The sequence below is a fragment of the Kitasatospora sp. NPDC054768 genome (genome assembly GCF_053612025.1).
Genome location: NZ_JBSHBN010000002.1, coordinates 78,710 through 135,815, shown reverse-complemented (window position 1 = coordinate 135,815; position 57,106 = coordinate 78,710). Strand labels below are relative to the sequence as shown.

Sequence of the window (57,106 nt, the reverse complement as noted above, 5' to 3'; positions counted from 1 at the left end):
TCGCCGCGCTGGTCGTGCTCGCCCAGTTCGCCCACGGCCTGGCCACCAACCCCGGCTGGGACTGGGCCACGTTCCGGCTCTACTTCACCGCCGACACCATCCTCCGGGCGATCGGACGGACCCTCGAACTCACCGCCTACGGCACGGTGCTGGGCTTCGTGCTGGGCACCGCGGTGGCCGCGATGCGGCTGTCCCGCAGCGCGATCCTGCGCTCCATCGCCTGGGCCTACGTGTGGGTGTTCCGCTCGATCCCGCTGATCGTCCAGCTGGTGTTCTGGTTCAACCTCTCCTACCTGTACAAGCGGTTCGGGATCGGCATCCCGTTCGGCCCGACCTTCGGCGAGGTCGAGACGGTCGGAGTGCTCAGCGCGCTCGGTGCGGCGGTGCTCGGCCTGGGGCTGCACCAGGCCGCGTTCGCCGCCGAGATCATCCGCGGCGGCATCATCGCGGTGGACGCCGGCCAGCGGGAGGCCGCCGCCGCGCTCGGCATCCCGCGCTGGCGGCAGGGCTGGCGGATCGTGCTGCCGCAGGCGATGCGCGGCATCCTCCCGGCCGCCGCCAACGAGGTGATCTCCCTGCTCAAGGGCACCTCGGTGGTCTACGTGATGGCGATCGGCGAACTCTTCTACCAGGCCCAGGTGGTCTACGGCCGCACCGGCCGGGTGGTGCCGCTGCTGATGGTCGCCACCGTCTGGTACGTGCTGCTGACCACCGCCCTCTCGATCGGCCAGTACTACGTCGAGCGCCACTTCGCCCGCGGCGCCGAGCGCACCCCGCCGCCCACCCCGTGGCAGCGCGTCCGGGCCTTCGCCCGGAGCCTGCCGGACCGCACCCGGCCCGCCGCCGCCCGTACCCCCGGAGGACAGTCGTGACCACGCTGACGAAGCCCGATCCGAACCCTCCCGGCCCGGCCCCGGCCGCCCCGATGGTGCGGGTCCGCGGCCTGCACAAGAGCTTCGGCCGGCTGGAGGTGCTGCGCGGGGTCGACCTGGACGTCCCGGCCGGCTCGGTGACCGTGGTGCTCGGCCCGTCCGGCTCCGGCAAGTCCACCCTGCTGCGGGCGATCAACCACCTGGAGAAGCTGGACCGCGGCCACGTCGCCATCGACGGCGAGCTGATCGGCTACCGCCGCTCCGGCGACCGGCTGTACGAGCTCAAGGAGCGCGAGGTGCTGCGCCAGCGCACCGGCATCGGCTTCGTGTTCCAGAACTTCAACCTGTTCCCGCACCTCACCGTGCTGGAGAACCTGGTCGAGGCGCCGGTCGCCGCGCTGCGCCGCCCGAAGGCCGGGGCCAGGGCGGCGGCGCTGGCGCTGCTGGAGCGGGTCGGGCTGGCCGACAAGGCCGCCGCCTACCCCCGGCAGCTGTCCGGCGGGCAGCAGCAGCGGGTGGCGATCGCCCGGGCGCTGGCGCTGGAGCCCAAGGTGCTGCTGTTCGACGAGCCCACCTCGGCGCTCGACCCGGAGCTGGTCGGCGAGGTGCTGGACGTCATCAAGGACCTCGCCCGCAGCGGCACCACGATGATCGTGGTCACCCACGAGATCGGCTTCGCCCGCGAGGTCGCCGACACCGTGGTCTTCATGGACGGCGGCGTGGTGGTCGAGCAGGGCCCGCCCGCCGAGGTCCTGGACCGGCCGCGGCACGAGCGCACCCGGGCCTTCCTGGCCAAGGTCCTCTGACCCTCCCTTCCCCCAACACCCCTTCACCGAGCAGGAGTTCCGCCATGTCCCTACCCCGTCGCGCCCTCGTGACCGCCGCCGGCGCGCTCGCCGCCGCCCTCGCCCTGGCCGGCTGCGGCGGCTCCGCCACGGGCGCGTCGGCGGAACTCGCCCCGGCCAGGGGCAGCACCGCGCCGGACGGCACGGTGGTGAACCTCTCGCCGGACCAGAACCGGGTCACCACGCCCAAAGTCGACGCGATCGCCGCGCTGGTCCCGGAGGAGATCAGGAAGAAGGGGACGCTGACCGTCGTCGACTCGATCGGCACCACCCCGCCGCTGGACTTCTACGCCAACGACGACAGGACGATCATCGGCGTCGAGCCGGACCTCGCCTCCCTGATCGGCAACGTGCTGGGCCTCAAGGTCGAGTTCAACCCGGTCTCCTGGGAGAACATCTTCGTCGGTCTGGACAGCGGCAAGTACGACGTCGGCGTCTCCAACATCACCGTCACCGAGGCGCGCAAGGAGAAGTACGACTTCGCCACCTACCGGCTGGACGTCCTGGGCTTCGAGGCGAAGAAGGGCGGCGGCCTGAAGGTCACCGGCCCCAAGGACCTCGCGGGCAAGGCGGTCGGCGTCGCCACCGGCACCAACCAGGAGAAGCTGCTGGTCTCCTGGAGCGAGGAGAACGTCAGGAACGGGCTCAAGCCGATCGACATCAAGTACTTCCAGGGCACCGAGTACTACCTGGCGCTCGCCTCCGGCCGGATCGAGGTCTACACCGGCCCCAACCCCAGCCTGGCCTTCCACGCCGTGCAGACCGGCGAGACCGAGGTCGTCGGCACCTACTCGGGCGGCGGCGCGGACGTCCTCGGCAAGATCGCGGCGACCACCCGGAAGGACAACGGGCTGGTCAAGGCGCTGAACGGGGCGATCGACGAACTGATCCGCAACGGCACGTACGGGCAGGTGCTCAAGCGCTGGGGCCTGGACAACGAGGCCGTGCCGAACTCGGAGATCAACCCGCCCGGGCTGCCCAGGCCCAAGCCGTAGGAGGGCGGCCCGGGGACGTTCACCCGTTCGTTCCCGCCCGCCGCTATGGTGACCCCCTCCCGACGGCGAATGCCGGGCGGGCGCGGTCGAGTTGGGGGAGGGCATGGAGAAGGGCGAGGTGCTCGGCGGTCGCTTCCGGCTGGAGCAGAAGCTGGGCAGGGGCGGGTTCGGCGTGGTCTGGCGGGCCACCGACACGACCATCGACCGGGAGGTCGCGGTCAAGGTGCTGCTCGCCGAGCACGCCACCGACCGGGAGGCGGTCAGCCGGTTCGTCCGCGAGGCCCGGACGGCCGGCGGCCTCAACAATCCGCACATCGTGACCGTGTACGACTACGGGTGGACGGAGACCGGCTCCGGGAAGATCCCGTACCTGGTGATGGAGCTGGTCCGCGGCCGGGCGCTGTCCGAGGTGCTCAAGGACGGCCGGCCGGACCACAAGCAGGCGCTGCGCTGGATACGGCACGTGTGCAAGGCGCTGGACGCCGCGCACCGCTCGGGGATCGTCCACCGGGACATCAAGCCCGAGAACGTGATGATCGCGCAGGACGGGGAGCGGGCCAAGGTCCTGGACTTCGGCATCGCCCGACTGGTCACCCAGACCGTCCGGCTCACCTCCACCGGCAACGTGGTCGGCACCGTCCCGTACCTGGCGCCCGAGTGCTGGTCCGGCGGCGTGGTGGACGGCCGGGCCGACCTCTACGCGCTCGGCATCATGCTGTACGAGGTCTGCACCGGCGCGCGCCCGTTCCGCGCCGCCTCGGCCGCCGAGTACATGTACCGGCACCTGGAGGAGGTCCCGTCCCGGGTCCGCAGCAAGGACCCCGCGCTGGGCGCGCTGATCGCCGAACTGCTCGCCAAGCGGCCCGAGCAGCGGCCCGCCGGAGCCGCCGAGGTGCTGGAGCGGCTGCGCGTCGTCCGGCCCGGGATGCTGCGCCCGGACGACCCCAGCCCGGAGCAGCTGCGCCGGCGGGCCGACCGGGCCTGGCGGCACGGCGAGGCCGGCGAGTCGGCGGAGGCGGTCGAGATCCTCACCGCGCTCGTGCCCGACTTCGCCCGGATCTGCGGACCAGACGACCCGCGCACCCTGCGCACCTGCCACGACCTGGCCCTCTGGCTGGCCCGGGACGGCAGCCCGGGCGCCGCCGTCGCGCTGCTGGACGAGCTGGCCCAGGTGCCCGGCGCCACCCCGGAGGCCCGGGCGGACGCGCGGCGCGACCTCGCGCACTGGCAGCGGGAGGCCGCCCGGCTCGGCCCGGGCCGGCCGCGGGCGCTGAGCCTGGGGGTGCTGCTCGGCGGCGCGCCGGGCGACTGAGGCGTCCCGCGCGGCCCGGGCGGGAACCGGGAGGATTTCGCCCATCGGGACGGTCTGGTCCGCGACCCGGACGCGTTGGTATACCTCGTTGCCGGACACGGGAGCGGCGTCCGCGCCGCCCCGGTGAGCTGCGACGAAAGGCTGGTGACGGATCGATGAAGCTCCTGCGCGTCGGACCCGCGGGCGCCGAGCGCCCGGTCGTCCTGGGCGAGGACGGTACCGCGTACGACCTCTCGGGGCGGGCCCGCGACCTCGACGGGGCCTTCCTGGCCGGGCTGGACCCGGCCGCGCTGGCCCGGGAGGCGGCCTCCGGCCTCCTGCCGGTGGTGGACCTCGACGGCCTGCGGGTGGGCGCACCGGTGGCCCGGCCGGGCAAGGTGGTCGGCATCGGGCTCAACTACCGCGACCACGCGGCCGAGGCCGGGGCCGCGATCCCGGCCGAGCCGGTGATCTTCCTCAAGCCGAGCTCCACCGTGGTCGGCCCGTACGACGAGGTGCTGGTGCCGCGCGGCGGCGAGAAGACCGACTACGAGGCCGAACTGGCCGTCGTGATCGGCCGCACCGCCCGCTACCTGGACTCGCACGCCGAGGCGGCCGGGGTGATCGCCGGCTACACGATCGCCAACGACGTCACCGAGCGGGCCTTCCAGTTCGAGCGCGGCGGCCAGTGGGACAAGGGCAAGTCGGCGGAGACCTTCACCCCGCTCGGGCCCTGGCTGGTCACCGCCGACGAGGTGGCCGACCCGCAGGCGCTGACCCTGCGGCTCTGGGTCAACGGCGAGCAGCGGCAGCACGGCAGCACCGCGGAGATGGTCTTCCCGGTGCTCGAACTGGTCCGCTACGCGAGCCGGTTCATGGTGCTGGAGCCCGGCGACGTGATCATCACCGGCACCCCGGCCGGGGTCACCCTGGGCCGCCCCGGCACGCCGTTCCTCGCCCCGGGCGACGTGGTCGAGATCGAGATCGACGGGCTCGGCCGCCAGCGCCAGGTGCTCGGCAAGGCCTAGGGCACGCTCTGACGGCCGAGGCCGCCCCGACCCTTGGCACGGGGGTCGGGAGGGCCGCCGCGACCCGCGGTCGCGAAGTCGTGCGGCCCTGAAGTCCTGCGGCCCTGGAGCGGAGAGGGCGTCCGGCCCCGGAACCGCGAGCTACGAAGCGCCGCCCAGGACCGCCCGCAGCCGCTCCGCCCGCTGCGGCCGGGGCCCCTCCAGCGCGAGCACCCCCGCCAGCACCTCGGCCGTCTGCGGGTCGTGCAGCGCCGTCGCCGCGGCCATCGCGGTGAACTGGTCCACCAGCCAGTCGCGCAGCTCCGTCACCGGCAGCGCGCGCCCCTCGTCCAGCCAGCTCAGCGACGCGCCCTCGACCACCGCGATCCACGAGCGCACCAGCAGCGTCAGCCGCGGCCCGGCCTCCCGCACGCCCAGGTGCCGCAGCGTGCGCCGCAGCGCCGCCCGCCGGACGTCGTCCACGATCGCCGAGGTGCGGGCCGTCTCCACCACCGAACCGCCGCGCAGCAGCGCCGAGTAGCCCGCGTCGTGCTCGGCCACGAAGGCGAAGTAGCCGTCCAGCACCGCCGACAGCTGCTCGGACGGCGTCCCGCGCAGCGGCACCGCGAAGCGGCTGGTCAGCTCGTCCGCCGCGGTGCGCAGCGCGGCCTCGTACAACTGCTGCTTGCCGCCCGCGAAGTAGCGGTACACCAGTGGGCGGGAGGCCTCGGCGGCCTCGGCGACGTCGTCGAGGCTCACCTCCTCGGGTGGCCGGGAGGCGAACAGCTCCAGGGCGACCGCGATCAGCTGCTCGCGTCGCTGCTGGACCGGCAGCCGTCGGTAGCCGGTGCGGCGCGGACGCGGCTCGGACGCGGCCGGGACGGGCGCCTGACCTGCCGAGGTGGGGCTGGCTTCCATGGCGGCCAAGCGTAATGGGCGTCGGGCCGATCCGATCCTGTCGCGCCGAACGGATTTTCGCAGGCGAACCCCACTCGCAAAGGGGTTGCAAAGCGGCCGCACCACGAAATGATGTCGGAATGCGTGAAGAACTGATCACCGCCGACGGCGCCACCCCTCGCCGCATCGCCGACGACCACGTCCGCGAACTGGCCGAGCTCGACCCGCTGACCGCGGTGTACCTCGGCCTCAACCTCGATGACGACCGGCTGCCCGACCTCTCCCCGGCCGGCCCCGAGGCCCTGGCCGACCTCGCCCGCCGCACCCTGGCGAAGCTCGACGAGGCCGAGCGGGCCGGCGCGGCCGAGGACGAGGCCGAGCGCCGCTGCGCCCGGCTGCTGCGCGAGCGGCTGTCCGCCGAACTCGCCGTCCACGAGGCCGGGGAGAGTTTCCGCTCGCTGCGCAACCTCGGCTCCCCGGTGCACGACCTGCGGGAGTCCTTCACCCTGATGGGGACCGACACCGAGGCCGAGTGGCAGGTGGTCGGCCGCCGCATGGCGAGGATCCCGGTGGCGTTCGAGCAGTACCGGCGGACGCTGGCCGAGGGCGTCGAGCGCGGCCTGCTGTCCGGCCCGCGCCAGGTGACCACGGTGCTCGGGCAGTTCGCCGAGTGGCTGGGCGAGGACACGCCGGCCGACGAGCGGGTGCCCGGTGCCTGGTTCGGCCAGTTCGTCCAGGGGGCGCCGGAGGCCCTGCGGCCCGAGCTGTCGAAGCACGCGGTGGCCGCCGCCGAGGCGCTGGCCGAGCTGCGCGACTGGCTGCGCGACGTGTACGGCCCGGCCGCGGCCGGTGCTCCGGACACCGCGGGCCGGGAGCGCTACGTCCGCTGGGTGCGCTACTGGACCGGTGCCGACCTGGACCTGGACGAGGCCTACGCCTGGGCGTGGAGCGAGTTCCACGACCTGCTGGCGCAGATGGAGGTCGAGGCCGAGAAGGTCCTGCCGGGCGCGGGCCCGCTGGCGGCGATGCAGTGGCTGGAGACCGACGGCCCGGCCATCGAGGGCGCCGAGGCCACCCGGGAGTACCTCCAGGGCCTGATGGACCAGGCCGTCCGGGACCTCCAGGGCACCCACTTCGACCTGGCCGAGCCGGTCACCCGGGTCGAGTCGAGGATCGCCCCGGCCGGCAGCGCCGCCGCGCCGTACTACACCGCGCCCTCGCTGGACTTCAGCCGCCCCGGGCGGACCTGGTTGCCGCTGGTCGGCCGGGACCGCTTCCCGGTCTGGGACCTGGTCTCCACCTGGTACCACGAGGGCGTGCCGGGCCACCACCTCCAGCTCGCGCAGTGGAACTACGTCGCCGACCGGCTCTCCACCTACCAGGTGAGCCTCGGCGGGGTGAGCGCCAACCTGGAGGGCTGGGCGCTGTACGCCGAGCGCCTGATGGACGAGCTCGGCTACCTGACCGACCCGGGCCACCGCCTGGGTTACCTCAACGCGCAGATGATGCGCGCGCTGCGGGTCATCGTCGACATCGGCATGCACGTGGGCCTGGACTTCCCGGCGGACTCCCCGTACAAGCCGGGCGAGCCGGTCGCCCCGGAGAACGCCCGGGAGTTCTTCGGCCTGTACTGCGGCCTGTCCGCCGACTTCCTGGACAGCGAGCTGGTCCGCTACCTGGGTCTGCCCGGCCAGGCGATCGGCTACAAGCTCGGCGAGCGCGCCTGGCTGCGCGGACGGGCGGCGGCGAAGGCGGCGCACGAGGCGCGCGGCGAGGAGTTCGACCTCAAGGCCTGGCACATGGCGGCGCTCTCGCAGGGCTCGCTGGGCCTGGACGACCTGGTCGAGGAGCTCTCGGCGCTCTGACGGCCGTGCTCCGTCGAGCGCGCGTCGGGCACGGCGCGGCGCCGGCGGTGGCCGCGGGGCCGGGAACCGGGCCCCCGGGACTCGGTCCGGAGTCCCGGGGGCCTGGTTCTTTTGTCCCCCAAGTCCGATTTGGTGAGGTTTTTCCTTGCCATCCGTCCGGAGCGGAGTTTGGCTGGAAGGCGACTGCGTGACCTCTCCGCCCCACTCCGGAAGGCTCGATCAGTGACTTCGCAAACCGTCACCGGTCATGAGGACGCGGATCGCCGCCGCTGGTGGGCGCTGGCCGTCATCGCCACCGCCCAGCTCATGATCGTGCTCGACATCACCATCGTGAACATCGCACTGCCGTCCGCCCAGCGGGACCTGGGCATCTCGGACGCCGACCGGCAGTGGGTGATCACCGCCTACACGCTCGCCTTCGGCGGTCTGCTGCTGCTCGGCGGCCGGCTGGGCGACCTCTTCGGCCGCAAGCGCGTCTTCACCGTCGGTCTGCTGGGCTTCGCCCTCGCCTCCGCCCTCGGCGGCGCGGCGGTCGGCCCGGCCATGCTCTTCGGCGCCCGTGCCCTGCAGGGGGCGTTCGGCGCCCTGCTCGCCCCCTCCGCGCTGGGGCTGCTCTCCACCACCTTCTCCGATCCACGGGAACGCAGTACGGCCTTCGGCATCTTCGGTGCGATCGCCGCCGGAGGCTCCGCGATCGGCTTCATCGCCGGCGGGCTGCTGACCGAGTACCTGAACTGGCGCTGGTGCCTGTTCGTCAACGTGCCGATCGCCGTCGTCACCGCCTTCGCGGCGTTCAACGTGCTGAAGCGCGACCACGTCGGGAAGGGCCGCCGGACGCCGCTGGACCTGCCCGGGGCACTGCTCGGCTGCGGCGGCCTGCTGGCGATCGTCTACGGCACCTCCGAGGCCGTGAGCCGGGGCTGGGGCGACGGCCTGGTGATCGGCTCGCTGGTCCTGGGCGTGGCGCTGCTCGCGGCCTTCGTGCTGGTCGAACGGCGCACCGCGCACCCGCTGCTGCCGCTGCACATCGTCGCCGACCGCAACCGCGGTGGTGGCGCGCTCTCGGTGGGCCTGGCGATGGTCGGCATGTTCGGCCTCTTCCTGTTCCTGACCTACTACCTGCAGGCCATCAAGCACTTCTCGCCGATCATGTCCGGCCTGTCCTTCCTGCCCATGACGGCCGCCATCGTGCTGAGTTCGACGGGCGTCGCGGCCCGGCTGATGACCAGGGTGCCGTCCCGGAACCTGATCGGCCCGGGGCTGCTGCTCGCCGCGGCCGGGATGGCCTGGCTGACCCAGATGCGGGTGGACAGCGCGTGGGCCGGCATGGTGCTGCCCGCCGAGCTGCTGCTCGGCTTCGGCATGGGCCTGGTGTTCATGCCGGCGATGAGCCTGGCCACCCTCGGGGTCGCCCCGAACGAGACCGGCGCGGCCTCGGCCACCATCAACTCGGCCCAGCAGGTGGGCGGCTCGGTCGGCACGGCGCTGCTGAACACGATCGCGGCGAGTGCCACCGCGAGCTTCCTGGCCACCCGGATCGCCTCCGACCCGGCGGTGCGGGCCGAGGGCGCGGTGCACGGCTACGTGGTCGCGACCTGGGTGGCGACGGGCGTCCTGCTGGCGGCCGCGCTGGTCGCGGTGCTGATGATCAACCACCGGCCGGCGCCCGGTGAGGCCACCGCCGTCGAGGGCGGCGTCTCCGGGGCGGAGGCGCCGGCTGCGGCCGTACCGGCCGGGGACGGTCGTCCGACGGACCTGCGGGCGGCGGCCGCGGCCGATGTCAGGGCCAACGTCCGCCCCGCGGGCGAGGGGCGGGCGGAGGCCGGGGTGGAGACCGGAGCGGAGCGGCCGTCGATCGATTGAAATTTGCAGCAAGGTCTTGCAGTCAACCTCCGGCGCCTGCTTGACTCCTGGCCACCGTCCAGGGATCAAGGAGGCGCCGCCGTGCTGTCCGAGAACGTGCCGCCCGAGAACGTGCCGTCCGGGGCCGCGCAGCCCGAGTTCGACCTGCTCGTCGTCGGTGGCGCCGGCGTGGACACCATCGTCCGGGTCGAGCGGCTGGAAGTCCCGCCCGGCGACTCGCAGCTCGTCGAACCGGTGCGGGACTACGTCGGTCACACCGGCAACGGCGTCGCCCTCGGCGCCCACCACCTCGGCCTGCGCACCGCGTTCATCGACTTCCTCGGCGACGACGCCCAGGGCGACCTGATCCGCGCCCACTACGCGCGCCACGGCCTGCACTTCGCGCACCTGGTGAGCCCGCACGGCACCCCGCGCGGGGTCAACCTGGTGGACGCGGCCGGCCGCCGGTTCTCCTTCTTCGACGCCCGCCACCCCGCCGACCTGCGGCTGCCGCGCGACCTCTACCTGCCGTACGCCGAGCGCAGCCGGCACGTCCACCTGTCCATCACCGGCGTCAACCGGGACATGTACGGCGACCTCCACCGCCTCGGCCGCACCACGTCCACCGACCTGCACGACTGGGACGGCGTCGACCCGTACCGCCGTGCGTACGCGCTCGGCTCCGACCTGGTCTTCCTCTCCGCGGCCGGCTGCCCCGGCCGGCACGAGGAGGTGATGCGCGCGATCCTCGCCGAGGGGCGCGCGCGGGTGGTCGTCGCCACCGCCGGCGCCGAGGGCTGCCACCTGCTCACCCGGGACGACCCCGCGCCGCGCCACCTGCCGGCCGTCGACCCGGGCCGCCCGGTGGTGGACAGCAACGGCGCCGGGGACGCCTTCGTGTCGGGCTTCCTGTACGCCTGGTTCCAGGGCCGTTCGCCGCTGGACTGCGCCCGGGCCGGTACGGTGGCCGGGGCCTTCGCCTGCACCGCCGCCGGGACCCACACCGCCTTCGTCGGAGCCGCCGAACTGGATGCGGTGCTCGCCGGTCCGTGACGCCGGGGGGTGCGGCCGGGTGGCGGGTTTCTCATCGAGCTCCAAGGAGCCGGTCACGCCCCTACCAGGCTGAGGCGGCATAGTCGTTGACCGAACGCCGCCCCCGATCGCCCCGGCAGGAGAAACAGGCATGGGCAAGCACAGCCGCCAGAGGTCGCGCCGCCGCAGACTCCTGGCCCCGTCCCTGTTCACCGTGCTGTCCGCGGTGGCGGTCGCCGCCCTGCTGAGCGGGACGCACGGGCTGGACCTGTCGGACGCGACGGCCGCCGGGAAGGCGGCCCGCAGCACCCGTGCCGCCGCCGCGCCCGCCCCGGCCACCGATCCGGCGGCGGCCACCCAGGTCGCGGCCCCCGCGTCCTCCGCGCCCGCGCCCGCGACCCCGACCGCCGCCCCGCCGCCGGTCGACCCGTCCACCGCGGCCGCCACCTCCGCCGCCCCCGCCGCCTCCGACGTCGCCCTCGGCACCACCGGCCCGGCCCCGGCCGGCGACCGTGAAGCCGGGACCGTCGGTGCGCTGTTCGGCGGCGCGTTGGCGGCCGGCAACCACTTCTGCACCGCCAGCGTGTTGCACAGCGCCACCGCCAACCTGCTGCTGACCGCCGCGCACTGCCTCAGCAGCACCGACGGCGTCACCTTCGCCCCCGGCTACCGCGACGGCTCCGCCCCGTACGGCACCTGGCAGGTGACCGCGATCCACACCACCGCCGGCTGGGCCCGGAAGGGCGACGTGGACGAGGACTTCGCGATCCTGGAGACGGCCCCCAGCAACGGCCGCAACGTCGAGGACGTGGTCGGCGGCAACCGGCTGGGCGCCGACGAGCCGTTCGACGCCACCGTCCGGCTCTACGGCTACCCCGCCGACTCCGAGACGCCCCTGCTGTGCACCAACAGCACCGGGCAGCAGAGCGCCTACCAGCGGGTGGTGCACTGCCCGGCCTACCCGTCCGGCACCAGCGGCGGCCCCTGGATCAACACGGCCACCGGCGACGTGATCGGCGCGATCGGCGGCTATCAGCAGGGCGGCGACACCGACGACATCTCCTACAGCGCCTACTTCGACCACGCCATCGCGGACCTGTACGCCCAGGCGGAGGCGGCCGCCTCCTGAGCCCGTCGGGCCCGGTTCCGCGCCGGGCCCGGTCCGGCCCCGTCCGGCCCCACCGGGCCCGGAACACGACAAAGGCCCAGATCGTGGATCAACTCCACTGATCTGGGCCCTGATTACACTCTCGCCATCACTGCGTGAGTGCCCCCGGTAGGATTCGAACCTACGCACCCGCCTCCGGAGGGCGGTGCTCTATCCCCTGAGCTACGGGGGCCTGTTGGCCTGTCGGTTGCTCGCGCTTCCGACGTGGAGAACACTACCAGGCTTCGGACGCGGCCCGTGCACGGGTTTCCCCGAAGATCGTCGCGGCGGCCCGGCGGGCGGGGGAGCGGAAGTGCCCAAAGGCCGGACGGGGCGGCGGGGCCGCCGATACCCTCGGTGAGGTGTCGGGAGTGTCCGGGCGGGTCCTCGTGGTGGACGACAGCGAGGTGATCCGCCAGCTGATCAGGGTCAACCTGGAGCTCGAAGGCTTCGAGGTGGTGACCGCCGCCGACGGCGCCGAGTGCCTGGAGGTCATCCGCCGGGTGCAGCCGGACGTGGTGACGCTGGACGTGGTGATGCCGCGGCTTGACGGCCTGCGGACGGCGGCCCGGCTGCGCGCGACCCCGGACACCAGCCGGCTGCCGATCGCGATCGTGAGCGCCTGCACCCCGGCGGACCTCGACCTGGGGGAGACGGTCGGGGTGGACGGCTACCTCGGCAAGCCCTTCGATCCGGCCGACCTGGTGGACCTGGTGCGACGTCTGATGCGGCTCACCGGGCACCCCGGCGGGCCGCCCGGCGAAGAGGCCGGCGAGGAGGACGGCGAGCAGGCCGGCGACAGGGCCGGTGAAGCCGCCGCCGCAGTTCGCCCTGAGCGAACAGGGCGCACCGATCGCGGCTGAGACCCCGTAACGACGGCACCCCGGCGTCTCAACCGGTAAACCGAGTGGCGGGCGGGCACCCCGTCTCGCCTACGCTTGGCGTCGTGACCCCCGCAGACCTTTCCCAGGCAATCCAGGCCGCAGTGAGCTCCGCCGTCGAGGCGGGCGAGCTGGCCGTCGCCGTGCCCGAGCACGTGACGGTCGACCGGCCCAAGAACCGGGACCACGGCGACTACGCGACGAACGTGGCCCTCCAGCTCGCCAAGGCGGCCGGCAAGCCGCCGCGAGCCGTTGCCGAGCTGCTGGTCGAGCGACTGCGAGGGATCACCGGCGTCGCCAAGGTCGACATCGCCGGTCCGGGCTTCCTGAACATCACCCTGGACACCGCCACCGCCGGTGCGCTGGCGCGCACCATCGTCGAGGCGGGCGAGGCCTACGGCCGCAACGACGCCCTCGGCGGCCTGAAGATCAACCTGGAGTTCGTCTCCGCCAACCCGACCGGCCCGATCCACATCGGCGGCGTCCGCTGGGCCGCCGTCGGCGACTCGCTGGCGCGCGTGCTGCGGGCCTCCGGCGCCGACGTCACCACCGAGTACTACCTCAACGACGCCGGTGTGCAGATCACCAAGTTCGCCGCCTCGCTGCAGGCCGCCGCGAACGGCCGCGAGGTGCCCGAGGGCGGGTACGTCGGCGAGTACATCGTCGACATCGCCAAGGCGCTCACCGACGCGGTCCCGGGCGTGCTCGACCTGCCCGAGGACGAGCAGCTGCAGGTCTTCCGCACCGAGGGCCTCAAGCTCATGGTGTCCGAGATCCAGCGCTCGATGGACGAGTTCGGCACCCACTTCGACGTGTGGTTCTCGGAGAAGACGCTGCACGACTCCGGCGCGGTCGAGAAGGCCATCGACCGGCTGCGCGAGCAGGGCCACGTCTTCGAGCAGGACGGCGCGGTCTTCCTGCGCACCACCGACTTCGGTGACGACAAGGACCGCGTCCTGATCAAGGCCGACGGCGACAAGACCTACTTCGCCGCCGACGCCGCGTACTACCTGTCCAAGCGGGACCGCGGCGCCGAGGTCGCGCTCTACATGCTGGGCGCCGACCATCACGGCTACGTCAACCGCCTCAAGGCCATCTCGGCCTGCGCGGGCGACGACATGAACCACAACATCGAGGTGAAGATCGGCCAGTTCGTGAAGATGCTTCGCGACGGCGAAGAGGTCCGCATGTCCAAGCGGGCCGGCAACATCATCACGATCGACGACGTGGTCGAGTGGATCGGCGTGGACGCCGCCCGTTACACCCTGGCGCGCTCCTCCACGGACTCGACGATCACGCTGGACATCAACCTGCTGACCAGCCAGACCAACGAGAACCCGGTCTTCTACGTCCAGTACGCGCACACCCGGATGTGCGGCGTGGCGCGCAAGGCCGCCGAGCTGGGCGTGGACAAGGGCACGGTCGAGCAGTTCAAGCCCGAGCTGCTCGCCACCGAATGGGAGTCCGACGTGCTCGGCCACCTCGCGGAGTTCCCGCGGGTGCTGGCCACGGCCGGCGAGCTGCGCGAGCCGCACCGGGTCGCCGTGTACCTGGAGAAGCTCGCGGGCAAATACCACCGCCTGTACGAGAACTGCATGTTCCTGCCCAAGGGCGACGAGGAGCTCAACGACACGCACCGCGCCCGCCTCTGGCTGGTCGAGGCGACGCGCACCGTGCTCGCCAACGGCCTCACGCTCCTGGGCGTGACGGCGCCCGAGCGGATGTAGGCACCACCCCCAAGCGCACAGCGGGGGCGGCTGACGGTCAACGGGGACCGTCGCCGCCCCTCGCCATAGGTCTCGAAGGATCTACGAAGATGAGCCGCTCCGCACACCCGGCAGGCCCCCGCCACGGCGACGTCCTGCCCGAGGGCCACTACCAGGCCCCGCCCGCCGACCTGAACGCGCTCGACCCCAAGGTCTGGTCGCGCACCGTCGCCCGCGACGCCGAGGGCGTGGCCACCGTCGGCGGCGTCGACGTCAAGCGGCTGGCCGCCGAGTTCGGCACCCCCGCCTACGTGCTGGACGAGGAGGACTTCCGCTCCCGGGCGCGCGCCTGGCGGGACGCCTTCGGCACCGAGGCGGACGTCTACTACGCCGGCAAGGCGTTCCTCTCCAAGGCCGTCGTGCGCTGGCTGCACGAGGAGGGCCTCAACCTCGACGTGTGCAGCGCGGGCGAGCTGGCGGTCGCGCTGGCCGCCGGGATGCCGCCGCGGCGGATCGCGCTGCACGGCAACAACAAGTCGGCGGACGAGCTCGAACACGCGGTGAGGACCGGCGTCGGGCACATCGTGGTCGACTCCTACGACGAGATCGAGCGCCTGGCCGCGATCGCCGCCCGCCAGGGCGTGCGCCAGCAGGTGCTGATCCGGATCACCGTCGGCGTCGAGGCGCACACCCACGAGTTCATCGCCACCGCGCACGAGGACCAGAAGTTCGGCCTGTCCCTCACCGGGGGCGCGGCCGCCGAGGCGGTGCGCCGGGCGCTCGGCCACGACAGCCTGGAGCTGCGCGGCATCCACTCGCACATCGGCTCGCAGATCTTCGACATGGCCGGCTTCGAGGTGGCCGCCCGCCGGGTGGTCGGCCTGCTGGCCGGGATCCGCGACGAGCACGGCGTCGAGCTGCCCGAGATCGACCTCGGCGGCGGCCTCGGCATCGCGTACACCAGCGAGGACGACCCGCGCGAGCCGGCCGAGATCGCGGCCGCGCTGGCCGACATCGTCCGCCGCGAGTGCGCCGCCGCGAACCTGGACACCCCCCGGCTGAGCGTGGAGCCGGGCCGGGCGATCGTGGGCCCGACGGCGTTCACGCTGTACGAGGTCGGCACCGTCAAGCCGCTGGAGGGCCTGCGCACCTACGTCAGCGTGGACGGCGGGATGTCCGACAACATCCGCACCGCGCTGTACGACGCCGAGTACTCGGTGGCCCTGGTGTCGCGCACCAGCGACGCCGAGCCGATGCTGGTGCGGGTGGTCGGCAAGCACTGCGAGTCCGGCGACATCGTTGTCCGGGACGCCTTCCTGCCGGCCGACCTGACCGCCGGCGACCTGATCGCGGTGCCCGCCACCGGCGCCTACTGCCGTTCGATGGCGAGCAATTACAACCACGCCCTCAAGCCCCCCGTGCTCGCCGTCAAGGACGGTGCGGCGCGGGTGATCGTCCGGCGCGAGACGGAGGAGGATCTCCTGCGTCTGGATATCGGATGACGAAATCCTTGTCTCAGATCATGGAACGACCGTAGATCCGTACGGAAAGTCCCGGAGACTGGTACGGACCGAAGTTCCCGGCGGTCCAGGAAAACCCGCCGGAAATTACCGAAGCTGATGAATGCAGAGCGGAGTCGGATGATGCGTACGCGCCCGCTGAAGGTGGCGTTGCTGGGTTGTGGTGTGGTGGGCTCCGAGGTGGCGCGCATCATGACGACGACGGCCGACGACCTCGCCGCTCGCATCGGTGCTCCGGTCGAGCTGGCCGGGATCGCGGTCCGCCGCGCCGGGCGGACCCGCCCGGGCGTCCCCGAGCACCTGATCACCACCGACGCCGAGGCCCTGGTCAACCGGGGCGACATCGACGTGGTGGTCGAGGTGGTGGGCGGCATCGAGCCGTCCAAATCGCTGATCCTGTCCGCCTTCGGGCAGGGCGCCTCGGTGGTCAGCGCCAACAAGGCGCTGCTCGCCAAGGACGGCACCGAGCTGCACGCCGCGGCCGCCGCGGCCGGGGTGGACCTGTACTACGAGGCCGCGGTGGCGGGCGCGATCCCGCTGCTGCGTCCGCTGCGCGAGTCCCTCGCGGGTGACAAGGTCAACCGGGTGCTGGGCATCGTCAACGGCACCACCAACTTCATCCTCGACAAGATGGACACCACCGGCGCCGGTTATTCGGAGGCGCTGGAGGAGGCCACCGCGCTGGGCTACGCCGAGGCCGACCCGACGGCCGACGTCGAGGGCTTCGACGCCGCCGCCAAGGCCGCGATCCTGGCCGGCATCGCCTTCCACACCAAGGTCACCGCGGCGGACGTCTACCGCGAGGGCATCACCGAGGTGACCGCGGCCGACATCGCCTCCGCCAAGGAGATGGGCTGCGTGGTCAAGCTGCTCGCGATCTGCGAGCGGGCCGCGGACGGCGAGTCCGTCACCGCGCGCGTCCACCCGGCGATGATCCCGCTGTCGCACCCGCTGGCCTCCGTCCGCGAGGCGTACAACGCGGTGTTCGTCGAGGCCGAGGCGGCCGGCCGGCTGATGTTCTACGGCCCGGGCGCGGGCGGTTCGCCGACCGCCTCCGCGGTGCTCGGCGACCTGGTCGCGGTCTGCCGCAACAAGCTGGCCGGCGCCACCGGTCCCGGTGACTCGGTGTACACCCGGCTGCCGGCCAAGCCGATGGACGAGGTGGTCACCCGCTACCACGTCAGCCTGGACGTGGACGACCGCGCGGGCGTGCTCGCGCAGGTCGCGTCCGTCTTCGCCGAGCACGGCGTGTCCATCGACACCGTGCGCCAGCAGGGCCGCGACGGCGACGCCTCGCTCGTCGTGGTCACCCACCGTGCCACCGACGCCGCGCTGTCGGCGACGGTCGACAAGCTCCGCGCGCTGGACAGCGTGCGGGACGTGGCCAGCATCATGAGGGTCGAAGGGGAATAAGGAACCAGCCATGAACGCCGTTGCCGAGAACGTCGTCCGAGGCGCGCACACCCACCAGTGGCGCGGCCTGATCGAGGAGTACCGGGACCGCCTGCCGGTCACCGCGGCCACCCCGGTGGTCACCCTGCTGGAGGGCGGCACGCCCCTGGTCCCCGCCCAGGTGCTCTCCGAGCGCACGGGCTGCGAGGTCTACCTCAAGGTCGAGGGCGCCAACCCGACCGGTTCCTTCAAGGACCGCGGGATGACGATGGCCATCTCCAAGGCCAAGGAGGAGGGCGCGCAGGCGGTCATCTGCGCGTCCACCGGCAACACCTCGGCCTCCGCCGCCGCGTACGCGGTGCGGGCCGGGATGGTCTGCGCGGTGCTCGTCCCGCAGGGCAAGATCGCCCTCGGCAAGATGGGCCAGGCGCTGGTGCACGGCGCCAGGATCCTGCAGGTCGACGGGAACTTCGACGACTGCCTCACCCTCGCGCGCGAACTGTCCGAGAAGTACCCGGTGGCGCTGGTCAACTCGGTCAACCCGGTGCGGATCGAGGGCCAGAAGACCGCGGCCTTCGAGATCGTCGACATGCTCGGCGACGCCCCGGACATCCACGTCCTGCCGGTCGGCAACGCGGGCAACATCACCGCGTACTGGAAGGGCTACCGCGAGTACGCCGCGGACGGCCTCGCCACCCGCACCCCGCGGATGTGGGGCTTCCAGGCCTCCGGCTCGGCCCCGATCGTGGACGGCGCGCCGGTGCTCAAGCCGCAGACCATCGCCACCGCGATCCGGATCGGCAACCCGGCCTCCTGGGACTTCGCGCTCGCCGCGCGGGACGAGTCCGGCGGCCTCATCGACAAGGTGACGGACCGTCAGATCCTGTCCGCCTACCGGCTGTTGGCCTCGCAGGAGGGCGTCTTCGTGGAGCCGGCCTCGGCCGCCTCGGTGGCCGGTCTGCTGGCCAAGGCGGAGGCCGGCCTGGTCGACCCGGGCCAGCGGATCGTCTGCACCGTGACCGGCAACGGCCTGAAGGACCCGGACTGGGCGGTGGCCGGCGCGCCGCAGCCGCAGATCGTCCCGATCGACCCGGAGGCGGCCGCCCGCAGCCTCGGACTGCTCGACCGGTAACGGGCGCCGGCACGTCGACGGGCCGACCCTTTCGGGGGTCGGCCCGTCGGAGTTCTCGACTGACACTTTTGTGTCAATTGGGCTGCGCATTGCGATCCGTTTCCAGCCCTCCCTCTGACGGAGGGGGGTGTGCATTCCGGCCAGAACCGGCAACACACCAGATCGAAGGCCCACGGGGTGTACCGCTGGGGAACCTCTCTTCGATACTCTGGCCTCGGCCGTGCGGCACATGCCCCGGGCCCGGCGGGTCCGGGCCGAGCCGACCGTCGCGACCGCCCGCCCCCCGAGGGGCCGCGGTCCGTTCCCCACCCTCGCACCGACGACGCGCTCCGCGCCGCCCGATTTCCCCAGGAGAGTCCACCGCATGGCCGGTCCTGCGTTCCGTGCCGCCGCCGTCCGGGTCAGGGTTCCCGCGACCAGCGCCAACCTCGGCCCGGGCTTCGACGCCTTCGGGCTCGCGCTGGGTCTCTACGACGACGTCGTCGTCCGGGTCGCCGACTCCGGCCTCTCCGTCGACATCGCCGGTGAGGGCTCCGACACGCTGCCGCGCGACGAGCGCCACCTGCTGGTCCGCTCGATGCGCGCCGCCTTCGACCGGCTCGGCGGCCAGCCGCGGGGCCTCGAAGTGGTCTGCGCCAACCGGATACCGCACGGCCGCGGCCTCGGCTCCTCCTCGGCCGCCATCTGCGCCGGCATCGTCGCCGCCCGCGCCGTGACCATCGGCGGCCCGTCCGCGCTGGACGACGACGCGCTGCTGGCCCTCGCCTCCGAGCTGGAGGGCCACCCGGACAACGTCGCGGCCTGCCTGCGCGGCAACTTCACCATCGCCTGGACCGACGAGGAGTCGGCCAAGGCGGTCGCGCTGGAGCCGTCCGAGCAGGTCGTCCCGGTGGTGTTCGTACCGGCCGGCGAAGTGCTCACCGAGACCGCGCGCGGGCTGCTGCCGAGGACCGTCCCGCTGGCCGACGCGGCCGTCAACGCCGGCCGCTCCGCACTGCTGGTGGAGGCGCTGACCAGGCGCCCCGAGCTGCTCCTCGCCGCCACCGAGGACCGGCTGCACCAGGACTACCGCGCCTCCGCGATGCCGGACAGCGCCGCCCTGGTCGGCGCGCTGCGCGCCGAGGGCGTCCCCGCGGTCATCTCCGGGGCCGGCCCGACCGTCCTGGCGCTGACCGACGAGGCGGGCGCCGACAAGGTGCTCTCCTTCGCCGGGCACCACGGCCACGGCGGCGACCCGGCGTTCGCCGCGCACCGGCTGGACGTCGACCGCACCGGGGCCGTCGTGCTCCCGCTGGACGTCTGAGCAGCCCGAACGGGCCGCTCGGGACCCGGCGCCGGCACCCTGCCGAGCCGGGTCCGGCGGACACGATTGGCAAGCGCAAGGCTGGGGAATGTCTGAGGGGGTCGGTAGTGTTAACCTCATTGCTGCACCAGGTGCCCTCCGGGGCTAGGTGCGCCGCGTCCCGATCCCAGCACTCCACGGCAGTGGAGTCCCGGCGATGCACGGGGCGACGATTCTCCGGGAGCCCACCGCAGCGCGTACGCAGCCTGCCTGCGCGACACGCGGCCGCATCCCGAAGCCGTGACGGCACCTGACTCCCACCCGCGGCCTCCCACCTTGAGGCCAGGACGGGCGGAGCGCGGGCCACCGTCACGCGACGGGGGCCCGGGATTCGCAGGGAGCGTGGGGGTTACGCCCTCAGGGGAGGTCGACACACGACCGGCCCACGCGCCACTCAGCACCACCGTGCTTCAAGCACCGCACCTCGTACGTAGCTCTCCCTCGACGGGCTCCCGCCATTCGAGGGATCACCGCCTCGGACCGACGCAGTCGAGCGTTGGTCAGGACAGCACAACCGGTCGCCGAGCCAGACAGGCCGACGTCCGCTCCAGGGAAGGACCCTTAGTGAGCGACTCCACCGATCTGATGGGCGCGCGCCCGGACGCCGAGGCGTCGGACGCAGCCGCCGCCCCCGCTGCCCCGGCCCGGCGCCGCCGCAGCGCCGCCGCGGGCCTGGACGGCATGGTCCTGGCCGAGCTGCAGAAGCTCGCCGCGGACCTTGGCATCACCGGTACCGGACGCATGCGCAAGAGCCAGCTGATCGAGACCATCAAGGAGAAGAGCGGCGGGGACCCGCTGCTCGCCGCCGGTGGCGCCGCCCCGGCCGCCAAGCGCACCGCCGCCAAGGCGGACGCCGAGGCCCCGGCCGAGAAGCCGGCCCGCCGTACCAAGGCCGCCGCCAAGACGGCCGAGGCTCCGGCCGCCGCCGAGCCGCAGGCCCAGATCGAGATCCCGGTCCAGGCCGCCGCCGAGACCGCCGCGCCCGCCCGTACCGAGCGCACCCGCCGCCGGGCCACCTCGGCGGCCGGCGCGCCCACCGCCCCGGTCGCGGAGGCCCCGGCCGAGGCCGCCACCGTCGCGGTCGCCGAGCCGAAGCAGGCCGAGGCCCGCCCGGCCGAGACCCGCGGCTTCGAGGGCCGTGAGGACGGCCGTGAGAGCCGTCGCGACCGCCGTGAGCGGCGTGAGCGCCGCGAGGGCGGCGAGCGCACCGAGCGTACGGAGCGCACCGAGCGTCAGGAGGCCGGCGAGGCCCAGGACGCCGACAGCCGCGAGTCGCGCCGCGACCGCCGCAACCGCCGCGAGCGCACCGACCGCACCGACCGCACCGACCGCCAGTCCCAGCAGGGCGGCGGCCAGCAGCAGGGCGGCCAGGCCGACCAGCAGGGCCGCCAGACCCAGCAGGCCCAGCAGCCGCAGATCCAGCAGGGCGGCTACGAGGACGACGAGTTCGGCGATGGCCGCCGTGGCCGGCGCGGGCGCTACCGCGACCGCCGTGGCCGTCGCGGCCGCGACGGCTTCGAGGCCGGCCCCGCCGAGCCGCAGATCGGCGAGGACGACGTCCTGATCCCGGTCGCGGGCATCCTCGACATCCTCGACAACTACGCGTTCGTGCGCACCTCCGGCTACCTGCCGGGCCAGAACGACGTCTACGTCTCGCTCGCCCAGGTCCGCAAGAACGGCCTGCGCAAGGGCGACGCCATCACCGGCGCAGTGCGCCAGCCCAAGGACGGCGAGCGCCGCGAGAAGTTCAACGCCATGGTGCGGCTGGACTCCGTCAACGGCATGGACCCGGAGAGCGGCCGCGGCCGCCCCGAGTTCAACAAGCTCACCCCGCTCTACCCGCAGGAGCGGCTGCGCCTGGAGACCGACCCGGGTGTGCTGACCACCCGGATCATCGACCTGGTGTCGCCGATCGGCAAGGGCCAGCGCGGTCTGATCGTCGCGCCGCCGAAGACCGGCAAGACCATGGTGCTCCAGGCGGTCGCCAACGCGATCACCCACAACAACCCCGAGTGCCACCTGATGGTCGTCCTGGTCGACGAGCGTCCGGAAGAGGTCACCGACATGCAGCGGTCGGTGAAGGGCGAGGTCATCTCCTCGACCTTCGACCGCCCGGCCGAGGACCACACCACCGTCGCCGAGCTGGCCATCGAGCGCGCCAAGCGCCTGGTCGAGCTGGGCCACGACGTGGTCATCCTGCTGGACTCGATCACCCGTCTCGGCCGCGCCTACAACCTGGCCGCGCCGGCCTCCGGCCGCATCCTGTCCGGTGGTGTCGACTCGACCGCGCTGTACCCGCCGAAGAAGTTCTTCGGTGCCGCGCGCAACATCGAGAACGGCGGCTCGCTGACCATCCTGGCCACCGCGCTGGTCGAGACCGGCTCGCGCATGGACGAGGTGATCTTCGAGGAGTTCAAGGGCACCGGCAACATGGAGCTCAAGCTCGACCGGAAGCTCTCGGACAAGCGCATCTTCCCGGCCGTCGACGTGGACGCCTCCAGCACCCGCAAGGAGGAGATCCTGCTCGGCAGCGAGGAGTTGGCCATCGTCTGGAAGCTGCGCCGGGTGCTGCACGCGCTCGACTCGCAGCAGGCGATCGAGCTGCTCCTGGACAAGATGAAGCAGACCAAGAGCAACGCCGAGTTCCTGATGCAGATCGCCAAGACCACCCCCGGCTCCAACGACTGACCGTAGCCGGACGGTTGTCCGAGCACGGAACCCCGGATCGCGCGAGCGGTCCGGGGTTCCGTGCGTCCGGCCCGGTTTGTTCCAGAGTCGGGACAACTTGAGGGCGTTTGGATCATGTTGTCCGATTTACTCTGGACCGTATGGCCGAACACAAGAGGGTTCCAGGGCGCCGCCGCAGAGTCCTGCGGACGGCCGCCTGCGCGTTCGTCGCGCTCGTCGTCCTCGGCGCCGGCGCGGCCCTCTTCGCCTGGTTCAGGCTCAACGGCAACATCAAGAGCGTCGACATCGACGCCCGGCTCGGCGACGCCCGGCCGCCGGCCGCCACCGACGGCTCCTTCAACATCCTGGTGCTCGGCTCCGACTCGCGCGGCGGCGACAACGGCTCGATCGCGGGCGGGGACACCGGCGACACCGCCCGCTCGGACACCGCGATGGTGGTGCACATCAACCAGGACCACTCCCGCGCCCAGGTCGTCTCGATCCCGCGCGACACCCTGGTCACCCGCCCCGACTGCACCGACCCGAGCGGCCGGACCGTGCCCGGCGCCAAGCGCGCGATGTACAACAGCGCCTTCGAGAGCGGCGGCGCGGTCTGCGCCGTCAGGACCACCGAGCAGCTCACCGGGCTGCGGATGGACCACTACCTGCAGATCGACTTCGCCGGCTTCGCCCGGGTCGTGGACGCGATGGGCGGGGCCACCGTGACCACCGCGGTGGCCATCCACGACCAGGACAGCGGGCTCGACCTGCCGCCCGGCGAGCACCACCTGGACGGTCGGCAGGCGCTGGCCTTCGTGCGCACCCGGCACGGCGTCGGCGACGGCAGCGACCTCGGCCGGATCGAGCTCCAGAAGCAGATGGTGAAGTCGCTGCTGCAGCAGGTCGGGGGGAACGGGATGCTCACCAACCCGGTCAAGCTGTGGTCGATCGGCGACACCGTGACCAGGAGCATCACCACCGACTCCGCGCTCGGCTCGGTGAACTCGCTGGTCGGGCTCGCCCAGGAGCTCAAGGGGATAGGCCCGGACCAGCTGAGCATGGTCACCCTGCCGGTGGAGACGGCGCCCAGCGACCCGAACCGGGTGGTCGAGCAGCAGCCGCAGGCCGGGCAGGTCTGGGGGACGCTCAAGGCCGACCAGGCGTTCCCGCCGGCGGTCGTCTCCGCGCAGCCGGAGAACCCCGCCCAGGCGGCTCCCACGGCCGCCCCCTCGGCGGCCCCCTCGACGGCCGCACGGGGCACCGGGAAGGCCACCCCGAAGGCCGGAACGGCGCACTGAGGGGCGCCCGGAATATCCCGGAACGCGACCCGGTTTGGGAAGATGCGGCCGGTCCTGGCAGACTGGTCCGTCGGTCCCGGTTCACGTGCGGCGCTCCAGCCGCCGACCCGGTGCCCTCCCGAAACCTAGGAGAACCCCTTGAAGTCCAACGTTCACCCCGAGTACGTGGTCACCCGTGTGACCTGCACCTGCGGTGCCGAGTTCACCACCCGCTCGACCGAGACCAGTGGCGAGATCCGCGCCGAGGTCTGCTCGCAGTGCCACCCGTTCTACACCGGCAAGCAGAAGATCCTCGACACCGGTGGCCGCGTGGCCCGCTTCGAGGCCCGCTTCGGCAAGCAGCACAGCGCGAAGGCCTAGCGCTCCCTCGGCGCCGGTTCCCGGTGCCCCCGTACTCGTTGTCGGGGGCGCTGGGGGCCGGCGCCGTTCGCGTCCCCCCGCGAGTTCCCCACCCCCCACACGTTTCCGAGTCCCCGGGAAGAAGGCCACCCCATGTTCGAGGCAGTCGAAGAGCTCCTCGTCGAGCACGCCGACCTCGAAACGAGGCTGGCCGACCCGTCCGTCCACGCCGACCAGAACAACGCCCGCAAGCTGGCCAAGCGGTACGCCGAGCTGACCCCGATCACCCGGGTCTACCGGCAGTGGCGGCAGGCCGGCGAGGACATCGAGGCCGCGCGCGAACTCGCCGCCGAGGAACCGGAGTTCCTCGCCGAGGTGAAGGACTCCGAGGCACGCCGGGACGAGCTCACCGAGGAGCTGCGGCTGCTGCTGGTGCCGCGCGACCCGAGCGACGACAAGGACGTCATCCTGGAGATCAAGGCGGGCGAGGGCGGCGAGGAGTCCGCGCTGTTCGCCGGCGACCTGCTCCGGATGTACCTGCGCTTCGCGGAGCGGGTCGGCTGGAAGACCGAGCTCATCGACTCCAACGAGTCCGACCTCGGCGGCTACAAGGACGTCTCGGTGGCCGTGAAGACCAAGGGCAGCACCGAGCCCGGCCAGGGCGTCTGGGCCCGGCTGAAGTACGAGGGCGGCGTGCACCGCGTGCAGCGCGTCCCCGCCACCGAGTCGCAGGGCCGCATCCACACCTCCGCGGCGGGCGTGCTGGTCACCCCCGAGGCGGAGGAGGTCGAGGTCGAGATCGTCGCCAACGACCTGCGGATCGACGTCTACCGCTCCTCCGGCCCCGGCGGCCAGTCGGTCAACACCACCGACTCCGCGGTCCGGATCACCCACCTGCCGACCGGTATCGTGGCGTCCTGCCAGAACGAGAAGAGCCAGCTCCAGAACAAGGAGCAGGCGATGCGCATCCTGCGTTCGCGGCTGCTGGCCGCCGCGCAGGAGGAGGCCGAGCGGGAGGCCTCGGACGCGCGCCGCAGCCAGGTCCGCACCGTGGACCGCTCCGAGCGGATCCGCACGTACAACTACCCCGAGAACCGCATCTCGGACCACCGCACCGGATTCAAGGCGTACAACCTGGACCAGGTCCTGGACGGCGACCTGAACGCGGTGATCCAGTCCTGCGTCGACAAGGACGCGGCGGCCAAGCTCGCCGCGGCCCAAGAGAACTGAGACCGGCGCGCCCCAGCCCGCGTTTCGCCCGGAGCCGGAGAAACAAGAGGTCGTACGGATGAACCTGCTGCTCGCCGAGGTGGCCCAGGCCACCCAGCGGTTGGCCGCGGCCGGCGTGCCGTCGCCGCGCTTCGACGCGGAGGAGCTCGCCGCCTACGTCCACAACGTCAAGCGCAGCCAGCTGCACACGGTGAAGGACGGCGACTTCGACGCCCGCTACTGGGAGGCCGTCTCCCGCCGCGAGGCACGCGAGCCGCTCCAGCACATCACCGGGCGGGCGTTCTTCCGCTACCTCGAACTGGAGGTCGGCCCCGGGGTGTTCGTGCCCCGGCCGGAGACCGAGACGGTCGTCGAGTGGGCGATAGACGCGGTGCGCGACATGGACGTGGCCGAGCCGCTGGTGGTGGACCTGTGCTCCGGCTCCGGCGCGATCGCCCTCGCCCTGGCCCAGGAGCTGCCGCGCTCGACCGTGCACGCCTTCGAACTGGACGAGGGCGCGCTGGAGTACACCCGGCGCAACATCGAGGCCAGCCCGGACCGCGCCCGGGTCACCCTGCACGCCGGTGACGCCACCAGGGCCTTCGAGGACGACCGCTCCTGGGACGGCCGCTTCGACCTGGTCATCTCCAACCCGCCGTACATCCCGCTCACCGAGTGGGAGTACGTCGCGCCGGAGGCCCGCGACCACGACCCGCAGATGTCGCTGTTCTCCGGCGAGGACGGCCTGGACACCATCCGGGGCATCGAGCGGGTCGCGGCCCGACTGCTGCGCCCGGGCGGCGCGGTGGTCATCGAGCACGCCGACCAGCAGGGCGGCCAGGTGCCGTGGATCTTCAACGAGGAACACGGCTGGACGGACACCGCCGACCACCGCGACCTGAACAACCGGCCGCGCTTCACGACCGCCCGGAGGGTCGGGTCGTGAACAGTCGGGCGCAGTACGACCGCCCGGAGGGTCGGGTCGTGAACAGTCGGGCGCAGTACGACCGCCCGGAGGGTCGGGTCGTGAACACCAAGCGCTGCACGACAGCGCGCAAGGCCGCGCTGTGACCACAGTGGCGGCCGTAGTGACTGCCATGAGCCACTCCGGAAGGGGACCGCACCGATGAGCCGCCGCTACGACTGTGCCGATGCCGGGGACCGCGCCACCGGTCTGCGCGAGGCCGCCTCGGCCGTCCGCCGCGGCGAACTCGTCGTGCTGCCCACCGACACCCTGTACGGGGTCGGTGCGGACGCCTTCTCCCCGGAGGCCGTCGCCGAGCTGATGGCCGCCCGGGGCCGGGGCCGCAACACGCCCTCGCCGGTGCTGGTCGGCTCGCCGACCACCCTGCACGGCCTGGTCACCGACTTCTCCGAGCAGGCCTGGGAGTTGGTCGACGCCTTCTGGCCCGGCGGGCTCACCCTGGTCGCCCGGCACCAGCCCTCGCTGCGCTGGGACCTCGGCGACACCCGCGGCACCGTCGCGGTCCGGATGCCGCTGCACCCGGTCGCCATCGAGTTGCTGAACGCCACCGGCCCGCTGGCCGTCTCCAGCGCCAACCGGATCGGCGGGACGCCCCCGCTGACCTGCGACGAGGCCCAGGCCCAGCTCGGCGACGCGATCTCGGTCTACCTGGACGGCGGGGCGGCCGAGGACTCCGCCACCTCGTCGATCGTCGACGTCACGGGCAAGGTCCCGGTCCTGCTGCGGGCCGGTGCGATCAGTGTCGAGCAGCTGAGGGAGGTCGTCCCCGACCTGGAGGCCGGCAGTTGACGCCCACCGCCTCGCTCCACGCCGGGCCGGGCATAGCGCCGTACCTGAGCGTGGGCCCCAGGCCGCTGGACCACTTCCGGATCCTGTTCGTCTGCACCGGGAACATCTGCCGCTCGCCGATCGCCGAGCGGCTGACCCGGCGTGAGCTGGACACCCGGCTGAGCCCCCGGGTGGCCGGGCGGATCCTGGTCGAGAGCGCCGGCACCTGGGGCCACGAGGGCGCGCCGATGGAGGACCACGCCGCGACCGTGCTCGACGAGTACGGCGCCGACAGCGGGGGCTTCACCGGCCGCGAGCTGCTGGACGAGCACGTGGTCGAGGCCGACCTGGTGCTCACCGCGACGCTGGACCACCGCGCCCAGGTGATCTCGATGGGTCACGAGGCGGGGCTGCGCACCTTCACGCTGAAGGAGTTCACCCGCCTGGTGCGGACGATAGACCCGGGCACCCTGCCGGACCCCCGGCGCGGCGCCGACGTCACCGAGCGGGCCCGCGCGCTGGTCCGGGCGGCCGCCGCGCTGCGCGGCTGGCTGCTGGCCGCCACCCCGGAGTCGGACGAGCTGGACGACCCGTACGGGGCGCCGATCGGCATGTTCCGCAACTGCGGCGAGGAGATATTCCACGCGGTCGACCCGGTGGTCACCGCGCTCACCGGCGTCCCCGCGCCGCGCTGACGGCCCGCGGGCGGGCGCCGAGGCGCTGAATGGGGCCGTCCGGCCGTGGCTCGGCGGGCCGGGCGCGGTCGGCGGTCCTACGCTGGGTGACACAGTCCCCGCAGCGCCCGGGAGCCCCGCCATGACCGTCACCGATGCCGCGACCGACCCCACCACGACGACCGGGCGCCCCTGGGCGTCCGAGGCGCTGCACCGGGCCGATCCGCAGCTGGCCGACCTGCTGGCCGCGGAGGCCGAGCGGCGCGCCGAAACGATCCAGCTGCTGGCGGGGGAGAACCTGACCACCCCCGCCGTCCTGGCGGCGCTCACCGGCCCGCTGATCGACAAGTACGCCGAGGGCTACCCGGGCCGCCGGCACCACACCGGCTGCGCGCTGGCGGACGCCGCCGAGCTGCTGGCGATCGACCGGGCCCGTGAGCTGTTCGCCGCCCCGCACGCCAACGTCCAGCCGCGGTCGGCGACTTCGGCGATGCTGGCGGCGTACGCGGCGCTGCTGCGGCCCGGCGACGGAGTGCTGGCGATGTCGCTGGAGCACGGCGGCCACCTCAGCTGCGGCTCGCGCGCCAACTTCTCCGGGCGCTGGTTCGCCTTCACCGGTTACGGCGTGCGCGAGAGCGACGGGCTGATCGACCTCGACCAGGTCCGCGACCTGGCCCGGGAGCACCGCCCCAAGGCCATCGTGGCGGGCTCGATCTCGCACCCCCGGCACCCGGACTGGGCGGCGTTCCGGGAGATCGCCGACGAGGTGGACGCCTATCTGATCGCCTCCGCCGCGCAGACCACCGGGCTGATCGCGGCCGGGGTGGCGCCCTCCCCGGTGCCGTACGCGGACGTGACCGTGGCGGCCACCCACAAGCTCCTGCGCGGTCCGCGCGGCGGGCTGCTGCTGTGCACCGCGGAGCTGGCCGAGCGGATCGACCGGGCGGTGTTCCCGTTCAGCCAGGGCGGTGCGGCGATGAACGAGGTGGCCGGCAAGGCGGTGGCCCTCGCGGAGGCCTCCGGGCCCGCGTACCGGGCGTACGCGCAGCGGGCGGTGTCCGGGGCGCGGGCGCTCGCCGGCGGGCTCGCGGAGGCCGGGATGCGCCCGCTGACGGGCGGCACCGACACCCATCTGGTGACCGCCGACGTGAGCCCGCTCGGGGTGACCGGAGCGGAGGCCGAGCGGCGCTGCGCGGCGGCCGGGCTGCTGCTCGGCAAGTGCGCGCTGCCGTACGACCCGGCGCCGGCCGCCGAGGCCTCCGGCATCCGGCTGGGCACGGGCACGGTGACCAGCCAGGGGATGGGGGAGCCCGAGCTGACGGAGATCGCCGGGCTGATCGCGCGGGTGCTCGCCGGGGGCGCGGTCGCCCCCGCCGCGGCGCGGGTCCGGGAGCTGGCGCTGGCCTTCGCCGACCGTGGCTGACGGAGGTTCTCCGCGGGTATCCGGATCTCCTACCCGGGAGGGCGAACCGCGATGCACGGTCCCGGCGTCCGACTCAATAAGGTGTGTGCCGTGGCGACGCACCTCGAACCCCGGGAAGGCAGGGGAGTACCTTCGGTACTTCCCCGTTCGACAGTGATGCAGGAGGCCAGTGGTGCGTGAGTATCTGCTGGTGCTGTTCTGCACCGCCGCCGTCACCTACCTGCTGACCGGCCCGGTCCGGAAGTTCGCCATCGCGGCCGGCGCCATGCCGCCGGTGCGCGCCCGCGACGTGCACCGCGAGCCCACGCCGCGGCTCGGCGGCATCGCGATGTTCGGCGGACTGTGCGCGGGCATCCTGGTCGCCTCCCAGCTCGACAACCTGAGCAAGGTGTTCTCGCAGGGCACCGACATCCGCGCGCTGCTGTCCGGCGCCGGGATCATGTTCCTGCTCGGGGTCCTCGACGACAAGTGGGGCGTGGACGCGCTGGTGAAGCTCGGCGGCCAGATGATCGCCGCCGGCGTGATGGTCTGGCAGGGCGTCACGGTGATCACCCTCCCGGTGCCCGGTGTCGGCCCGGTCGCGGTCAGCCCGACCCAGGGCATGGTCATCTCGGTCACCCTGGTCGTCGTCATGGTGAACGCGGTGAACTTCATCGACGGCCTGGACGGCCTGGCCGGCGGCATGGTCTGCATCGCCGCGATGGCCTTCTTCCTGTACAGCTACCGGCTCTGGTACGGCTACACGATCACCGACGCGGCCCCCGCCGTGCTGTTCAGCGTGCTGCTGATCGGCATGTGCCTGGGCTTCCTGGCGCACAACATGCACCCCGCGCGGATCTTCATGGGCGACTCCGGCTCGATGATGCTGGGCCTGATGCTGGCCGTCGCCGCGATCTCGATCACCGGCCGGGTCGACCCGGACCTGATCAGCAACGAGACCGGTTCGCAGACCGCCGCCGTGCACGCCCTGGTGCCGATCTACATCCCGCTGCTGCTGCCGCTGACGGTCATCGCGCTGCCGCTGGCCGACCTGCTGCTCGCGGTGGTGCGCCGCACCTGGGCCGGCCAGTCCCCGTTCGCCGCGGACAAGCGCCACCTCCACCACCGGCTGCTCCAGGTGGGTCACTCGCACAGCCGCGCCGTACTGATCATGTACTTCTGGGCCGCGCTGATCGCCTTCGGTTCGGTGGCCTTCTCGGTGACCAACACCGGCCGCACCGTCGTCCTGACGCTCGCCGGGCTCTGCCTGGTCGGCCTGGTGGTGCTGCTCACCCCGCGGTTCCGGCCGCGCGCCCCGCGGGCGGTGCAGTCCTTCGTCCCCCCGCGCTACCGGCGGCAGCAGAGCGGTCCGATGGCCGAACTGTCGGCGAAGGACAAGCAACTCCTCGGTGAAGCCGGCCGGGACTCCGGCGTGGGCTCCACCGCGGTCGACCCCCACCACAAGGCCACCGGCCGCCACTGACAAGGGAGTTGAGGGTCCATCGGATGGCGTTCACTCGAATGGCGGATCCGTTGCGCCGTTGGTGTGACAGGTGCCACATATTCATGGTAAAGCTCTCATCAAATAGTTTGTGATACCGTTCACGAGTACCGAGAACACGCCGAAAGACCTGACAGGTGGATGACTTCCGTCCCTGTCGGTCTCCCTCACCGGGCCCGCCGTTTCGATGGGCGGCCCGCGGCGATGCCTCGGTCCGGTGTCACCCGCCACCGCTGTGCCCGTCCCCCGCCACATCGACATGCCGCCGGAGCTGCCGACATGCCGTCCACCGACGCCCGGATCCTCCGAGGCGCCGCGATTCCCACTGCGGCCGCCGGGATCATCGCCATGGCGATCTGCTTCGCCGTCGCCGGTGGGAAGGGCCTGCTCGGTGCCCTCTTCGGTGCGCTGCTCGTGATGGCCTTCTTCGCCTCCGGCCAGTTCGCGCTCGACCGGCTGACCAGGTCGAACCCGCAGATCATGATGGCCGCGGCGCTGCTGGTGTACACCACGCAGATCCTGCTGGTCGGCATCGTGCTCGCGGTCTTCAAGGACACCGATCTCTTCAACCGGCAGGCCTTCGCCTTCACCCTGCTCGGCTGCGCCCTGATCTGGACGGGCTTCCAGGTGCGTGGTGCGCTCAAGGCCAAGACCTTCTACGTCGACCCCGACGCCTCCGAAAAGAAGGGCGACAAGCCCTCCGACAAGGGGCGTCAACAGTGACGAGGCCCAACTGTCCCCCCAACGAGGGGGGCGGTGTTTATGCCGCGCTGACGGGCTGCTATCGTCCGTCGCAACAACGGAGTACGGGAAGAGGCCAGGTCTGTCCGGACAGCGGACCGATCGCCCCCCGAATCCGCGCAGTCTTCGATGATCCCGCTGTGGTGCTGTGCGCCGGCGCGCGGGGTCGGCGAGAAACCCATCAAGTACCAGTGCCGCTCCGTGGCCGCAGGCCATGCCGACACACCGAGGTTGCCGTATCCATGCGTCACGACGAAGGAGTCCGTGGTGAGTGCTGAACTCACGTCCCTCGCCTCAGGCAGTTGCCACTTCGGGGACGCTGGTTGCGGCTTCCCGGCCCCTGGCCTGAACGAGTTCCAGTTCGAGCCGATCTTCTCCATCGGTAGCTTCGAGTTCAACAAGCCGATGCTGCTGTCGATCATCGTCGCAGCGCTGGTCGTGGTGTTCTTCTGGGCCGCGTTCGCGAAGCCGAAGCTGGTCCCCGGCAAGCTGCAGCTGGTCGGTGAGATCGGCTACGACTTCGTCAAGCGCTCCATCGTCCTGGAGACGATCGGCAAAAAGGGCGAGAAGTACGTCCCGATGCTGGTCTCGATGTTCTTCTTCGTATGGCTGCTGAACATCATGTCGGTCATCCCGTTCGCCCAGTTCCCGGTGACGGCGGCGATCGCGTTCCCGGCCGGCCTGGCCGCGGTCGTGTGGGTCACCTACATGACGCTGACCTTCAAGAAGCACGGCTTCGTCGGCGGTCTCAAGAACCTCTGCTGGCCCTCGGGCATCCCCGGCTGGGTCATGTTCATCCTGGTGCCGATCGAGTTCTTCTCGAACATCTTCGTGCGCCCCTTCACGCTCGCGGTCCGAGCCTTCGCGAACATGTTCGCCGGCCACCTGCTGATCGTGATGTTCTCCATCGCCTCCTGGTACCTGCTCAGCCCGACCCTGGGCGCGCTGTACGGCTCGGCCTCGTTCGTCGTCGCCGTCGGCCTCACCGGCTTCGAGCTGCTGGTCCAGTTCCTGCAGGCCTACATCTTCGTGATGCTGGCCAGCAGCTACATCGCCGGTGCCCTGGAAGAGGCGCACTGAGCCAGGGGCCCACGGCCCTCCTGAACCACCCCCCGGAACGCCCGGTGGCCAATCACCACCGGTACACCATCCCCGCAAAGGACACATTGCAATGAGCATGCTCGCTGAGGTCGGCGTCTACGGTTCCGTCGCTTCGATCGGCTACGGCCTCGCCGCGATCGGCCCCGGCATCGGTGTCGGTCTCATCTTCGGCAACGGCGTTCAGGCCATGGCCCGCCAGCCCGAGGCTGCCGGCCTCATCCGCTCCAACATGTTCATCGGCTTCGCGCTGACCGAGGCGCTCGCCCTCATCGGCATCGTCATGCCGTTCGTCTTCGGCCAGGGCCCCAAGTAATCCCCGCCGTAGACCATTCGAGGAAGGTCCAGATATGACCATCGCGGCTCACCTCGCGGAGGAGGGGGAGATCATGAACCCTCTCCTGCCCGCATGGCCCGAGATCATCATCGGCCTGCTCTGCTTCTTCATCGTCTTCGGTCTGCTCGGCAAGAAGCTCCTCCCCAGCATCGAGAAGGTGCTGTCGGAGCGCCGGGACGCGATCGAGGGCGGCATGGAGCGCGCCGAGGCCGCCCAGGTGGAGGCCCAGGCCCTGCTTGAGCAGTACCGCGCCGAGCTCGCCGAGGCGCGCCACGAGGCTGCCCGCATCGTCGAGCAGGCTCGCGAGCAGGGTGCCGCCCAGCTCGCCGAGATGCGCGAGGAGGGCCAGCGCCAGCGCGAGGCCATCGTCGCCGCCGGTCACGCCCAGATCGAGGCGGACAAGAAGCAGGCCACTGCCGCCCTGCGTCAGGACGTGGGCTCGCTGGCGACCCAGCTGGCGTCCCGCATCGTGGGCGAGTCCCTGGAGGACCACGCCCGGCAGAGCGGCGTCATCGACCGCTTCCTGGACGAGCTGGAGGCCAAGGCCACCGTTGCTCAGGGTGCGGCCAAGTGATCGGCGCCAGCCGTGAGGCCCTCGCTGCCGGCCGGCAGAACCTGGAGAGCCTGACCGACTCCACCTCGGTGGACGCGGCCAAGCTCGCCGAGGAGCTCACCGCCGTCACGGCCGTGCTGGACCGTGAGGTGTCGCTGCGCCGAGTCCTGACGGACCCGTCCCGGTCCGGCCAGGACAAGGCCCAGCTGGTCACCTCGCTGCTGACCGGCCAGGTCTCCGGCGAGGCCGTCGACCTGGTCTCCGGCCTGGTCCGCTCCCGCTGGTCGGGCTCGCGCGACCTGGTGGACGCGACCGAGCAGCTCTCCGCGTACGCGGAGATCATCGCCGCGGACAAGGCCGGCGCCCTGGACGACGTCGAGGACGAGCTCTTCCGCTTCGGCCGGGTGGTGAGCGGCGCGCACGAGCTGCGCGCCGCGCTGACCGAGCCGAAGGCCGGAGCCGTCGCGAAGGCCGAGCTGATCAAGAAGCTGCTCGGCGGCCGCGCCAACGCCGGCACCGTCCGGCTGGTCACCGCCCTCGTCAACGCGCCGCGTGGCCGTAGCCTGGAGCAGGGCCTTGAGTCCTACTCGAAGCTCGCCGCCGCACGCCGTGGCCGCGTGGTGGCCCTGGTCACCACCGCGGTGCCGCTGTCGGACACCCAGAAGGAGCGCCTGTCCGGTGCTCTGGGCCGGATGTACGGCCGCCAGGTCCACCTGAACATCGACGTCGACCCCGAGGTCGTCGGCGGCGTCCAGGTGCAGATCGGCGACGAGATCATCAACGGCACCGTGTCGAGCCGCCTCGAAGGCGCTCGCCAGTCGCTCGAAGGCTGAGTACCGAAGCAGCACATCCGACCCTCGGTCGGGAAACCGGCTCCCCAAGGAGCCGGCACATCGTACGGCCGGTTCGGAAGACCCGGCCGAGAGTCGAATACTTGCGGCCCTCAATGGCGGGCCGAGGATCGCAAACTAGGAGAGCAGGGAAGCCTGATGGCGGAGCTTACGATCCGTCCGGAGGAGATCCGGGACGCGCTGGCCGACTTTGTCCAGTCGTACCAGCCGGACGCCGCTTCTGTGGAAGAGGTCGGCACGGTCACTGACGCGGCGGACGGCATCGCGCATGTCGAGGGCCTGCCCTCGGTCATGGCGAACGAGCTGCTGAAGTTCGAGGACGGCACGCTCGGCCTCGCGCTGAACCTCGACACCCGCGAGATCGGTGTCGTCGTCCTCGGTGAGTTCGGCGGCATCGAAGAGGGCCAGACCGTGCGCCGCACTGGCGAGGTCCTCTCGGTTCCGGTCGGCGACGGCTACCTCGGCCGCGTCGTGGACCCGCTGGGCAACCCGATCGACGGCCTGGGCGACATCGCCGCCACCGGTCGCCGTGCCCTGGAGCTGCAGGCCCCCGGCGTCATGGCCCGCAAGTCGGTCAAGCAGCCGCTGCAGACCGGCATCAAGGCCATCGACGCGATGACCCCGATCGGCCGCGGCCAGCGCCAGCTGATCATCGGTGACCGCCAGACCGGCAAGACCGCGGTGGCCGTCGACACGATCATCAACCAGCGCGACAACTGGCGCTCGGGCGACCCGGAGAAGCAGGTCCGCTGCATCTACGTCGCCGTGGGCCAGAAGGGCTCCACCATCGCGTCCGTCCGCGGCGCCCTGGAGGAGGCCGGCGCGCTGGAGTACACCACCATCGTGGCCGCTCCCGCCTCCGACCCGGCCGGCTTCAAGTACCTCGCCCCGTACACCGGTTCGGCCATCGGCCAGGAGTGGATGTACGACGGCAAGCACGTCCTGATCATCTTCGACGACCTGTCGAAGCAGGCCGAGGCCTACCGTTCCGTCTCCCTGCTGCTGCGCCGCCCGCCGGGCCGCGAGGCCTACCCGGGTGACGTCTTCTACCTGCACTCCCGCCTGCTGGAGCGCTGCGCCAAGCTGAACGACGCCCTGGGCGGCGGCTCGATGACCGGTCTGCCGATCATCGAGACCAAGGCCAACGACGTCTCGGCGTACATCCCGACCAACGTCATCTCCATCACCGACGGCCAGTGCTTCCTGGAGTCCGACCTGTTCAACGCCGGCATCCGCCCGGCCGTGAACGTCGGTATCTCGGTCTCCCGCGTCGGTGGCTCCGCCCAGATCAAGGCCATGCGCTCGGTCGCCGGCCGTCTGCGTCTGGACCTCGCCCAGTACCGTGAGCTGGAGGCCTTCGCCGCCTTCGGTTCCGACCTGGACGCGGCCTCCAAGGCCCAGCTGGAGCGCGGTGCGCGCATGGTCGAGCTGCTGAAGCAGGGCCAGTACCAGCCGTTCCCGGTCGAGGAGCAGGTCGTCTCCATCTGGGCCGGCACCAACGGCAAGCTGGACGACGTCCCGGTCGCCGAGATCCGCCGCTTCGAGCGCGAGTTCCTGGACCACGTCCGCCTGCAGCACAAGGACCTGCTCGCCGGCATCGTCGAGACCGGTCTGCTGGCCGACGGCACCGTCGACGCGCTGACCAGCGCGATCGAGGCCTTCAAGCAGGGTTACCAGACCGCTGACGGCAAGCTGCTCTCCGAGCAGGCCTGAGTCCGGTAGCGAGGGAAAGGACGTAACGACCCATGGGAGCACAGCTTCGGGTCTACAAGCGCCGGATCCGCTCTGTCACCGCGACGAAGAAGATCACCAAGGCGATGGAGATGATCTCCGCGTCGCGCATCGTCAAGGCGCAGCGCGCGGTGGCCGCCTCCACTCCGTACGCCGATGAGCTCACCCGGGCGGTGACGGCGGTGGCCACCCGGTCCAACGCCAAGCACCCGCTCACCACCGAGAACCCGAACGCCAAGCGCGCGGCGGTCCTGCTGATCACGGCGGACCGCGGCCTGGCCGGCGGCTACTCGACCAACGCCATCAAGGCTTCGCTGGTGCTCGCCGAGCGCCTGCGGTCCGAGGGCAAGGACGTGGTGGCGTACATCATCGGCCGCAAGGGCGTCTCGTACTACACGTTCCGCGGTCTGACGATCGAGGGCTCGTGGACGGGATTCTCGGACAAGCCGACGTACGGTGACGCGAAGACCGTGGCGGCCGACCTGATCGAGGCCTTCACGGCCGAGACCGGCGGTGTGGACGAACTCCACCTGGTTTCCACCGAGTTCGTGTCCATGCTGACGCAGAACGCGGTCGAGGCGCGGCTGCTGCCGCTGAAGCTGGACGAGGTCCAGCTCAGCGACCAGACGCCGGCCAAGTCGGAGATCTTCCCGCTGTACGACTTCGAGCCGTCGGCGGAGGGCGTCCTGGACGCGCTGCTGCCGCGGTACGTCGAGAGCCGGATCTACAACGCGCTGCTGCAGTCGGCCGCTTCCGAGCACGCCGCCCGCCGCCGCGCGATGAAGAGCGCGACGGACAATGCCGGCGAGCTCATCAAGTCGCTCACGCGGCTTGCCAACTCGGCCCGTCAGGCCGAGATCACCCAGGAAATCAGCGAGATCGTCGGCGGTGCCAACGCCCTCGCCGACGCTAGCCGCGGGAGCGAATGAGTATGACCACCACTGTTGAGCCGACCACGGCGACGGGCCGCGTCGCGCGGGTCATCGGCCCGGTCGTCGACGTGGAGTTCCCCGTCGACGCGATCCCGGACATGTACAACGCCCTGCACGTCGAGGTGGACAACCCCGACGGCACGGGCAAGAAGACCCTGACCCTTGAGGTCGCCCAGCACCTCGGCGACGGCATGGTCCGCGGCATCTCGATGCAGCCGACCGACGGCCTGGTCCGTGGTTCGCAGGTCTCCGACACCGGTGCGGCGATCTCCGTCCCGGTCGGCCAGATCACCAAGGGCAAGGTGTTCAACGCCCTCGGCGACGTGCTGAACGTCGACCCGGCGGAGTTCGAGAAGCAGGTCGAGGTCCGCTGGCCGATCCACCGCAAGGCCCCGGCGTTCAAGGACCTCGAGTCCAAGACCGAGATGTTCGAGACCGGCATCAAGGTCATCGACCTGCTCACCCCGTACGTCACGGGTGGCAAGATCGGTCTGTTCGGTGGTGCCGGTGTCGGCAAGACCGTTCTGATCCAGGAGATGATCTACCGCGTCGCCGAGAACTTCGGTGGTGTGTCGGTGTTCGCCGGTGTCGGTGAGCGCACCCGTGAGGGCAACGACCTCATCGACGAGATGGTCGACTCGGGCGTTCTGGACAAGACCGCGCTGGTCTTCGGCCAGATGGACGAGCCGCCGGGCACCCGTCTGCGCGTCGCGCTGTCCGCGCTGACCATGGCGGAGTACTTCCGTGACGTCGAGAAGCAGGACGTGCTCCTCTTCATCGACAACATCTTCCGGTTCACCCAGGCCGGTTCCGAGGTGTCGACCCTGCTCGGCCGCATGCCCTCCGCGGTGGGCTACCAGCCGAACCTGGCCGACGAGATGGGCCTCCTGCAGGAGCGCATCACCTCGACCCGCGGTCACTCGATCACCTCGATGCAGGCGATCTACGTCCCCGCGGACGACCTGACCGACCCGGCGCCGGCCACCACCTTCGCCCACCTGGACGCGACGACCGTTCTGTCGCGCCCGATCTCGGAGAAGGGCATCTACCCGGCCGTCGACCCGCTGGACTCCACGTCCCGCATCCTCGACCCGCGGTACATCGCGCAGACCCACTACGACACGGCCATCCGTATCAAGGGGATCCTGCAGAAGTACAAGGACCTCCAGGACATCATCGCGATCCTCGGTATCGACGAGCTGTCCGAGGAGGACAAGGTCACGGTGCACCGTGCCCGCCGCATCGAGCGCTTCCTCTCGCAGAACACCTACGTGGCGAAGCAGTTCACCGGTGTCGAGGGTTCGACCGTGCCGCTGTCCGAGACCATCGAGGCCTTCAACTCGATCGCGGACGGCAAGTACGACTCCGTCCCGGAGCAGGCCTTCTTCATGTGCGGTGGCATCGAGGACCTCGAGAAGAACGCCGCCGAGCTGGCGAAGAAGTAATCGCGGCCGGTAGCAGCTGTGCGTGACCGTGAGGGGTGGCCCCCGAGCCTGGGGACCACCCCTCGCGGCACATCGGCTGTGATTCCGGTCAAATCCGTGCCGCCGGTTTCATGCCGGAGGCGCGGGGCCGTTATTCTTACCGAAACTCCCGAGTAATCGGGCGTTGCATGAGCCTAGGAGCCCACGTTGGCTGAGCTGCACGTCGAGCTGGTCGCAGCCGACCGCAAGGTGTGGTCCGGTGCGGCCACCATCGTCGTCGCCCGTACGGCCTCCGGTGACACCGGCATCATGCCGGGCCACACCCCGGTGCTGAGCGTGCTGGAGACCGGTCCGGTCACCATCCGCACGGTGGACGGCGGCACCGTGATCGCCGCGGTGCACGGCGGCTTCATCTCCTTCGCCGACAACAAGCTGTCTCTGCTCGCGGAGATCGCCGAGCTGGCGGACGAGATCGACGTCGCGCGTGCCGAGCGCGCACTGGAGAAGGCCAAGTCGGGCCTGGACGAGCACGCCGAGCGGCGCGCCGAGGTCCGTCTGTTCGCGGCGCGCGGCCTCAAGGCCCACGTCTGAGTGCGCCGGACCCCGGCTTGGCGGGGTCGACCGACGGTCCCGGGGACGCGTGAGCGTGACCCCGGGACTGTCGTCGTAGTTGGTAGGTCAGCGCGGTCGCTTGATACGACCGCTACGGGGAACGCGGGTAGCGAGGAGGTGGGTGAGCATGGTCCTCGCGCTTGTGGTGTGTGCGGCGGTCGTGGCCCTGGGTGTGATCGGGCTGATGGCCTTCGCCGTCCGGCGCCGCCTGATCCAGCGGGTCGGCGGCACCTTCGACTGCAGTTACCGGCTCAAAATGCCGGCCGACGCCTCGACGCAGCCCGACCTCGACGAGAACGGCAAGCCCACCTCAGCCCCGGTCCCCCCGACCGACGGCAAGGGGTGGGTTTTTGGTATCGGCCGGTACAGCGGTGACTCGATCGAGTGGTTCCGGGTCTTCTCGTACGCCCCGCGCCCGCGCAAGGTGCTGCCGCGCCGGGAGATCGAGGTGCTCGGCCGGCGCTACCCGGAGGGCCAGGAAGAGCTGGCGCTGCTGTCCGGCTCGGTGGTGCTGCGGTGCCTGCACAACGGGGCGCCGCTGGAGCTGGCGATGAGCGAGGACGCGCTGACCGGCTTCCTGGCCTGGCTGGAGGCCGCCCCGCCCGGCCAGAGGGTCAATGTCGCGTAGCGACCGGACTCCCGGACGGGCGTGCCCCGGCCGGAGGGCGGGGGAGGGTCGACGTCGCGCAGCGGCCTGCCGACACGCCCGGGGGGCTTCCGAGGCGGGGTTAACGGCGCCTAACCCGGCGGCTACTCTGGCCGCATGGTCAATCTGACGCGCATCTACACCCGTACCGGCGATGACGGCACCACCGCGCTCGGCGACATGAGCCGGACCAGCAAGACCGATCCGAGACTGGTCGCGTACGCGGACGCCAACGAGGCCAACGCCGCGATCGGCGTGGCCCTGGCCGTCGGTGAGCTGCCGCAGGACATGACGGCGGTGCTCGTCCGGGTCCAGAACGACCTGTTCGACGTCGGCGCCGACCTGTCCACCCCGGTGGTGGAGGACCCGAAGTACCCGCCGCTGCGGGTGCTGCAGTCCTACATCGACCGGCTGGAGACGGACTGCGACGAGTACCTGGCGCGGGTGGAGAAGCTGCGCAGCTTCATCCTGCCCGGCGGTACGCCCGGGGCGGCCCACCTGCACCTGGCCTGCACGGTGGTGCGGCGGGCCGAGCGCTCGACCTGGTCGGCGATCGCGGAGCACGGCGACAGCGTCAACCCGCTGACCGCGAAGTACCTCAACCGGCTGTCCGACCTGCTGTTCATCCTGGCCCGGGTGGCCAACAAGGAGCGCGGGGACGTGCTCTGGGTCCCGGGCGAGAACCGCTAGGAACATGCCGAAGTCCCGTCCTCGGACCGCTCCCCCGTGGGAGTCCGAGGACGGGCCCTCGACGGCTCAGGGCCGGTCGGCCGGGGTGCGGTCGGGGGCGCTGCCGGCGAGGGTCTTCCCGGTGACCACCCGGTCGTCCTCGACCACCACGCCGGCCGGCGGCTGCTTGGGCCAGAGCGAGTAGCAGCCGGCCACGATCACGTTGACCACGGCGGCGATGCCCAGCTTGAGGTACCACTGGAGGAAGGTGCCGAAGTGGGCGGAGCCCGCGGAGAGCGGGACGAGCAGGGTGATCAGGCTCAGCGTGACCGCGGCGGACACGACGGTCCGGCCGGCGATCTGCCACTCGTACCTGGTCCGCTCCGGCCCGTACTTGGGCGAGGGCAGCGGCTTGGGGCCGCCGGCGAAGCGGTGCAGGAAGTGCCGGTCGGCCCAGCGGACCAGCGAGGGGCCGTAGCCGATCGAGAAGCCCGCGTAGCTCGCGGCCAGGGCGTGCGTCCAGCTCGCGGTGGCGCCGCCGCGCAGGTCGAGGACGGTGAGGGCGTACAGGGTGAGGTCCACCACCGGCAGGCCGACCAGCAGCGCGGTGCTGGTGCGGCGCCACCGGAGCAGGTAGCGGGCGGTCAGTCCGAGGCCGAGCAGGATCCAGAAGGAGATCTCGGCCGCGACGATGAGAGTGACGATCACGTTCTGCTCCCGGACGTTTCGGTGGTGCTTCCAGCCTCGTGCGGGGGCGTGCCGCTGTCGTCGTCGCACGGTGCCGTACCGGCCTGCACCTTTCGATGTAGCGGGCTCCTTCGTGGACCGGAGCCGGGCCGGCCGCCGGGGATGATGAGATGGGGACGTGCCCCTCCCGTTCCCCGCGCTCCCCCCACGCCGACAGGACCAGCTGATCGCCCTCGCCGGGCTGCTCGGCGGTGCGGTGCTGATCGCCTTCGGGGTGTACGACCGGGCCGACCGGGTGCCGCCGTGGGTGGTGGCGCCGCCGCTGCTGGTGATGGCCGGGCTGGAGCTGGTCCGGCGGACCAGGCCGGTGCTCGCGGTGTCGCTCGGCGGGCTGGCCTTCGCGGCGAGCGTGTTCGCCGGCAACCTGGTGGCCACGCTGATCATGTACACCGACCTGCTGTACGCGGCGGTGATCTACGGCACCCCGCGGATGTCCCGGGTGCTGCACCTGTCCGGTGGGGCCACGGTGCTGGCGCTGTCCACCCTGGCGGCGGTCTACGGCGGCACCTCGTTGGCGCTGCTGATCGTGGTGGTCAGCACACTGGTCTTCCTGGGCCCGGTGTGGAGCGGCGACGTGGTGCGCAAGCACCGGCAGGAGGCGGAGGCCGAGCGGCTGCGGGCCGAACAGACCGCGCTGCTCTCGGAGATGGACCGGCGGGAGGCGATCGGCGCCGAACGGGCCAGGATGGCAAGGGAGTTGCACGACGTGGTGGCCAACCACCTGTCGGCGATCGCGATCCACGCCACCGGTGCGCAGTCGGTGGCCCGGCGCCGGAACCTGCCCCAGGACGATCCCCTGGTGGAGGTGCTGGCGGTGATCCGGGAGAACAGCGTCCAGGGATTGGCCGAAATGCGTCGGATGATCGGACTGCTCCGGGACAGTGGCGGGGGAGAGGTGGACGAGTCGTACGCGGCCCCCGACCTGGCCGCGGTGGACGCCCTGCTGGCCAAGGCCCGGGCGGCCGGCCGGGACGTCGGGCTGGACTTCGCGCTGGACGAGCGCGGCGAGCGCGGGGAGGTGCCGGTGCCGGTCGGGCTGGCCGCGTACCGGATCGTCCAGGAGTCGCTGACCAACGCCCTCAAGCACGCCGGGCCCGGACTGGTCAGCCTGCGGCTGGAGTTCGCGCCGGAGGAACTGCGGATCTCGGTCGACAGCCCGTACCGGGGTGGTCCGGGCCGTGAACTGCCCGGTGCCCGGGCCGGGTTGGTGGGCATGGCGGAACGGGCCGGGCTGCTCGGCGGCAGCTTCGAGGCCGGGCCGAAGGACGGGTACTGGAGCGTGCGCGCGGTGCTGCCGCGCGCCCGGGGGAACGAGGGGCGGGCATGACGATCCGGGTGCTGGTGGCGGAGGACCAGGCGGCGGTACGCGCGGCGCTGGTGATGATCCTGCGCGCCGAGCCGGAGTTCGAGGTGGTCGGGCAGGCCGCGGACGGCGAGGAGGCCGTCCGGCTGGCCCTGGAGCTGCGGCCGGACGTGGTGCTGATGGACGTGCAGATGCCCCGGCTGGACGGCGTCTCGGCGACCCGCGAGGTGGTCGCCGCCGGGGCCGGCCAGGTGCTCGTGCTGACCACCTTCGACCTGGACGAGTACGTCTACGGCGCGCTGCGGGCCGGGGCGTCCGGGTTCCTGCTCAAGGACCTGGAGGCGGACACCCTGATCGAGGGCATCCGCACGGTGGCGCGCGGGGACGGGATGCTGGCGCCCTCGGTGACCAGACGGCTGATCGGGGCCTTCGCCCGCCCCGAGCGGCCGGTCGGACCGGAGGCCCGGGCCGCGGTGGGGACGCTGACCGGCCGCGAGCGGGAGGTGCTGGCCTGTATCGGGGCCGGGATGTCCAACGGGGAGATCGCGGCCCGGCTGGAGATGGCGGAGGCGACCACCAAGACGCACGTCAGCCGGATCCTGGCGAAGCTGCGGCTGCGCAGCCGGGTGCAGGCGGCGATCCTGGCGCAGGACCTCGGACTGACCGTCTGATCACCTGTTTTAGGTCGGTTGCAGATCACACTCCCGATTGCTATTGCACGGGGGATTTGGGCATTAGAGTCCCGGAAAAACGAGCGATGCGGCTCTCTGGCGGCGACCCCTGCCCTGAGCCGCCTTCAGGGCCCGCCCGCGGGGCGGCGACGGCATCGGGAGACCCAGCCATGAGCAATGCGTCCAGCAAGCAGATCGCCGTGATCGGTGCCGGCCTGATGGGCGCCGGCATCGCCCAGGTGTCCGCGCAGGCCGGTCACCCGGTGGTGCTGCGGGACGTCACCGAGGAGGCGCTCCAGCGGGGCCTGGCCGGCATCCGCGCCTCCTACGAGAAGTTCGTCGCCAAGGGCAGGCTGAGCGCCGAGGACGCCGAGGCCGCGCTGGGCCGGATCACCACCACCACCGACCTGGGTGCCGTCGCCGAGGCCGACATCGTGGTCGAGGCCGTGTTCGAGGAGCTGGAGGTCAAGGAGCGCGTCTTCCGCGAACTCGACAAGCTCGCCAAGGACGGCGCCGTACTGGCCTCCAACACCTCCGCCATCCCGATCACCCGGATCGCCGCCGCCACCGGGCGCCCGGAGTCGGTCGTCGGCGTCCACTTCTTCTCGCCCGTCCCGATGATGAAGCTGGTCGAGCTGGTCCGCGGCTACAAGACCAGCGACGAGACGCTGGCCACCGCCCGCGCCTACGCCGAGGGCGTCGGCAAGGAGGTCGTGGTGGTCAACCGCGACGTGGCCGGCTTCGTGACCACCCGCCTGATCACCGCGCTGGTCGTCGAGGCCGCCAGCCTGTACGAGTCGGGCGTGGCCACCGCCGAGGACATCGACACCGCCTGCCGGCTCGGTTTCGGCCACGCGATGGGCCCGCTCCAGACCGCCGACCTGACCGGCGTGGACATCCTGCTGCACGCCGCCCGCAACATCTACACCGAGACCCAGGACGAGAAGTTCGCCGCGCCGGAGATCATGGCCCGCATGGTCACCGCCGGTGACCTGGGCCGCAAGAGCGGCCGCGGCTTCTACCCGTACGAGGGCAAGTGAGCCGACAGGGCTGAACGACCGGCCGGGCCGTGCGATCGGGGCATCGTACGGCCCGCTCCGCAGGGCCGGGTGAGTTTCCTCACGCCGGGTACCGCAGACGGGTGATTTGGGCGGTAATCGAGCGTAGGTGTGGGGCCGACCTGCGTATATTCCCTCGGACGGGTGAAGTTGCTTCAGATCTGGCCAAAACCAGCAACCTGCGGAGCCGGTTCACCGTCAGATGAGGGAACCCGGCATTCCGCCCGGGTCCGGGTGTGGGGCTTCGGCCCGCCCGTATGCACCCCCCGCTCCCGCTCCCGGCACGGCCGGGGCGGACCCGCCCCGCACCAGGCCGTCCAGGCGAAGGAGGAGAGCATGCGCATCACCGGCGACCACACGGCGCTGGCCATCGAAGGCCGCCTCGACGTGCGCACCGCCGCCGACGCGCGGGCCCGGCTGCACCAGGCCGTGGACGGCGGCCTCGGCGACCTCGTACTCGACCTCGGCCGGCTGGAGTTCTGGGACGCCACCGGGCTCGGCGTGATCATGGGCACCCACCGGCGGGCCGGCCGGATCGGCCGCCGGCTGGTGCTGCGCTCCGTCCCGGCCCAGCTGCAGCGGCTGCTGGTGGCCACCAAGCTGCACCGCATCCTGGCCGTCGACGGCGCCGCCGAGGCGCACGGGGTCGCTCTCTAACTCCGGCGGCCCCATGGCCCCCACCGCGCCGCGCGCCGGGACCGTGCGCCTGCGCACCCCCGGTCCGTCCGCGCAACGCCCCTGGTCAGCGCCGCGGACCGGCCGTCGGCCACGGACCGCTCTGCACGGCCGGGGCCGGATGTGCAAGAGTCTGCCCGTCAGAAGACGGCCGCCGGGGCTGCCTCCAGCCCGGCCGCGGCCGCCACCGGGACGTCAGCCGGGCGGCGCGGGGCGCCGACGGCCGAGCACGATGCGGAGCAGAACGTGGCACAGCCATCCGGGGAGTTCCGGCAGGAGGCCGTTCGCACCCGCGGCGGCGAACTGGTCTCCGGCGCCCTGCTGGTGGGCGTCGGCGCCCCGGACGGCTCCGAGGCCAGGACCTGTCCCGAGGAGTGGCGGCCCCGTCCGCGCCGGACCGGACGCAGCGAGCCCGCCCGCGGTCCGGTCGGCGGCGTCGGCCGCGCGGTCGGCCCGCTCGCGCTCGGCGCCGGGCCCGCCGATCTGCCGATGCTCGACCGCGAGACCGACACCGCCGAACTGCTCGCCCTGCTCGCCGAGGGCCGATCGATACGCCTGGTCGGCCAGGCCGGCTCGGGCCGCAGCGCGCTGCTGTCGGCCGTCGCCGAGGCCGCCGCCGACCTCGCCCCCGACGGCGTGGTGCAGCTCTGCGGCCACCGCCGGACCGGCGCCGACCTGCTCCAGGACCTCTTCGCGGCCACCCACCACGCCCCCGGATACCGCCCCGACCCCGGGCAGTTGGCCGTCCACCTCGCCGAGGTCGGCGCGATCGTGGTGATCGACGCCGCCGAGCCCTCCGGTGCCGAGCTGGAGGAGCTGCTCGCCGCAGCCCCCGGCTGCGCCTTCCTGATCTCCGCCGCCCCGGACGGCCCGCCGCCGCCCCCCGGCTCCCGGCTCCAGGACCACCTGGTGGCCGGACTCTCCCGCTCCGCCTGCCTGGCCCTCACCGCCCGGCTGGCCGGGCGGCCGCTGGACGTCACCGAGAAGGCCTGGGCGGTGGACCTCTGGTTCGAGTCCGAGGGCCTGCCGCTGCGTTTCGTCCAGGCCGCCGCGCTGCTGCGCCAGCGGGACGTCTCGGTGGACGCGCTGGTGGCCGCCGAGGACGACCGGATGGACGTCTTCGGGGCCGTCGACGAGCCCGTCCACGACGAGGACCCGGCGATCCGGGAGAACGCGCTGCGGCTCACCGTCCCGCTGCCCTCGGTGGCGGAGACCGCCTCGCCCGCGGTCCGGCTCGCCGAGGGGCTGAGCGAGCCCGCGCAGGCCGTGCTGCGGCTCGCGGTCGCGCTCGGCGGCGAGTGCCCCACCGCGCCGCACCTGCCGGCGCTGATCGACGTCGGGCAGGGCGAGGCCGCCCTCGCCGAACTCGCCGACGCCGGACTGGCGGTGTCCATCGGCGGGCACCACCGGCTGACCGCCGGCGCGCTCGACCTGCTCGTCCCGCACTGGCCCGCCCGGGGCTCCGTCGACGGGGCCGCCCAGCACTTCGCCTGGTGGGTGGGGCACGGCTCGGTGACGCTGGAACAGGTCGCCGCCGAGGCCGAGGTGATGGTCGGCGTGCTGCTCGCCGACCGCACCGCCGGACGGCACGACGCGGTGGTCCGGCTCGCCCGGGCGGCGGCGCCCGCGCTGGCGCTGTCGCTGCGCTGGGGCGCCTGGGAGCGGGTGCTCCAGCTCGGTCTGGAGGCGGCCCGCCGCACCGGTTCGGCGGTCGACCAGGCCTGGTTCCACCACGAGGCGGGCGTGCACGCGATCTGCGTCCGGCAGCCCTCCCGGGCCGTCGCCGAACTGGAGACCGCGCTCACCCTGCGGGCCACCGCGGGCGAGCAGCGCGGGGTGGCCGCCGCACGCCGGATGCTCGACCTGCTGCGCGCCGAGGGCCGGCAGCTGCCGGCCGCCGCGCCCGCCGCGGCGCCCGGCCGCGCCCCGGTGATCCGCAAGATCGCGGCCCGGGTGCCGGCCCGCCTGAAGTCCAGCAGGCGCCGCCGGGCGGCCGTGGTCTCCACCGCGGTGCTGACCCTGGGGGTCCTCGGCGCGGCGGTGGCGATGAGCTTCAGCGGGCCGGAGGAGGCCAGGGGGAAGGACCCGCACAACAACGGTCGGCTGGACGGCGGCGGCACCCAGGACCCGCCGTTCCCGCAGCAGTCCGGCACTGCCGGGCCGACGACGGCCGGTGCCGGGCCGGGCGGTGCGCCGACGCAGGGGAGTAGCCCGGCGCCGTCCGCGAGCGCCAGTGCCTCGCACTCGCCGAGCGCCTCGCCGACGAGGAGGCCGAGCTCCTCGCCGGGGGCGGGCGGGTCGCAGGCCCCGCAGCAGCCGCCCGTACCGGGTCAGCAGCCGCCGGGTCCGAACCCCGGCGGTCCGGGCGCGGGTGGCACCGGCGGAGGCGGCACTCAGCCCGGTGGCGGCGGCACGGGCACCTCGCCGTCGCCGGAGCCGTCCACCACGACCGCCGGACCGAGCCCGTCGTCGAGCGGCTCGGCCGGTCCGACCGGCACGTCCAGCCCGTCGTCCGGTCCGTCCTGAGCGGTCAGAACAGCTTGAGCTTGTCGTCGTCGATGCCGCGCAGCTCGTCGTAGTCCAGCACCACGCAGCCGATACCGCGGTCGGTGGCCAGGACGCGGGCCTGCGGCTTGATCTCCTGCGCGGCGAAGATGCCCTTGACCGGGGCCAGCAGCGGGTCCCGGTTGAGGAGTTCGAGGTAGCGGGTGAGCTGTTCGACGCCGTCGATCTCACCGCGGCGCTTGATCTCGACGGCCACCGTGGCGCCGTCGGCGTCGCGGCAGAGGATGTCGACCGGGCCGATCGCGGTGGGGTACTCGCGGCGGATCAGCGACCAGCCGGCACCGAGCACCTCCATCCGGTCCGCGAGCAGCTCCTGGAGGTGTGCCTCCACGCCGTCCTTGATCAGGCCCGGGTCGACCCCGAGCTCGTGGGACGAGTCGTGCAGCACCTCCTCCAGCGTGATGATGAGCTTCTCGCCGGCCTTGTTCTCCACCGTCCAGACCCCGTCGGCCTCCTTGAGGGCGCACGGCGGGGACATCCAGTTGAGCGGCTTGTAGGCGCGGTCGTCGGCGTGGATGCTGACGCTGCCGTCGGCCTTGACCAGGATCAGCCTGGTGGCGGAGGGCAGATGGGCGGAGAGCCGACCGGCATAGTCGACTGAGCAGCGGGCAATTACGAGACGCACGGTCGACCACGCTAGCCCACCGGGGCCAGTTGATGCGATTCCGCGACGGCTGGGTGAAGAAAGCGCGAACCCGGCCAACATGGAGGTCCTGCGGTCCCGCCACCGCCCCGTCGAGGTCTGGCGCCCCCACCCGCAAGTCGCTACGGTGTGTGACGGCATGCTCGCGGGATCGCTGTCAACGGGGATGGAGACTTCAGATGAACGATCCGACGGGATCCGGCCAATCCGGTGCACCGCAACATATTTCCGAAGCAATCCGCAGGAATGACCGGCCTGCCGCGCCGTTGACTGCCACGCTGTTCTGAGCGCGTTCGGTATCCAGGACGTCACGTCCCGTGGTGCCGCCGCTGTCGCGAAGGTGCCGGAAACCCCTGTCCCTCGGTGTTCCGGACACCCCATGCGAATCCGCCACCCTCACTGTGAGCTTGACCTACGCACGACCACCCGGGCGCCGCGCGGGTGGACCGCGAGAGGAGAATCCATGTCGCTCGACGTCTCACCGGCCCTGCTGGAGAAGGCCGAGCGGGGCGAGGTCGACGAGCGGGAATTCGTCGACTGCGTCCGCGTCTCTTTGCCCTACGCCTGGGACCTGATCAGCTCGCTGGTCGCCCAGGCGAAGGTCGACGGCACCGACTTCGCCGACAACCAGGTGCCGCCGCCCGGCGAGCAGGCCCGCGGCCAGCTGCTGCGCGCGCTCGCCAGCGACGCCATCCGGGGCGCTCTCCAGCGCCACTTCGGGGTTCGGCTGGCCTTCCAGAACTGTCACCGGGTCGCGGTGTTCCTGCCGTCGGACGCCAACGAGGCGCGGTACGACCGCTTCACCTCGGTCCGGGAGCAGCTGCTCAACCAGTCCGAGGAACTGCGGGACTGCTGACCCCGCCGTAGCCCGCTGCGGCGCCGGCCGCCCCCGTCCCCCGGTGCGGGGGGAGGGCGGCGGCCCGGGCCCGTCCCCCCGCCCGGTACGTCCTCCCGCCCGGTACGTCCCCCCCGCTGGGCCCGTCCCCCCGCCGGGCCCGTCCCCCCGCCGGGCCCGTCTAGCCCAGCTGCGGCAGCACCTCCGAGCCGAGCCGGGCGATGTTGTGCAGGGTCGCCTCCTGGTCGCCGCTGCCCTCGGCGAGCAGGGCGAAGCGCCGGATGCCGGTGCGTTCGGCGGTGGCCAGCAGCCGGTCGGCGCACTGCCGCGGGGTGCCCACCGCGTGCAGGTCGCAGAGCAGCTCGGTGTACTGGCGCGGATCGCGCATCTTGCGCTCGCGGCCGTCCACGGTGCGGTGGGCGCCGAGCCCGTACTCGAACCAGCCGGGCATCGCGTTCAGCAGCGTGGACCGGGCCGCCGCGGCGCGGTCGTCGACCTGGGCCACCCCGGCCGCGACGTGTTGTCGGCCGATCCGGCGCAGCTGCTCCTCGCCGCGCCCGGCGGCCAGCCAGGCGGTCCGGTACAGCTCCAGCATCCGCAGCTTGTCGTCGTCCCCGGAGTGCATGCCGAGCAGCATCGGCAGGCCGCGCTCGGCGGCCAGCCGCACCCCGCCCGGCGAGGTGCAGGCGACCACCACGGGCGGCCCGGCCACCGGCCGTCCGGAGGCGGTGAGCTCCTCGCCGAGGCCCTCGTCGTCCCGGCGCTGGCGCGGGAAGCGCACCGGGCCGGTCCGCCCGCCGAGGCCCAGCCAGCTGCTCAGGCCCGGCCGCCGCACCGGTTCGGTGGCCCGCGGCACCACGGCGACCTCGGGGAAGGCGAACTGCGGGCCGTCCGCGCCCACCCGGGAGCCGCGCAGCCAGCGCAGCAGCAGGTCCAGCCGCTCCGGGAAGCCCTTCTCGAAGGCGTCCACGCCGCCGCCGAACACGTCCAGGTCGATCCACGGCCCGCCGCGGCCCACCCCGAGCGTGAACCGTCCGCCGGAGGTGAGGTGCAGCAGCGCGGCCTGCTCGCCGAGCCCCACCGGGTGGCGGGTGGAGAGCACGCTGACCGCCGTGCCGACGCCGATCCGGCGGGTGCGGCCGAGCAGCATCGCGGCGAGCGTGGCGGCGTCCGGACAGACCCCGTACGGCACGAAGTGGTGCTCGGCCAGCCAGACGCTGTCCAGCCCGGCGCGTTCGGCCTCGACGGCGGATTCGACGGTGCGCTCCAGCGCCTCGCCGTGGCTCTGCCCGGGGAACTGCGCGGACAGCAGGAACAGGCCGACCCGTACCGGACCGGTGGACGGCGGCAGCGCGCCCGCCCGCTGGGGCGCCGGCAGCGGCCGGCCCACGACGGCCGTGACCGGGGGGACGGACGTCAGCGTCGGACCGGGGGCGACCGGCCGGACCCCGACGGGCCCGCCGCTCTCGGCGCGGGCGCTGGTCTTGCTCATCGTTGGGCCTCCTCGGGTGCGCGCAGGGTCTGCGGGCCCCGCCTTCTCCCCTTGTGGGTATCCGATGTCATGTGCCAATGGCACGCGGAACTCCCGATTTCCCCGATGATCGGGTGGATCTCGGCAAAAACGCCGAAGTGCCGGACGGAGCCGTGGTAGTGGCCGTGCGGGGGGCCCGCCCGGCCGTAGGCTGGAACGATCCAGAGCCCAGGAGGAGAGGGAGTCCGCCGTGTCGCCGCGCCGCAACCGGATCAAGAGCGCCGCCCCGCACGAGAGCGCAGAGCCGACCGCCCCGGTCGGCGGTTCGCTGCGCCGCACCGAGAGCCACCAGGGCGAGGACTGGGTGGTTCAGACGGTCGCCGGGACGGCGGGACGGTTCTACCGCTGCCCGGGCTGCGACCAGGAGATCCCGCCGGGGGTGGGCCACGTGGTGGCCTGGCCGCAGTACGGCGCGGGAGTGGACGACCGGCGGCACTGGCACCGCGCCTGCTGGGGAGCGCGGGAGCGCCGGGCCTCCAACGTCCTGCGAGGCCGCGGCGCTCCGCGGTACTGACGGGTCCGGCCGGGTCCCGCTAGGCGTCGCGCTTCCTGAACACCAGCGCACCGCCGACCAGCGCCGCGGCCGTCCAGGCGAGGCAGATCAGGAAGCCGGTCCACGGCCCGTACGGCTGGCCGTGCTGCTCGTACACCAGCAGCATCCGCGAGCCCGCGTAGTCGGGGAAGTAGTGGGCCAGGGTCTTGACCTTCGGCACCGCCGAGAGGATCGGCGAGAGCAGGAAGAAGAACGGCACCAGCACGCCGAGCGCGAGCGTCTGGTTGTGCAGCATCGTGGTGACGCCGGCCGAGAACAGGCAGAGCATCGTCAGGTACAGCGCGGCCCCGAACACCGCCCGCAGCACGTTGGGCTCGCCGATCGTGGTGGAGTGCGTGCCGAGCAGCGACTGGCCGACGAGGAAGGTGACGAAGGCCGTCACCAGCGAGACCGCGAGGGCGAGGGCGCCGAGCACCGCCGCCTTGCCGGTGAGCAGGGTGGCGCGCTGCGGGACGGCGGCCAGGGTGACCCGGATCATGCCGCTGCTGTACTCGTTGCCGATCGCCAGCACCCCGAAGACGATGATCGCCAGCTCGCCGAGCATGATGCCGGAGAAGGACGTCCCGGTGGCGTCGAACGGGGACTGGTCGTCGCGGCGGAACTCGGTGAAGTTGTTGTTGGTGAGCAGGGACAGCAGCGCGCCGATGCCGACCGTGACGACGAAGGTCAGCGCGAGTGTCCAGACCGTCGAGCGGACGCTGCGGATCTTCGTCCACTCGGAGCGGAGGATCGCCGGGAAGGACGCCATCTCAGTTCTCCTCCTGCCGTGCGGTGGTGGTCGGCCGGGCGCCGTCCGCCTTCCAGCCGGCGCCCCACGCGGTGGGCGCGCCGGCCGCGTCCCGGCCCGGTCCGTCGCCCGCGTGGTACTCCACCGAGTCGGCCGTCATCTGCATGAAGGCCTCCTCCAGCGAGGCCTGCTGCGGGCTGAGCTCGTGCAGCACCACGCCGTGCCCGGCGAACAGCTCGCCGAGCCGCGCGATGTCCCCGTTGACCACCTCGTAGGAGCGGTCCGGGCCGGGCTCGGGCCGCAGGCCGGCCTCGGCCAGCACGTCGAGCAGCCGCTCGGGCTCCGGGGTGCGCAGTCGTACGGCGGAGCGGGAGTTGCGCCGGATGAACTCCGGCATCGGCAGGTCGGCGAGCAGCCGGCCGCGGCCGATGACCACCAGGTGGTCGGCGGTGACGGCCATCTCGCTCATCAGGTGGGAGGAGACGAAGACCGTCCGGCCCTCGGCGGCGAGGCGTTTCATCAGGTTGCGGATCCAGAGGATGCCCTCCGGGTCCAGGCCGTTGACCGGCTCGTCGAACATGACGATCTCCGGGTCGCCGAGCAGGGCGGAGGCGATGCCCAGGCGCTGGCCCATGCCGAGCGAGAAGCCGCGGGCCCGCTTGCGGGCGACCGGGGTGAGGCCGACCAGGGCGAGCACCTCGTCCACCCGGCGCACGGGGATGCGGTTGCTCTGGGCGAGCCAGAGCAGGTGGTCGCGGGCGGTGCGGCCGGGGTGGACGGCCTTGGCCTCCAGGAGCGCGCCGATGTACTTGAGCGGCTCGCTGAGCTGGCCGTACCGTCTGCCGTCGATGGTCACCCGGCCGGCGGTCGGGCGGTCGAGGTCGAGGATCATGCGCATGGTGGTGGACTTGCCGGCGCCGTTCGGGCCGAGGAAGCCGGTCACCACGCCCCGAGGGACCTGGAAGCTGAGCCGGTCCACCGCGAGCGTCCTGCCGTAACGTTTTGTCAGGTCGTGCAACTCGATCATTCGCGCTCCCTCACTTCCTTGCCAGGCTAGGACAAAGGGGGTATCGCGGCCCGCTGAGTGGGCCCGCCGGGCGTGCCGGAATAGGTTGGACGCATGACCCAGCTCCCCTCCGCAGTGTCGGTCCGCGAGAGCGGTACCGGAACACCACTCGTGCTGCTGCACGCCTTTCCGTTGAACGCCTCGATGTGGTCGTCCCAACTGGACACGCTGCCCGGCCTGACCGGGGACGAAGCGCGCGTGCTCGCCCCCGACCAGCGGGGGTTCGGCGGCACTGTGCTGGGCGCCGACGAGCCCTCGCTGGACCCGGTCGCGGACGACCTCGCGCTGCTGCTGGACGCGGCCGGGATCGAGCGCGCGGTGGTCGCCGGGCTCTCCATGGGCGGCTACGTGGCGCTGGCCTTCGCCCGCCGCCACCCCGACCGGCTGGCCGGCCTGCTGCTGGCCAACACCCGGGCCACCGCCGACACCGACGCGGTACGGGCCAACCGGGAGCGGATCGCCGCCGCCGTCACCGCGCGGGACAGCGTGCGGCTGCTGCTCGACGAGCAGGTCGCGGCCGGGCAGCTCGGGCCCGACTCGCAGCACCTGGTGGAGCGGGTGCAGACGATGGTCGCCGCCGCGCCGCCGGCCGCCGTCGCCTGGGCCCAGCGGGCCATGGCGGCCCGCCCGGACGCCCTGGACGTCCTGGCCGCCCTGCGGGTGCCGGTCTCCGTCGTGGCGGGCGCCCAGGACGCCCTGGTGGCGCCCGAGGAGGCCGAGCCGATGCTGCGGGCCCGGCCGGACGCCGAGCTGACCGTCCTGCCCGGGGTGGGCCACCTGAGCGCCCTGGAGGCGCCCGAGGCCTTCGACGCCGTCGTGCGCACCCTGCTCGCCCGGGTGGCCGCCGGATGAGCCAGGAGAGCCAGGACGCGGCGGCCTGGGACTTCTCCGCCCTGGAGGTGACCGGCCGGATGCCCGTGACCAACCGGGGCGAGGGGCTGGTCGAGCTCACCCTGGAACCGCTCGGCGAGGACTACTGGATGCGCCCGGGGGAGACCTTCATCGTCACCTCGTACGGCGACTACGGGCCCGGGCACCCCTTCGAGGTGCAGTACTGGCCGGACTCGGTGTCGGTCTGGTGCACCTCCTGGTTCGGCACCGTCTCCGACGACGAGGGCAACCAGCTCAGCAGCGGCTACCAGCGGCCGGACGGCGCCTACCCGCGGTGAGGGCCAGCGCCCGACCGGCCCGGGAGCGCCCGGCCCGCGCCCGCTCGGGACGGTGACGGCGCGAAAGCCGACAGGCCCTCACCCGGGCGGGTGAGGGCCTGCGGTGCTGCCGGGGCCTGCGTGCGTCAGCGCGACTGCTGGGCGGGCACGCCCAGGGTGTCGTCGGTCGGCAGCGAGGCGGCGGCCACGGCCGCGCCGGTCAGCGTCGCCAGCATCTCGCGGACGTTGGTCAGCTGGGCGTTGATGCTGTCGCGGCGGTTGGTGAGGGCCGCCAGCTCGCGCTCGGATTCGCTGCGGATGCGGTCCGCCTTGGCGTTGGCGTCGGCCACGATGTCCTCGGACTGGCGCTGGGCCGTCTCGACGGTCTGGCGGGCGCGGCGCTCGGCGTCGGTGCGCAGCTTCTCGGCCTCCAGGCGCAGCTGCTCGGCCCGGTGCTCGATCTCGGCCAGGCGCTTCTCGGCCTTGGCCTGACGGGCGGCCAGGTCCCGCTCGGACTGCTCGCGGCGCTTGGCCAGGTTGGTCTCGAACTCCAGCGCGGCCTGGGCGGCCTTGGTGCGGGTGTCCTCGAAGAGGGCGTCCGCCTCCTCGCGCTTGTTCTGGGCGTCCTTGTTGGCCTCGGCGCGCAGCTGGGCGGCGTCGCTCTTGGACTTGTCGACGATCCGCATCCCCTCGTCCTCCGCCTTGGCCTTGCGGTCCTTGGCGTAGTTCTCGGCCTCGGAGCGGACCTGCTGGGCGGCGGCCTCGGCCAGCTCGCGGTGCTGCTCGGCGGCGCGGTGCGCCTCGTCGCGCAGGTCCTTGGCCTCCTCCTCGGCGAGTCGCAGGATCTTCTCGACCCGGGCGCCGAGACCGGCGTAGGAGGGCTCCTGCTCCACGACCGCCGCCTGGGCGGACTGGGTCTCCAGGTGGAGCTCCTCGATGCGCTTCTCCAGCGCACTGATCCGGGTCAAGGCACTGTCACGGTCGGCCACCAGCTTGGTGATCCGCTCGTCGACCTGGGCGCGCTCGTACCCACGGCGCACCAGGTCGAAGCCGTGAGGGGAGTGACTGTCGCTCATGGGGTTCTGGGCTTCCTGTCGTCAAACCGCTGAGGTGGTTGAGGGAATCCTGACACGGTACCGGAGTGTCGACGGCGATATGCCGTTCTCTCACGGACAATGACCGCCAATGTCCGCTCAATCGGGTGGTGCGCTCTTGGAGCGATTGCCACCCGACCGGGGGGAGCCAACTCCGGCACCGGCCTTGGCGCCCCCGTCCTTCTTGGTGCTGCTTCCCCCGTTGGCCTGGGCGACCGGCGCCGGCGCCTCGAACGCCTCCAGGGCGGACAGCACGTCCTGGACCCTGGAGATCTCGGTGTTGATGTCCTTGCGGCGGCGCACCAGTTCGTCCAGCTCGCGCCGGCCCTCGTCGGTGACCCGCTTCGCCTCGGCCGTCGCCTCGGCGAGCAGCCGCTCGGCCTCCGCCTTCGCCAGCTCGATCTGCTCGTCCGCGGCCTCGTCGGCGTCCCGCAGCCGCTTCTCCGCCTCGGTGGAGGCCCGGTCCAGCCGCTCCTCGGCCTCGCTCTCCGACGACCGCAGCTTCGCCTCGGCCTTCTCGATGAGCGACTCGGCGCGGTCCGTGGAGTTGGCGAGCTTGGTCTCCGCCTCCTTCAGCAGGCCTTCCGCCTTGCGGACGGCCGACAGCCGGACCTTGCTGGCCTCCGCGGACGCCTCCGAGGTCAGCTCGCTCGCGCGCTCCTCGGCCGCCGCGACCAGCGCCGCCGCGCGGTCCTCGGCCTCGGCGACGGTGGCCACCGCCTGCTCCTCGGCCTCGGTCAGCTGCTCCTGGGCGGCCGTCACCAGCGCGTCCACCCGCTCGCCGGCCGACTTCATGGCCGCCGCGTTCTCCTTGCGGGCGCGCTCGTGCAGGGCCTCGACCTCGGCGTCGGTGCGCTCGCGCAGCTCCTCGGCGCGCTCGCGGATCGCCGTCGCGTCCCGGCGGGCCTCGGCGAGCAGGGCGTCCGCGTCGGAACGGCCCTTCTCGACCTCGGCCTGGCCGGCAGCCTCGCCGGCGGCGACCAGCCGGCCGGCCTCCTTGCGGGCGGCGGCGACCATCGCGTCCGCCTGCTCCTCCGCGGCGGCGGTGGTCGCCAGCGCGGTGGTCTGGGCGTCCTCGCCGAGCGCCTCGGCGTCCGCGAAGGCCTTCTCCAGGACGGACTTGGCGTGCTCGCGGGTGGCCCTGTCGAACTGCTCGGCGGCCTCCCGGGTCTTGGCGTCGTAGTCGTCGGCGCGGGAGTGGGTGGCGGAGTCGTACTCGTCGGCCAGGGTGCGGGTGGCGAGGGCGTACTCCTCGGCCTCGGCCCGCAGACCGGCGGCCAGCTCCTCGGCGTCGGCGATGCCGCGGGCACCCTGGGCCTCGGCCTCGGCCACCGTCCGGGCGGCCTGCGCCCCGGCGTCGGCGCGCAACTGCTCGGCGGCCTCCTGGGCGGCGCGCAGCTCGGCCTCGGCGTCCGCGCGCAGCTGCTCGTCGTAGGCCAGGGCCTCGGCGCGCTGCCGGCCGAGCTCGTTCTCGGTGGCCTCCCGCTCGGCGGCCAGCTCCAGCTCGGTCTGCTCGCGCAGGGCGGTGGTCTCGGCCTCCGTACGGGCCCGCAGGTCGGCGGTCTCGCGGTCGACGAGCTCGCGCTGCTCGGCGCTCTCGCGCTCCACCAGGCTGCGCAGCTCGGCGGCGTACGCGTCGGCGGACTCCCGCTGCTCGGTGGTCTCCCGCTCGGCGAGGACGCGCAGCTCGGTGGCGTCCTGCTCGGCGGCCTCGCGGACCTCGGCGGCCTCCTGCGCGGCGGCGGCCCTGAGCGCGGCGATCTGCTCGGCGGCGGCCTCGTGCATGCCCGCCACCGCCTGGCGGACCTCGGCGGCCTCCTCCTCGGCGACGGCCACCAGCTCGGCGCCCTCGGCCTTGGCGGCGGAGATCAGCTCGGCGCGGTCGGCCTTGGCCTGCTCCAGCTCGGCGGTGGCCTCGGCCCGGATGCCGTCGGCGGTGGCGCGGGCCTCGGACAGCTCGCGGCCGGCCTCGGCCCGGACGGTCGAGGCCTGCTCGTTGGCCAGGGCCAGTTCGGCGGCGGCCTTCTCGCGGGTGGCCTTGGCGTCCTTGGCGGCCTCGGCGCGGCGCTGCTCGGCGGTGGCCTCGGCGCGCTCCAGCGCCTCCTCGGCGGCGGTGCGCTGCTCGTCGGCGTAGGCGTCGGCCTGCTCGCGGACCTCGGTGGCGTGCTGCTCGGCGGCGTCGCGGACCTGGGCCGCGTGCTGGTCGGCCGCCTCGCGGACCTCGGCGGTCTCGGCCGCGGTGCGCTTGGTGAGGTCGGTGGCGTGCTGTTCGGCCTCGGTGCGGACG

Annotated in this window: 51 protein-coding genes, 1 tRNA gene and 1 pseudogene (1 of these 53 only partly in view); 44 read left to right on the top strand and 9 right to left on the bottom strand. The window is 72.5% G+C overall.

What is annotated here, in order from left to right:
- The 5 genes from ACWGKU_RS01220 to ACWGKU_RS01200 form a co-directional block, all read left to right on the top strand.
- Positions 1-872: the 3' portion of an amino acid ABC transporter permease gene (locus tag ACWGKU_RS01220; protein WP_452177031.1), read on the top strand. The gene continues 148 nt to the left of window position 1, outside the view; the window shows 872 of its 1,020 coding nt (coding positions 149-1,020); its start codon lies off the left edge, out of view; the stop codon is at positions 870-872.
- Between the two features lie 53 nt (positions 873-925).
- Positions 926-1,678 carry an amino acid ABC transporter ATP-binding protein gene (locus ACWGKU_RS01215; RefSeq protein WP_359900028.1) on the top strand — a complete coding sequence of 251 codons (753 nt, stop codon included), beginning with the start codon at positions 926-928 and terminating at the stop codon, positions 1,676-1,678.
- A 44-nt stretch (positions 1,679-1,722) separates the two neighbouring features.
- Complete coding sequence (locus ACWGKU_RS01210) at positions 1,723-2,712, top strand: ABC transporter substrate-binding protein (protein WP_380538252.1); 990 nt, start codon at positions 1,723-1,725, stop codon at positions 2,710-2,712.
- A 103-nt stretch (positions 2,713-2,815) separates the two neighbouring features.
- Positions 2,816-4,024, top strand: coding sequence for a serine/threonine-protein kinase (locus tag ACWGKU_RS01205; protein ID WP_380538250.1), 1,209 nt, complete (start codon positions 2,816-2,818; stop codon positions 4,022-4,024).
- 155 nt (positions 4,025-4,179) lie between these two features.
- Positions 4,180-5,031 carry a fumarylacetoacetate hydrolase family protein gene (locus ACWGKU_RS01200; RefSeq protein WP_359899997.1) on the top strand — a complete coding sequence of 284 codons (852 nt, stop codon included), beginning with the start codon at positions 4,180-4,182 and terminating at the stop codon, positions 5,029-5,031.
- A gap of 141 nt (positions 5,032-5,172) precedes the next feature.
- Here ACWGKU_RS01200 and ACWGKU_RS01195 read toward each other — a convergent pair whose 3' ends face one another.
- Positions 5,173-5,928 carry a TetR/AcrR family transcriptional regulator gene (locus ACWGKU_RS01195; protein WP_401044426.1) on the bottom strand — a complete coding sequence of 252 codons (756 nt, stop codon included), beginning with the start codon at positions 5,926-5,928 and terminating at the stop codon, positions 5,173-5,175.
- Between the two features lie 119 nt (positions 5,929-6,047).
- Between ACWGKU_RS01195 and ACWGKU_RS01190 the strand changes: the two genes are divergently transcribed.
- The 4 genes from ACWGKU_RS01190 (at position 6,048) to ACWGKU_RS01175 (ending at position 11,775) form a co-directional block, all read left to right on the top strand.
- Positions 6,048-7,772 carry a DUF885 domain-containing protein gene (locus tag ACWGKU_RS01190; RefSeq protein ID WP_401044424.1) on the top strand — a complete coding sequence of 575 codons (1,725 nt, stop codon included), beginning with the start codon at positions 6,048-6,050 and terminating at the stop codon, positions 7,770-7,772.
- A 222-nt stretch (positions 7,773-7,994) separates the two neighbouring features.
- Entirely contained in the window at positions 7,995-9,635 is a 1,641-nt protein-coding gene (locus ACWGKU_RS01185) for an MFS transporter (protein WP_452177030.1), read from the top strand.
- Between the two features lie 81 nt (positions 9,636-9,716).
- On the top strand, positions 9,717-10,667 hold the full coding sequence (locus ACWGKU_RS01180; RefSeq protein WP_401054780.1) for a carbohydrate kinase family protein: 951 nt from the start codon (positions 9,717-9,719) through the stop codon (positions 10,665-10,667).
- 130 nt (positions 10,668-10,797) lie between these two features.
- On the top strand, positions 10,798-11,775 hold the full coding sequence (locus ACWGKU_RS01175) for a trypsin-like serine peptidase (protein WP_452177029.1): 978 nt from the start codon (positions 10,798-10,800) through the stop codon (positions 11,773-11,775).
- Between the two features lie 139 nt (positions 11,776-11,914).
- On the opposite strand, the gene ACWGKU_RS01170 is transcribed toward ACWGKU_RS01175, so the two are convergent.
- A tRNA-Arg gene (locus ACWGKU_RS01170) sits at positions 11,915-11,986 on the bottom strand.
- 178 nt (positions 11,987-12,164) lie between these two features.
- On the opposite strand from ACWGKU_RS01170, the gene ACWGKU_RS01165 reads away from it, so the two are divergent.
- The 26 genes from ACWGKU_RS01165 to ACWGKU_RS01040 all read left to right on the top strand — a co-directional run bounded on the left by ACWGKU_RS01165 (position 12,165) and on the right by ACWGKU_RS01040 (position 40,224).
- Complete coding sequence (locus ACWGKU_RS01165; protein WP_452177036.1) at positions 12,165-12,656, top strand: response regulator; 492 nt, start codon at positions 12,165-12,167, stop codon at positions 12,654-12,656.
- Positions 12,657-12,739: 83 nt separating this feature from the next.
- Entirely contained in the window at positions 12,740-14,401 is a 1,662-nt protein-coding gene (argS, locus tag ACWGKU_RS01160) for an arginine--tRNA ligase (RefSeq protein ID WP_401051481.1), read from the top strand.
- Positions 14,402-14,490: 89 nt separating this feature from the next.
- Positions 14,491-15,882, top strand: a complete 1,392-nt coding sequence (lysA, locus tag ACWGKU_RS01155; protein WP_452177028.1) for a diaminopimelate decarboxylase — start codon at positions 14,491-14,493, stop codon at positions 15,880-15,882.
- A gap of 138 nt (positions 15,883-16,020) precedes the next feature.
- Complete coding sequence (locus ACWGKU_RS01150; protein ID WP_401051477.1) at positions 16,021-17,313, top strand: homoserine dehydrogenase; 1,293 nt, start codon at positions 16,021-16,023, stop codon at positions 17,311-17,313.
- 10 nt (positions 17,314-17,323) lie between these two features.
- The gene (gene thrC / locus ACWGKU_RS01145; RefSeq protein ID WP_452177027.1) at positions 17,324-18,424 is read left to right on the top strand and encodes a threonine synthase; all 1,101 of its coding nucleotides are present in this window, start codon (positions 17,324-17,326) and stop codon (positions 18,422-18,424) included.
- Between the two features lie 364 nt (positions 18,425-18,788).
- Complete coding sequence (gene thrB / locus ACWGKU_RS01140; RefSeq protein WP_359899979.1) at positions 18,789-19,727, top strand: homoserine kinase; 939 nt, start codon at positions 18,789-18,791, stop codon at positions 19,725-19,727.
- A gap of 603 nt (positions 19,728-20,330) precedes the next feature.
- Positions 20,331-22,454: a transcription termination factor Rho gene (gene rho, locus ACWGKU_RS01135; RefSeq protein ID WP_401054412.1), complete on the top strand. Its 2,124-nt coding sequence runs from the start codon at positions 20,331-20,333 to the stop codon at positions 22,452-22,454.
- 140 nt (positions 22,455-22,594) lie between these two features.
- On the top strand, positions 22,595-23,731 hold the full coding sequence (locus tag ACWGKU_RS01130; protein ID WP_452177026.1) for an LCP family protein: 1,137 nt from the start codon (positions 22,595-22,597) through the stop codon (positions 23,729-23,731).
- A 138-nt stretch (positions 23,732-23,869) separates the two neighbouring features.
- Positions 23,870-24,091: a 50S ribosomal protein L31 gene (gene rpmE / locus ACWGKU_RS01125; protein WP_030235761.1), complete on the top strand. Its 222-nt coding sequence runs from the start codon at positions 23,870-23,872 to the stop codon at positions 24,089-24,091.
- A 132-nt stretch (positions 24,092-24,223) separates the two neighbouring features.
- On the top strand, positions 24,224-25,300 hold the full coding sequence (gene prfA, locus ACWGKU_RS01120) for a peptide chain release factor 1 (protein WP_387690898.1): 1,077 nt from the start codon (positions 24,224-24,226) through the stop codon (positions 25,298-25,300).
- A gap of 58 nt (positions 25,301-25,358) precedes the next feature.
- Complete coding sequence (gene prmC, locus ACWGKU_RS01115; RefSeq protein WP_401049816.1) at positions 25,359-26,225, top strand: peptide chain release factor N(5)-glutamine methyltransferase; 867 nt, start codon at positions 25,359-25,361, stop codon at positions 26,223-26,225.
- A 180-nt stretch (positions 26,226-26,405) separates the two neighbouring features.
- On the top strand, positions 26,406-27,053 hold the full coding sequence (locus tag ACWGKU_RS01110) for an L-threonylcarbamoyladenylate synthase (protein ID WP_359899969.1): 648 nt from the start codon (positions 26,406-26,408) through the stop codon (positions 27,051-27,053).
- A gap of 32 nt (positions 27,054-27,085) precedes the next feature.
- A complete protein-coding gene (locus ACWGKU_RS01105; protein WP_355252781.1) occupies positions 27,086-27,727 on the top strand; it encodes an arsenate reductase/protein-tyrosine-phosphatase family protein in 642 nt (213 codons plus the stop codon).
- Between the two features lie 121 nt (positions 27,728-27,848).
- Complete coding sequence (locus tag ACWGKU_RS01100; RefSeq protein ID WP_401049819.1) at positions 27,849-29,129, top strand: serine hydroxymethyltransferase; 1,281 nt, start codon at positions 27,849-27,851, stop codon at positions 29,127-29,129.
- A gap of 172 nt (positions 29,130-29,301) precedes the next feature.
- Positions 29,302-30,591, top strand: a complete 1,290-nt coding sequence (locus ACWGKU_RS01095) for an MraY family glycosyltransferase (RefSeq protein ID WP_401049822.1) — start codon at positions 29,302-29,304, stop codon at positions 30,589-30,591.
- 297 nt (positions 30,592-30,888) lie between these two features.
- Positions 30,889-31,332, top strand: a complete 444-nt coding sequence (locus ACWGKU_RS01090; protein WP_401049824.1) for a hypothetical protein — start codon at positions 30,889-30,891, stop codon at positions 31,330-31,332.
- A 285-nt stretch (positions 31,333-31,617) separates the two neighbouring features.
- Positions 31,618-32,430 carry a F0F1 ATP synthase subunit A gene (gene atpB, locus ACWGKU_RS01085; protein WP_380538228.1) on the top strand — a complete coding sequence of 271 codons (813 nt, stop codon included), beginning with the start codon at positions 31,618-31,620 and terminating at the stop codon, positions 32,428-32,430.
- A 91-nt stretch (positions 32,431-32,521) separates the two neighbouring features.
- Positions 32,522-32,764, top strand: a complete 243-nt coding sequence (gene atpE, locus ACWGKU_RS01080; protein WP_030302757.1) for an ATP synthase F0 subunit C — start codon at positions 32,522-32,524, stop codon at positions 32,762-32,764.
- 34 nt (positions 32,765-32,798) lie between these two features.
- Complete coding sequence (locus tag ACWGKU_RS01075; RefSeq protein WP_401048971.1) at positions 32,799-33,359, top strand: F0F1 ATP synthase subunit B; 561 nt, start codon at positions 32,799-32,801, stop codon at positions 33,357-33,359.
- Complete coding sequence (locus ACWGKU_RS01070; RefSeq protein WP_380538225.1) at positions 33,356-34,171, top strand: F0F1 ATP synthase subunit delta; 816 nt, start codon at positions 33,356-33,358, stop codon at positions 34,169-34,171. The genes ACWGKU_RS01075 and ACWGKU_RS01070 overlap by 4 nt, the downstream gene beginning before the upstream one ends.
- A gap of 156 nt (positions 34,172-34,327) precedes the next feature.
- Positions 34,328-35,902, top strand: coding sequence for a F0F1 ATP synthase subunit alpha (atpA, locus tag ACWGKU_RS01065; protein ID WP_359899956.1), 1,575 nt, complete (start codon positions 34,328-34,330; stop codon positions 35,900-35,902).
- A 32-nt stretch (positions 35,903-35,934) separates the two neighbouring features.
- Positions 35,935-36,849, top strand: a complete 915-nt coding sequence (locus ACWGKU_RS01060) for a F0F1 ATP synthase subunit gamma (protein ID WP_401048968.1) — start codon at positions 35,935-35,937, stop codon at positions 36,847-36,849.
- A 2-nt stretch (positions 36,850-36,851) separates the two neighbouring features.
- Positions 36,852-38,297: a F0F1 ATP synthase subunit beta gene (gene atpD / locus ACWGKU_RS01055; RefSeq protein WP_401048966.1), complete on the top strand. Its 1,446-nt coding sequence runs from the start codon at positions 36,852-36,854 to the stop codon at positions 38,295-38,297.
- Between the two features lie 186 nt (positions 38,298-38,483).
- Positions 38,484-38,867 (top strand): F0F1 ATP synthase subunit epsilon, encoded by a 384-nt coding sequence (locus tag ACWGKU_RS01050; protein ID WP_401048964.1) that lies wholly within the window; start codon positions 38,484-38,486, stop codon positions 38,865-38,867.
- A 148-nt stretch (positions 38,868-39,015) separates the two neighbouring features.
- Positions 39,016-39,516 (top strand): DUF2550 domain-containing protein, encoded by a 501-nt coding sequence (locus ACWGKU_RS01045; RefSeq protein ID WP_030057523.1) that lies wholly within the window; start codon positions 39,016-39,018, stop codon positions 39,514-39,516.
- 135 nt (positions 39,517-39,651) lie between these two features.
- Positions 39,652-40,224 carry a cob(I)yrinic acid a,c-diamide adenosyltransferase gene (locus ACWGKU_RS01040; protein WP_359899948.1) on the top strand — a complete coding sequence of 191 codons (573 nt, stop codon included), beginning with the start codon at positions 39,652-39,654 and terminating at the stop codon, positions 40,222-40,224.
- Between the two features lie 66 nt (positions 40,225-40,290).
- On the opposite strand, the gene ACWGKU_RS01035 is transcribed toward ACWGKU_RS01040, so the two are convergent.
- A complete protein-coding gene (locus ACWGKU_RS01035; RefSeq protein WP_401053220.1) occupies positions 40,291-40,911 on the bottom strand; it encodes a hypothetical protein in 621 nt (206 codons plus the stop codon).
- Positions 40,912-41,068: 157 nt separating this feature from the next.
- On the opposite strand from ACWGKU_RS01035, the gene ACWGKU_RS01030 reads away from it, so the two are divergent.
- From ACWGKU_RS01030 to ACWGKU_RS01010, 5 genes are all read left to right on the top strand, one after another.
- A complete protein-coding gene (locus ACWGKU_RS01030) occupies positions 41,069-42,277 on the top strand; it encodes a sensor histidine kinase (protein ID WP_401053218.1) in 1,209 nt (402 codons plus the stop codon).
- Positions 42,274-42,924, top strand: a complete 651-nt coding sequence (locus tag ACWGKU_RS01025) for a response regulator (RefSeq protein ID WP_380538219.1) — start codon at positions 42,274-42,276, stop codon at positions 42,922-42,924. The genes ACWGKU_RS01030 and ACWGKU_RS01025 overlap by 4 nt, the downstream gene beginning before the upstream one ends.
- Positions 42,925-43,094: 170 nt before the next feature.
- Positions 43,095-43,964: a 3-hydroxyacyl-CoA dehydrogenase family protein gene (locus tag ACWGKU_RS01020; protein WP_401053215.1), complete on the top strand. Its 870-nt coding sequence runs from the start codon at positions 43,095-43,097 to the stop codon at positions 43,962-43,964.
- A 354-nt stretch (positions 43,965-44,318) separates the two neighbouring features.
- Positions 44,319-44,639: an STAS domain-containing protein gene (locus ACWGKU_RS01015; protein WP_401055425.1), complete on the top strand. Its 321-nt coding sequence runs from the start codon at positions 44,319-44,321 to the stop codon at positions 44,637-44,639.
- A gap of 264 nt (positions 44,640-44,903) precedes the next feature.
- Complete coding sequence (locus ACWGKU_RS01010) at positions 44,904-47,183, top strand: ATP-binding protein (protein ID WP_452177024.1); 2,280 nt, start codon at positions 44,904-44,906, stop codon at positions 47,181-47,183.
- Positions 47,184-47,187: 4 nt separating this feature from the next.
- Here the strand turns inward: ACWGKU_RS01010 and nucS are convergent, their stop codons facing one another.
- The gene (gene nucS, locus ACWGKU_RS01005) at positions 47,188-47,847 is read right to left on the bottom strand and encodes an endonuclease NucS (protein ID WP_359899935.1); all 660 of its coding nucleotides are present in this window, start codon (positions 47,845-47,847) and stop codon (positions 47,188-47,190) included.
- A gap of 481 nt (positions 47,848-48,328) precedes the next feature.
- Between nucS and ACWGKU_RS01000 the strand changes: the two genes are divergently transcribed.
- Positions 48,329-48,721: an SCO5389 family protein gene (locus tag ACWGKU_RS01000; protein ID WP_401055799.1), complete on the top strand. Its 393-nt coding sequence runs from the start codon at positions 48,329-48,331 to the stop codon at positions 48,719-48,721.
- A 160-nt stretch (positions 48,722-48,881) separates the two neighbouring features.
- On the opposite strand, the gene ACWGKU_RS00995 is transcribed toward ACWGKU_RS01000, so the two are convergent.
- Positions 48,882-50,192 (bottom strand): LLM class flavin-dependent oxidoreductase, encoded by a 1,311-nt coding sequence (locus ACWGKU_RS00995; protein WP_401046761.1) that lies wholly within the window; start codon positions 50,190-50,192, stop codon positions 48,882-48,884.
- Between the two features lie 229 nt (positions 50,193-50,421).
- Here ACWGKU_RS00995 and ACWGKU_RS00990 point away from each other — a divergent pair, with 229 nt between their 5' ends.
- Positions 50,422-50,745, top strand: coding sequence for an ATP/GTP-binding protein (locus tag ACWGKU_RS00990; RefSeq protein WP_452177023.1), 324 nt, complete (start codon positions 50,422-50,424; stop codon positions 50,743-50,745).
- Between the two features lie 19 nt (positions 50,746-50,764).
- On the opposite strand, the gene ACWGKU_RS00985 is transcribed toward ACWGKU_RS00990, so the two are convergent.
- A complete protein-coding gene (locus ACWGKU_RS00985; protein ID WP_452177022.1) occupies positions 50,765-51,532 on the bottom strand; it encodes an ABC transporter permease subunit in 768 nt (255 codons plus the stop codon).
- A gap of 1 nt (position 51,533) precedes the next feature.
- Positions 51,534-52,538 (bottom strand): ABC transporter ATP-binding protein, encoded by a 1,005-nt coding sequence (locus tag ACWGKU_RS00980; protein ID WP_452177021.1) that lies wholly within the window; start codon positions 52,536-52,538, stop codon positions 51,534-51,536.
- 93 nt (positions 52,539-52,631) lie between these two features.
- Between ACWGKU_RS00980 and ACWGKU_RS00975 the strand changes: the two genes are divergently transcribed.
- The gene (locus ACWGKU_RS00975; RefSeq protein WP_401046768.1) at positions 52,632-53,429 is read left to right on the top strand and encodes an alpha/beta fold hydrolase; all 798 of its coding nucleotides are present in this window, start codon (positions 52,632-52,634) and stop codon (positions 53,427-53,429) included.
- The gene (locus ACWGKU_RS00970; RefSeq protein WP_224283203.1) at positions 53,426-53,746 is read left to right on the top strand and encodes a hypothetical protein; all 321 of its coding nucleotides are present in this window, start codon (positions 53,426-53,428) and stop codon (positions 53,744-53,746) included. Before ACWGKU_RS00975 ends, ACWGKU_RS00970 begins: the two co-directional genes overlap by 4 nt.
- 125 nt (positions 53,747-53,871) lie before the next feature.
- On the opposite strand, the gene ACWGKU_RS00965 is transcribed toward ACWGKU_RS00970, so the two are convergent.
- Entirely contained in the window at positions 53,872-54,801 is a 930-nt protein-coding gene (locus ACWGKU_RS00965; protein ID WP_359899925.1) for a coiled-coil domain-containing protein, read from the bottom strand.
- A 117-nt stretch (positions 54,802-54,918) separates the two neighbouring features.
- Positions 54,919-57,106: pseudogene (locus ACWGKU_RS00960) on the bottom strand (hypothetical protein); the annotation flags it as partial.

Bases quoted from the DNA above. Each gene is read 5' to 3' on its own strand.
- lysA (WP_452177028.1), top strand. From the start codon at position 14,491: ATGAGCCGCTCCGCACACCCGGCAGGCCCCCGCCACGGCGACGTCCTG.
- prfA (WP_387690898.1), top strand. From the start codon at position 24,224: ATGTTCGAGGCAGTCGAAGAGCTCCTCGTCGAGCACGCCGACCTCGAA.
- prmC (WP_401049816.1), top strand. From the start codon at position 25,359: ATGAACCTGCTGCTCGCCGAGGTGGCCCAGGCCACCCAGCGGTTGGCC.
- ACWGKU_RS00995 (WP_401046761.1), bottom strand. From the start codon at position 50,192: ATGAGCAAGACCAGCGCCCGCGCCGAGAGCGGCGGGCCCGTCGGGGTC.
- ACWGKU_RS01040 (WP_359899948.1), top strand. From the start codon at position 39,652: ATGGTCAATCTGACGCGCATCTACACCCGTACCGGCGATGACGGCACC.
- ACWGKU_RS00965 (WP_359899925.1), bottom strand. From the start codon at position 54,801: ATGAGCGACAGTCACTCCCCTCACGGCTTCGACCTGGTGCGCCGTGGG.
- ACWGKU_RS01130 (WP_452177026.1), top strand. From the start codon at position 22,595: ATGGCCGAACACAAGAGGGTTCCAGGGCGCCGCCGCAGAGTCCTGCGG.
- thrC (WP_452177027.1), top strand. From the start codon at position 17,324: ATGAACGCCGTTGCCGAGAACGTCGTCCGAGGCGCGCACACCCACCAG.
- ACWGKU_RS01015 (WP_401055425.1), top strand. From the start codon at position 44,319: ATGCGCATCACCGGCGACCACACGGCGCTGGCCATCGAAGGCCGCCTC.
- ACWGKU_RS01020 (WP_401053215.1), top strand. From the start codon at position 43,095: ATGAGCAATGCGTCCAGCAAGCAGATCGCCGTGATCGGTGCCGGCCTG.
- ACWGKU_RS01075 (WP_401048971.1), top strand. From the start codon at position 32,799: ATGACCATCGCGGCTCACCTCGCGGAGGAGGGGGAGATCATGAACCCT.
- ACWGKU_RS01200 (WP_359899997.1), top strand. From the start codon at position 4,180: ATGAAGCTCCTGCGCGTCGGACCCGCGGGCGCCGAGCGCCCGGTCGTC.
- ACWGKU_RS01175 (WP_452177029.1), top strand. From the start codon at position 10,798: ATGGGCAAGCACAGCCGCCAGAGGTCGCGCCGCCGCAGACTCCTGGCC.
- ACWGKU_RS01090 (WP_401049824.1), top strand. From the start codon at position 30,889: ATGCCGTCCACCGACGCCCGGATCCTCCGAGGCGCCGCGATTCCCACT.
- ACWGKU_RS01190 (WP_401044424.1), top strand. From the start codon at position 6,048: ATGCGTGAAGAACTGATCACCGCCGACGGCGCCACCCCTCGCCGCATC.
- atpE (WP_030302757.1), top strand. From the start codon at position 32,522: ATGAGCATGCTCGCTGAGGTCGGCGTCTACGGTTCCGTCGCTTCGATC.
- atpA (WP_359899956.1), top strand. From the start codon at position 34,328: ATGGCGGAGCTTACGATCCGTCCGGAGGAGATCCGGGACGCGCTGGCC.
- ACWGKU_RS00975 (WP_401046768.1), top strand. From the start codon at position 52,632: ATGACCCAGCTCCCCTCCGCAGTGTCGGTCCGCGAGAGCGGTACCGGA.
- ACWGKU_RS01060 (WP_401048968.1), top strand. From the start codon at position 35,935: ATGGGAGCACAGCTTCGGGTCTACAAGCGCCGGATCCGCTCTGTCACC.
- ACWGKU_RS01215 (WP_359900028.1), top strand. From the start codon at position 926: ATGGTGCGGGTCCGCGGCCTGCACAAGAGCTTCGGCCGGCTGGAGGTG.
- ACWGKU_RS00985 (WP_452177022.1), bottom strand. From the start codon at position 51,532: ATGGCGTCCTTCCCGGCGATCCTCCGCTCCGAGTGGACGAAGATCCGC.
- ACWGKU_RS01110 (WP_359899969.1), top strand. From the start codon at position 26,406: ATGAGCCGCCGCTACGACTGTGCCGATGCCGGGGACCGCGCCACCGGT.
- ACWGKU_RS00970 (WP_224283203.1), top strand. From the start codon at position 53,426: ATGAGCCAGGAGAGCCAGGACGCGGCGGCCTGGGACTTCTCCGCCCTG.
- ACWGKU_RS01210 (WP_380538252.1), top strand. From the start codon at position 1,723: ATGTCCCTACCCCGTCGCGCCCTCGTGACCGCCGCCGGCGCGCTCGCC.
- atpD (WP_401048966.1), top strand. From the start codon at position 36,852: ATGACCACCACTGTTGAGCCGACCACGGCGACGGGCCGCGTCGCGCGG.
- ACWGKU_RS00980 (WP_452177021.1), bottom strand. From the start codon at position 52,538: ATGATCGAGTTGCACGACCTGACAAAACGTTACGGCAGGACGCTCGCG.
- thrB (WP_359899979.1), top strand. From the start codon at position 18,789: ATGGCCGGTCCTGCGTTCCGTGCCGCCGCCGTCCGGGTCAGGGTTCCC.
- ACWGKU_RS01100 (WP_401049819.1), top strand. From the start codon at position 27,849: ATGACCGTCACCGATGCCGCGACCGACCCCACCACGACGACCGGGCGC.
- ACWGKU_RS01025 (WP_380538219.1), top strand. From the start codon at position 42,274: ATGACGATCCGGGTGCTGGTGGCGGAGGACCAGGCGGCGGTACGCGCG.
- ACWGKU_RS01045 (WP_030057523.1), top strand. From the start codon at position 39,016: ATGGTCCTCGCGCTTGTGGTGTGTGCGGCGGTCGTGGCCCTGGGTGTG.
- ACWGKU_RS01000 (WP_401055799.1), top strand. From the start codon at position 48,329: ATGTCGCTCGACGTCTCACCGGCCCTGCTGGAGAAGGCCGAGCGGGGC.
- ACWGKU_RS01195 (WP_401044426.1), bottom strand. From the start codon at position 5,928: ATGGAAGCCAGCCCCACCTCGGCAGGTCAGGCGCCCGTCCCGGCCGCG.
- ACWGKU_RS01150 (WP_401051477.1), top strand. From the start codon at position 16,021: ATGATGCGTACGCGCCCGCTGAAGGTGGCGTTGCTGGGTTGTGGTGTG.
- ACWGKU_RS01205 (WP_380538250.1), top strand. From the start codon at position 2,816: ATGGAGAAGGGCGAGGTGCTCGGCGGTCGCTTCCGGCTGGAGCAGAAG.